Here is a 49113-nt window from a genome sequence, read left to right as displayed (position 1 = left end):
GGTGTCGGCACCGAGGGTAAACCAAACCCATGCGCCAAGGCGATTGGATCGCGCAGGCCGGCACGCTGTAGCATGTGCGCCACGTTGGGCGCGACGCGCAAGGGGCGCGCCCTCACCACGCAATGACCATGGGGTGCGCATGAGCGACAACCAACCCTGCCGCGCCTGCGGCAACGTGATCCTGGCAAGCACCGCAGCGCGCACCGGCGGGTTGTGCATGCCCTGCAAGGGCGGCTACCGGGAGAACATCGAGAACGGCAAGCGCTACGCCCAGGAGCGCAAGCAGTATCTGGCCAGCCCGCAGGCGCTGTACTGGTCTGCGCTGGTCGACCGGGTGTTCCGCACGCCCCAGGGCTTTGCCGGGCTGGCACTGGCCGAGCAGCACTATTACGCGGTCAACGTGCTGCAGGGCGAGGTGTACAACGGCGGTTTCGACCAGTACTTCGGCAACTCCTCGGGCGATCACTACGCCAGCGCGTGCGCGGGGCTACGCGAACTCGGCGCGTTGCAGACCCTCGCGCTGCTGGAGGAGGCCAAGGGCCTGTTGTTCGGCGCCCAGGCAGTGCCTGCCGAGCAGGGCGAGCGTCAGTTGCGCATGCCCACCTATGCCGATGAGCCCGACCTGGCCTGCGAGGCCGCGCTGGATGCACTGGACACTCGCTTCTACCTCGACCCCGACCAGCTGGAGGAGCGCCTGGTGGCGTATGCGCGGCAACAGCAGCTGTTTGCTGCCGATTAGGTTTCGGGGTCCTGTTCTGCCAGGGGCGCGCGGTGTCAGTCGTTGCGGGCCTGCACGGTATCCAGTACCAGCTCCATGCCCTGGGACATCAGCGCGCTGCCCGCGCGCAGCGGTTCGGGTGGCCCAATCGGCTTGAAGCCCAGCGCGGTGTACAGGTGCATGGCAGGGCTGTCCTGAATCGTGACCCCCAGCCGTACCCGCTGCATGTCGTGGCGGCGGGCCCAGTCCAGCGCTGCCTGCAGCAGTGCCCGTCCGGCGCCGCGCCCGCGGCGGGTCGGGTCGACCCACATCTGGAATATCTCGGCAACGCCGGGCCCTGCACCGGCCAGCTTGCACCACACCAGCCCACAGGGCGCTTCGCCCTCCAGCGCAACAAACGCACGGCCCTGGCCGGAGCTTGCCGCCGCCTGCAAGCGCGCCGACCAGTCTTCATCGGTGCGCGTGGCCTCCGAGCCGTAGGTGCTGCCGAACGCATCCGGCGAGTCCTGCAGTGACTGCAGGCGCAGGTCGCGGTACAGCGCCCAGTGCGAGGGCTCGAGTGCTGTTGTGGCGATCATGCTGCTGTTCACCTTGTCCATTGGTACTGCCTCAAGGCGTGTGCAGGGGGTCGCCAGCGGCTGCGGTGCGGTCCACCACGCGAATACTGTCACGTCCACCGCGCTTGGAGGCGTAGAGCGCGCTGTCGCTTTGTTCGATCAGGGCCGTGAGGCTGCCCGGCGGCTGATCGAACAGGTTGGCGCCGATGCTCAGGGTCACCGGCGCAGGCGTGGGGAACAGCTGCGCGGCGGCCTGCCGGAACTGCTCGCGCAAGGCGCCGCCCAGCGCCAGGATACGTTCGGTGGGGGCGTTGTTGAGCAGAATCACGAACTCATCGCCACCCAGTCGCGCCGCCAGGGCGCCGGTGGGCAGCACCGCGCGGATCATCTCGCTCAGGTCGACCAGCAGGCGGTCACCGGCGCTATGCCCGAACAGGTCGTTGACCAGCTTGAAGTTGTCGATATCGATCAGCAGCAACGCTCCGGGCCGCGTGGCCGACACGTCTTCGAGCAGGCGCGGCGCACGGACTTCCAGGGCGCGGCGGTTGTACAGGGCCGTCAGCGGGTCACGGGCGGCCAGGCGGGCGATGCGTTTTTCTCGCCGGTAGCGCTCGGTGCCGGTCATTGACAGCGCAATCAGCATGATTGCCATGGCGCCTTCCACCAGCGAGATCTGGATGATCTGGCCGCGGAACGCCGCCAGGTCGATCAGCGTGCCGGGCACCACCGCCGTGATCGCCTTGGCCACGTAGAACAGGCCGTGCATCAGCAGCACGTAGCGCAGTTGCACCGCCCCCACGCTCAGCGACTTGCCATGCGGGCGCAGCAGTGCACTGGCCTTGAGCGCCAGCAGCGCCACCAGCAGCGAGTTGACCAGCAGCATCAGCTTGGACCATTGCGGCTCCTCGGGTACCACCAGCAGCGCGAGCCATACCACGAAGACCAGGTACCAGCCCCGCGACAGCTGGGTTTGCGTGAAACGCCCGACACCCAGCAGGAACAGCCAGTGCGCCGTCACCAGCAGGCCATTGGCGAACCAGATACCGATCAGCAGCAGGCCGCTGCTGCGCAGCAGCGCGAGGGTACAGCCCACGGTGATGGTGGCGAACCCGGCGCTCCAGAACAGCAGCGAGGGTTCACGCACGCTGCGCCACTCGATCGCCAGGTACAGCGCGGCGGCCGCGGCGAGGGCGATCGTGATGGTGAGCATCGTGGGTGGGTCTAGCGCCATGGCGAGCGGGCCTGCATGAAGTGCACGGAAAGCGGCGATTGTAAGCGTTTGAATCGGTTTTTCGCAGTGCTTGCGCGAAGCGTTTCAGCCGGCTGTCGCAAACCTGGGCCAGCCTGTCGCGGGCAGTGCAAAAGACCCTATCGACCCTGTGGCCAATGGTCCTCGATTACGTACCACGGCGCCTTCGAAGCCACCTCCACATGGCGCTGCCTGTCGAACGTCAGGGGTGAGTCCAGGGTGCCCAGCGCAATCGAGATCCAGTCGGCATGGTCCCCCTGTGAGCGCGACCAGAACAGCGATGAACCGCAGTCGCCACAGAACTGGCGCGCCACCGACTCGGACGATGCGTACGACTTGAGCCGCTCGCCTCCCTGCAGCAGTTGCAGGTCGTCGCGCCTGACGCTGGCGTAGCTGGCGAACGCCGCCCCGTGGCCCTTGCGGCACTGGCTGCAATGGCAGTGCGAAACCGCCTTGAGGGGCGCGCTGAGCTGATAACGGATGGCGCCGCACAGGCAGCTGCCCTGGTACTGGTGTGTCATGGAAGGTCCAACCCGGTTGCTCGCAATACAGGGCCGACAGTCTAAGCTGATCCCTTGCCCGTCATGCAACACACCCTTTTGCCACCCTGCACCGAGGCCCCGCCCTATGCCGTTGTTTCGCCCTCCCTACGCCAGCGCCCTGGCGCTCTGCCTGTCCTTCGCCTGTACCGGCGCCATCGCTTCCCCCGCCCAGGACCTGCTGGAAAAAGCCAAGGCCGAGCAGTCGAGCTACCTGGATACCCTCAAAACCCTGGTATCGGTGGACACCGGTACCGGCACCCAGCAAGGCCTCACCGACGTCGGTGCACTGCTGGTCAAGCGCCTGGAGGCCCTGGGCGCCACGGTGCAGACCAGCGCCGCCACGCCCTCGGTGGGCAACAACATCGTCGGCACCTTCAAGGGCAGCGGCAGCAAGCGCTTCATGCTGATGGTGCATTACGACACCGTGTTCGGCCCCGGCACCGCCGCCAGGCGCCCGTTTCGCATCGAGGGCGAGCGTGCCTATGGCCCCGGGGTGGCCGACGCGAAGGGCGGGGTGGCGATGATCCTGCATGCGATCAAGCTGCTGCAGGATGTGCGCTTCAACGACTACGCCACCCTGACCGTGCTGTTCAACCCCGATGAAGAAATGGGCTCGCTCGGCTCCCGGCAGATCATTGCCGAGCTTGCGCGCAAGCATGACTACGTCTTCTCCTACGAGCCCCCGAACAAGGACGCGGTGACGGTGGCCACCAACGGCATCAACCAGCTGCTGCTGGAAGTGCGCGGTCGCTCGGCACACGCCGGCTCCGCCCCTGAAGACGGGCGCAACGCCTTGACCGAGCTGGCGCACCAGGTGGTGCAGCTCAAGGACCTGGGCGACCCGGCCAAAGGCACCACGGTCAACTGGACCCTGGCCAAGGCCGGCGAGAAAGCCAACATCATCCCGGCGCTGGCCACCGCCGAAGCCGACATGCGCTATGCCGACCTGTCCGAAAGCGACCGCGTGCTGGCCGACGCGCAACGTATCAGCCAGGCCCGGCTCATCGCCGACACGCAGGTCACGCTGACCCTGCGCAAGGGGCGCCCGCCGCTGGCCAGAAATGAAGGCTCCGCCGCCCTGGCCAGCACTGCCCAGCAGTTGTATGGCCAGATCGATCGCAGCCTGGAGCCCATCGCCATGCGTTTTGGCACCGACGCCGGCTATGCCTATGTGCCCGGCAGCGCCACGCCGGCGGTGCTCGAAACCATGGGCGTGGTCGGGGCCGGGTTGCACGCCGACGATGAATACATCGAACTGTCCAGCATCGCGCCGCGCCTGTACCTGACGGTGGCGATGATCCGGCACCTCTCGCAGTAGGCTGCACCGCGCCCTCCCGGCACCCGGGAGGGCGGGCGGTTTCAGCTGTGGTTGATGTCGCGGTCCTTGGTCTCGGGCAGGAAGAAGGTACCCAGGATGGCGGTCATCACCGCGATCACGATCGGGTACCACAGCCCGTAGTAGATATCCCCCGTGGCCGCGACCATGGCGAACGCCACCGTGGGCAGGAAGCCGCCGAACCAGCCGTTGCCGATATGGTAGGGCAGCGACATCGAGGTGTAGCGGATACGCGCCGGGAACAGCTCCACCAGCCACGCGGCGATCGGCCCGTAGACCATGGTCACGTAGATCACCAGGATGGTCAGCAGCAACAGCACCATGGGGTAGTTGGTCTTGTTCGGGTCGGCCTTTTCCGGGTAGCCGGCGTCCTTCAGGGCCGCGCCCAGGGTGGCGGCGAAAGCATCGTTCTGCGTCTTGAAGTCGGCGGCCGGCAGGCGGCTGCCGTCGAAGCTGGGCACCACCGTGCTGCCGATGCGCACCTGCGCCACGCTGCCGGGCTCGGCCTTTTCGTTCACGTAGGGGATCGCGCGCTTGGCCAGCACGCTCTTGGCCACGTCGCACGAACTGGTGAAGCGCGCCTTGCCCACCGGGTCGAACTGGAACGAACACTGCGCCGGGTCGGCGACCACCGTCACCGGGTTGCGTGCCTGGGCACTGAACACGTCGGGGTTGCCGTACTGGGTCAGCGCATGAAAGATCGGGAAGTAGGTCAGCGCCGCCAGGATGCAGCCGGCCATGATGATGCCCTTGCGCCCGATGCGGTCGGACAGGCTGCCGAAGATGACGAAGAACGGCGTGCCGATCAGCAGCGAACCGGCAATCAGCAGGTTGGCGGTCTGCGGGTCGATCTTGAGCGTCTGCAACAGAAAGAACAGCGCATAGAACTGCCCGGTGTACCACACCACCGCCTGGCCGGCGGTACCGCCGAGCAGCGACATGATCACCACCTTGAGGTTGTCCCAGCGGGCGAACGACTCGGTCAGCGGCGCCCTGGATGCCTTGCCTTCGACCTTCATCCGGTTGAATACCGGCGACTCGCTCAGTTGCAGGCGGATGTACACCGACACGATCAGCAGCAGGATCGACAGCAGGAATGGTATGCGCCAGCCCCACGCCTCGAACGCCTCGGTGCCCAGCACGGTACGGCACGCCAGGATCACCAGCAGCGACAGAAACAGCCCCAGCGTGGCGGTGGTCTGGATCCACGAGGTGAAGAAGCCGCGCTTGCCGGGCGGTGCGTGCTCGGCCACGTAGGTGGCGGCGCCGCCGTATTCACCGCCCAGCGCCAGGCCTTGCAGCAGGCGCAGGGTGATCAGGATCACCGGGGCCGCCACGCCGATGCTCGAGTAGCTGGGCAACAGGCCCACCACCGCGGTGGACACGCCCATGATCACGATGGTGATGAGGAAGGTGTGCTTGCGTCCGATCATGTCGCCCAGGCGGCCGAACACGATGGCGCCGAACGGCCTTACCGCAAACCCGGCGGCGAAGGCGAGCAGGGCGAAGATGAAGGCAGTGGTTTCGTTGACCCCGGCAAAGAAGTGCTTGGCGATGATCGCCGCCAGGGAGCCATACAGATAGAAGTCGTACCACTCGAACACGGTGCCCAGGGACGAGGCAAAGATGACCTTGCGTTCCTCTTTGGTGATCCCGCGCCTGGGCGCACTGCCTGTGGAAGTGCTGTCGATTGTCGCCATGAGTTTTCTCCGGATTGTTGTTGTAGGCCGGAACACCCACTGCCACTTCACCCAAGCCCTGGGGCTGATGTCATCGGACTACGCAATGCGCACAGACACCTCGCAGCGCTGCCCGCTCGTTTGAAGCATAATCAGCTTCGCGCAGATATCCACTCGCCGACGGTTGGCCGGACGGCAGGAGGGGGCTGCAATAACCAGACGTGATGAGAAAGGGACACGCAATGCCGCAAAATGCTGACGACTCGTTCTACGACCGCGCCGACGCCCATATAGAACTGTCCAACGAGCAGCTCGGGCAGGTCCAGGACCTGGGCAAGGTGAGTGCCTCGATGATGTTCGGCACCACCCGGTTCAATGCCTGGGTGAGTGCGCGCAACTTCAAGTCGGGGGAAGAAATGGCGCAGGCACGCGAGGCTATGCTCACGTACTTCTGCGACCAGTACCGGATGATGCTCGAAGACAACCTGGACGACCATATCAACAACTTTGCGACGTACATGCAGGGTTCGGCCAAGTAACGCGTTGCCCGCTTCGCCGGCAACGCCGGCTCCTACAAGGAAGAACCGTTATGGCAGGTGAATACAATCTGGCGCTGGTGATTGCCGCGGCGCTCAGCGCGCTGGCGGCCGTGCTGCACGTGGGTACGATCATCGCGGGGCCGTCCTGGTATCGCCTGTTCGGGGCGGGTGAGCGCTTCATCCGGGCGGCGGAGGCGGGCCGGACCTTTCCGGCGGTGGTCACGGCAGCGATTGCGCTGGTGCTGCTGAGCTGGGCGGCCTTTGCATTGTCGGGGGCGGGCGTGATCGCGCCGCTGCCGTTGCTGCTGCCGGCGTTGTGCGCGATCACGCTGGTGTACCTGCTGCGCGGTATCGCCGGGCCCTTCGTGCTGGCCAATACCGGGCGCAGCCAGCGCTTCATCGTGGTGAGCTCGCTGGTGTGTCTGGGGTTCGGGGTGGTGCACCTGGTGGGGCTGGTGCAGGTCTGGGGCCGCCTGGGCTGATCCGCGAATGGCCGGGCGGGGGCGCCGGGCCGGTGCCGCCACCCGGTCGGCCTCAGGCCTGTGCAGCCACACTGGCCATGAACAACCCCAGTTTTTTCTGGAAGTCGGCCACCTGCTGGTTGCCGGTGTCCTCGTTGCAGCGCAGCTCCCATTTCAGGCGTGATACCTGGCGCTGCACCGCATCGCACTCGGTATCCAGTTGCACCAGCCGGTTCAACTGTTCGCTGCGTTGCCCGGCCTGCTGGCTCAGCTCCACGAACCGCCAGGATTTGCCCGGCTGGATGTGGGTCTTGCGATAGCTGACCTGCAACGTGGGGCGTTCATCGTGCAGGTTGAGGTTGAGGTAGAACTTGATCTGCTTTTTCAGCACGCTCTGCAGGTTGAGATCGTCCACCACCTCGCGACGGCCGCTCAGGTAGTCCTCGATGAACGGCAGGTTGTCGCGGTTCTGCTCACTGAAGGTCGCCGGTTCGATCAGTGCCGGGGTCAGGTTGACGGCAATCTTCTCGAACTCCAGAAAGTAGGTGTGGATGTCGTCGAGCAGCGCCTTGCGCTCGTCGTGAAGCTGCTGCAGGTGCTGTTCGCTGTCGTGCAGTGCCTGGGCCAGCGCCGGCGATGTCTTGTCCGGGCTGTGCTTGCCCTGCAACGAGCGGAAGGCATAGCGGGCGAGGAAGTCGGACAGTGCCTCTTCCCCTCGGGCCGCCAGTGCCACTGCCTGGGCCTGCAGGTCGGCGGCCGCGCCCTCGAGGTCGCAATTGCGGAGCTTGGTCAACAAGGTGGTGAGTGTCGCTTGATCCATATGCAGCCCTCCCTTTGGCTGCCTCGCACAGTACTGCACCTGAGCGCCGGCCTGCCAGTGTCGGTGAAGCAGGTTGTTTCGGCGGCAATCATAAAAATTCACCGCAAGCTAATGAGAAGTATTACCATGCACGACTCCCGTCAGCCTGCGTCCCGGAACCCTGCCGATGCATCCACTTTCCAGCACCCACCATGCGGTGGGCGAACTCTACGTTCAACACCACAGCTGGTTGACGCAGATGCTGCGCCGCAAGCTGGGCAACCGGGAGCAGGCGCTGGACCTGGCGCAGGACACCTTCGTGCGCATCCTGCGCAGCGAGGCACCGCCGGTGTACCGCGAGCCGCGCGCCTACCTCACCACCGTGGCCAGCCGCCTGTGCATCCAGTACTTTCGGCGCCATGCGCTGGAGAAGGCCTACATGGAGTCGCTGGCCCATCTTGAACCGGCGCTGGTGCCGTCCCCGGAAACTCGCCTGCTGGTGCTCGAGGCGCTGGACGCGGTGGGCCAGGTGCTCGATGGGCTGGGCAGCAAGGTGCGCGAGATCTTCCTGCTGTCACAGCTTGACGGCCTGACCTACGCGCAGATCGCCGAACACCAGGGCCTGACGGTGAACGTGGTGCAAAAGGCCATGCTCAAGGCCTACCGCCACTGCTATGCGGCGGTCTACGGCGCATGAGCCGCTTCGCCCGGATCGACAACCAGCCGCTGGACCCCGGCGTGGTAGAGCAGGCCATGCTGTGGATGGTCACCCTGCAGTCGGGTGTCAGCAGCCTGGCCGAGCAGCAGGCCTGCCAGCACTGGCGCAATGAAAACCCCCAGCATGAACTGGCCTGGCAGCGTCTTGCCGGGCTCACCCATGACCTGCGCCAGGGCACCAGGACGTTACCGGCCGCCGGCGCGCGCGGATTGCTGCAGGCACGTGGCACTGCGTCGCGGCGCAATGTGCTCAAGGGCTTCGCCGGGCTGGGGGTGGTACTGGCGGCTGGCCTGAGCGTGCGTGAGCGGGTGCTGCTGCCGGAACTGTTCAGTGACTACCGCACCACCACCGGCGAGCGTCATCACGTGGCGTTGTCTGGCGAGGTGGAGCTGACCCTGGATACCCGCACCGGCGTGGATGCGCACGCAGACGTGCTGGCGCTCAACCTGGGGCGGGTCATGCTCACCCTGGGGCAAGGTGCTTCGCTGGCGGTGCGCACCGCCAATGGCTGGGTACGCCCCGAGCCCGCCTCGCGGCTGGTGGTCAGCCAGGGCCTGCCCGGGGTGTCGGGTACCCAGGTGCAGGTGCTGGCAGGCAGTGCCTCGATCGCCTGGGCCGGCAGCACCCGCATGACCTTGAGCGCCGGCCAGCAGGTGGCGTTCGGGCAGCAGGTCGGCAGTGTCGAACCTCTCGACGCGGGCGCCCAGGCCTGGGTTGACGGCCTGCTGATTGCCGAGCGCATGCCACTGGGCCGGGTGTTGGCCCAGCTCGACCGCTACCGGCGCGGCGTACTGCGCTGCGATCCGGCGGTGGCGGCCTTGCAGGTGTCGGGTTCGTTCTCCCTCGATCGGCCCGATGCCAGCCTCGACCTGCTGGCCAGTGTGTTGCCGATACGGGTACAGCGTGTGTTCGGCTACTGGGCAAACGTGGTCGTGGCCTGAGAACGATTATTTTTAACAGCGGCGGCAGTTTTTTCCATCTCATGCATCAAGACCAGGGAGGACGCTGAAAAACAGCGCATCGCCAACACCCTCAACCCATGGAATTGTTTATGCACAGCCGCCTCACTCCGCTTGCCGGTGCCTTGCGCACGGCCATCCTCGGGCTTTCCCTCGTGTGCGCCAGCCAGGGCGTACTGGCCGGCGCCGATGCCCACGCCACCCACGCCTTCCATATCGACGCCGGCAACCTCGATCGCGTGCTCGGCGCATTCGGCCAGCAGGCCGGGGTGATGATCGCGGTCGACTCGGCCCTGACCCAAGGCATCCACAGCAGCGGCCTGGACGGCAGCTACGCCATCGCCGAGGGCCTGGAGCGACTGCTCGCGCCCCAGGGCCTGCAGGCGATGCCCGAAGGCGAGGGCTACCGGGTAATGCCAAGGCTGGCCACCGGCAGTGCGCAGCTGGAGCTACAGGCCACCGAAGTCAGCGCCAACCAGCTGGGCACCATCACCGAAGGCACCGGCTCCTACACGCCGGGCACCATCGCCACCGCCACGCGCATGGTGCTGACCCCGCGGGAAACCCCGCAGTCGATCTCGGTGGTCACGCGCCAGGCCATGGACGATTTCGGCCTGAACGCCATCGACGATGTGATGCGCCACACCCCCGGCATCACCGTGTCGACCTACGACAGTGAACGTACCAACTACTATTCGCGCGGCTTCTCCATCGTCAACTTCCAGTACGACGGCATCCCGACCCTGCGTGACGCGCAGTACTCGGCCGGGCAGACCCTTACCGACATGGCGATCTATGACCGGGTCGAGGTGCTCAAGGGCGCCACCGGCCTGCTCACCGGCGCGGGCGGCCCCGGTGGCACGATCAACCTGATCCGCAAGAAGCCGACGGCCGACTTCAGGGGGCATGTGGACCTGGGCGCCGGCTCCTGGGACAACTACCGCTCGGAGATCGACCTCAGCGGCCCGCTGACCGACAGTGGCAACGTGCGGGGCCGGGCGGTGGCCGCCTATCAGGACAAGCACTCGTTCATGGACCATTACGAGCGCAAGACCAGCGTGTACTACGGCATCCTGGAAGTGGACCTGGACGAAGACACCCTGCTGACCCTGGGCGCCGACTACCAGGACAGCGACCCCAGGGGCTCGGGCTGGTCGGGCAGCCGTCCGGTGTACGACTCCCAGGGCAACCCCATCAGCCTGCCGCGTTCGTTCAACAATGGCGCCAAGTGGAGCAGTTGGGAGCAGTACTCGCGCACGCTGTTCGCCACCCTGGAGCATCGCCTGGCCAATGACTGGGTCATCAAGGGTCAGTACAACCACCAGATCAATGGTTATGACGCGCCGCTGGGCTCGGTGTCGCCCGACACCCCGACCGTGTCGTCGATCTATTCGCGCAAGTACACCGGCGAAACCACCAGCGACAGCGGCGACCTCTACGCCACCGGGCCGTTCAGCCTGTTCGGGCGCGAACACCAACTGGTGGTGGGTGGCTCGGTGTCCAGTTCGCACTGGAAGGGCGACAACTACAACAACGTCACCTACTTCGACAACGAATACGATCTGGAGAGCTGGCACGGCCAGGCCATCGAGCCGGACTGGGGCTCGGTGACAAAGCGCAACGACGAAACCACCCGGCAAAGTGGCGGCTACCTGACTGCGCGCTTCAGTGTCACCGATGACCTTTCGCTGCTGCTGGGCAGCCGCCTGGCAAACTTTCAGGTCACCGGCACCAGCGACAGCCAGGAGAGCGGACGGCTGGTGCCCTATGCCGGGGTGGTGTACGACCTCAACAGCAACTTCTCTGCGTATGCCAGCTACACCGATATCTTCCTGCCGCAGACGGCCTACCGTGACAGCCGCAACAGGATGCTCGAGCCCAACGAGGGCCAGAACTACGAGGTGGGCATCAAGGGTGAGTTCTACGACGGTCGCCTGAACACCAGCCTGGCCTACTTCGAAGTGCACGAAGATAACCGCCCGCAGGCCGACACGTTCTACAACGCCAGGCCAACCAACCCCGACATCGACTACGCCTACATGGGCATCAAGTCCAGAACCAAGGGCTACGAGGCAGAGGTGTCCGGGGAGCTGGCGCCCGGCTGGCAGGTGCAGGCCGGCTACACGCACAAGGTCAGCCGCGACCAGGGCGGGGCCAAGGTAGCTACCTGGGAGCCCGAAGATCAGCTCAACCTCTACACCACCTACAAACTTGGCGGGCGCCTCGACAAGCTCACCGTGGGCGGTGGGGCACGCTGGCAGGGCAAGGGCTGGCAGGTCCTCAACAACTACGCCAAGGGCACCAATGACACTTTCACCCAGACCCCGTACTGGCTGGTCGACCTGATGGCGCGCTACCGGTTCACCGAGCACCTGTCGGCGTCGGTCAACGTCTACAACCTGTTCGACAAGTACTACTACACCAACATCGGCTTCTATAACTCCTCGTACTACGGTGACCCGCGCAACGTGATGTTCAGCACTCGCTGGGACTTCTGACGTCCAGGCCCGCTCCCAGGGTGATCGTGTGGGGGCGGGCTCGACCTGCGATGGGTGCACCCGAAAAATCCGCGTCGGGCAAAAATCACTTCCGAGCTTTCGATTCCCGTGCAGTGAAGGCACAATGCGTGTCCTTTTTTTGGCCGGCCTTGCCGGGGGCCTCGAAATGATCAAGACGCCGTACTACCTCATCGACAAAACCAAGCTGCTGCACAACATGCAGAAGATCGCCTATGTGCGCGAACAGTCCGGGGCCAAGGCCCTGCTGGCGCTCAAGTGCTTCGCCACCTGGTCGGTGTTCGACCTGATGCAGCAGTACATGGACGGCACCACCTCGTCCTCGCTCTACGAGCTCAAGCTCGGCCGCCAGAAGTTCGAAGGCGAGACCCACGCCTACAGCGTGGCCTGGGCCGACGATGAAATCGACGAGATGATCGAGAACTGCGACAAGATCATCTTCAACTCCATCGGCCAGCTGCAGCGCTATGCCCAGGCTACCGAAGGCAAGGTGCGCGGCCTGCGCGTCAACCCGCAGGTGAGCAGCTCGGACTACCTGCTGGCCGACCCGGCGCGCCCGTTCAGCCGCCTGGGCGAATGGGACCCGGTCAAGATCGATGCGGTCATGTCGCAGATCTCCGGCTTCATGTTCCACAACAACTGCGAGAACGGCGATTTCGGCCTGTTCGACCAGATGCTCAACACCATCGAAGAGCGCTTCGGCGAGCTGCTGCACAAGGTCGAGTGGGTGAGCCTGGGCGGCGGTATCCACTTCACCGGCGAAGACTATGCACTGGATGCATTCTGCGCGCGCCTGAAGGCGTTCTCGCAGAAGTACGGCGTGCAGGTGTACCTGGAGCCGGGCGAAGCGGCGATCACCCAGAGCGCTTCGCTGGAAGTGACCGTGCTCGACACCCTGTACAACGGCAAGCACCTGGCCGTGGTCGACAGCTCCATCGAGGCGCACATGCTCGACCTGCTGATCTATCGCCTCAACGCCAAGCTGGCGCCCAGCGAGGGTGAGCACACCTACATGGTATGCGGCAAATCCTGCCTGGCCGGGGATATCTTCGGCGAGTATCAATTCGATCGTCCGCTGGCCATCGGCGATCGGCTGTCGTTCATCGACGCGGCAGGCTACACCATGGTCAAGAAAAACTGGTTCAACGGTTTGAAGATGCCATCCATCGTAGTGAAACAACTTGACGGTACTGTCGAGGTGGTTCGCGAATTTGGTTTTGACGACTACCTGTCCAGCCTCTCGTAAGCTGGCGGAAAGGAGAGATAAAGAAATTGAAGAAAAACGTTCTTATCATTGGTGCAGGAGGTGTCGCCAAGGTGGTGGCCCACAAGTGCGCGCAGCACAACGACGAACTCGGTCGTATTGCCATCGCGTCACGCAACATCTCCAAATGCCAGGCCATCATCGACAGCGTCAAGGCCAAGGGTAGCCTGAAGGTACCCGCCGACATCACGGCCTTTTCGCTCAATGCTCTGGATGTCGAGGCGACCAAGGCGCTGATCCGCGAAACCGAATCGCAGATCGTGATCAACGTCGGTTCCGCCTTCCTCAACATGTCGGTGCTGCGTGCCTGCATCGATACCGGCGTGGCCTACCTGGACACTGCCATTCACGAAGAACCGGGCAAGATCTGCGAGACGCCGCCCTGGTATGGCAACTACGAGTGGAAGCACCTCGAGGAATGCCAGCAGAAGAAAATCACCGCCATTCTTGGCGTGGGCTTCGACCCGGGTGTGGTCAATGCCTATGCAGCACTGGCGCAACAACAGTATTTCGACCGCATTGATTCGATCGACATTCTCGACGTCAATGCCGGCTCCCATGGCAAGTATTTCGCCACCAATTTCGACCCGGAAATCAATTTCCGCGAATTCACCGGACAGGTGTGGAGCTGGCAGAACAGCCAGTGGACCAGCAACACCATGTTCGAAGTCAAGCGTACCGACGACCTGCCGGTGGTGGGGTCGCAGAACCTGTACCTGACCGGCCATGACGAAGTGCACTCGCTGTCCAAGAACCTCGACGTGCCGAACGTGCGTTTCTGGATGAGCTTCGGCGAGCACTACATCAATGTGTTCACCGTACTGAAGAACCTGGGCCTGCTGTCCGAGCAACCGGTGAAGACCGCCGAGGGCCTGGAAGTGGTGCCGCTCAAGGTGGTCAAGGCCGTGCTGCCGGATCCGTCTTCGCTGGCGCCGGGCTACACCGGCAAGACCTGCATTGGCGACCTGGTCAAGGGCACCAAGGACGGCCAGCCACGCGAAGTGTTCATCTACAACGTGGCTGATCACGAAGAGGCCTATGCCGAGACCGACAGCCAGGGCATCTCCTACACCGCGGGCGTGCCGCCGGTGGCGGCGGCCCTGCTGGTGGCCCGTGGCGAGTGGGACGTGCAGCGCATGGCCAACGTCGAGGAACTGCCGGCCGAGCCGTTCCTGAAGGCGCTGGACGTGATGGGCCTGCCTACCCGCATCAAGGACGAGAACGGCGATCGTCCCTGGAACTGACGGGTTCAGGCTGACAAAAAAAGGGGGGCGCCGTGATGGCGTCCCCCTTTTTTGTCTGATAGTTCGTGGCGATCGGTCTTGCGAGCGCTGCGCGCTCGATCGCGGGTCAAGCCCGCTCCCACAGGAAATGTGCGCTGGGTTCGGTCCCAGTGATGTTCTCTGTGGGAGCGGGCTTGACCCGCGATAGGCACCAACCTCTATCTATTTACGGCGTGCCAGCATCGGGGTTCGCGGCGGTATCAAGCGCTTTGAACCCGTAGCCTCGAACGCCGAGGCCAGGCGCAGCAACGCCGAGTCATCATACGCCCGCCCGGCAAAGGTCAGCCCCACCGGCATGCCGATGTCCGCCATCACCCCCATCGGCACCGTCACCGTCGGCACCCCAAGGTGACGGATCGCCAGGTTGCCGTTGGCCACCCACACCCCGTTGCTCCAGGCAATATCCGCCGAGGCCGGGTTCACATCGGCATCGGCCGGGGCCACATCGGCCACCGTCGGGAACAGCACCGCATCCAGCCCCAGCCTGTCCATCCAGTCTTCCAGGTCGATGCGCCGCGTCTGCTCCAGCCCGCGCAGGCCATCGGGCAGGGTAGCGATCTGGTCCCACGGCGTGATGCCGCGCTCGGCCATGCGCACATACTCGTCCATGCCCGCCGCCAGGTCGCCCTCGCGGTTGGGCAGGGTGCCGGGGTCGTGGGGGAAGATCTTCGGCCCGTCCACGTCCACCAGGCGGTTGAGCTGCGGGTCGCCGTTGGCCTGCAGGAAGTCGTCGAAGGCCCAGGCCGTCAGGTCCCACAGTTCATGGTGCAGGAATGCCTTGGACACCAGGCCCCGATTGAACACGGTGGGGGCACCTGGGCGGTCGCCCTCGCAGTTCGACACCAGCGGGAAATCCACTTCCAGCACCTCGGCGCCGGCCGCTTCCAGTGCCTTGCGCGCCGCCTCCCACAGTGCGATCACCGAAGGCCGCGTGTTGATGCGCTGGCCGGTCGGGCCGCCGATGCCGGGGCTGTCCGAGGTGCCGGCATCCGGGTCCTTGTTGATGTACATGCGCGGGATGCCGAAGCGCTTGCCGGCCAGCGCCGCGCTGTCCGCCGCCAGTTGCGGGTAGGCGGCGGGGCGCACCGAGGCCACGCTGGGGATCGGCACCCAGGGCTGCAGGCGCCACAGGTCGCCACGGGTGTCGGGGTCTTCGGCCACCACCACGTCGAGCACTTCGAGCAGGTCGGCCATGGTGCGGGCGAAGGGCACCACCACGTCCATGGTCGGCGTCAGCGGCCAGTTGCCGCGCACCGAGATCACCCCGCGCGAAGGGGTGTAGGCGCACAGGCCATTGTTGGAGGCCGGGCCGCGGCCGCTGGACCAGGTTTCCTCTGCCAGGCCGAACGCGGCGAAGCTGGCCGCCGTGGCCGTGCCCGCGCCGTTGGACGAGCCCGAGGCGAAGGGTGCGGTGAGGTAGGCGGCGTTGTACGGGCTTTCGGCCCGGCCATACACGCCGCGCTGCATGCCGCCGTTGGCCATGGGCGGCATGTTGGTCTTGCCCAGGCAGATCGCCCCGGCGCCGCGCAGGCGCTCGATGGTGAAGGCGTCGCGGTAGGCCACCAGGTTGGCGAAGGCCGGGCTGCCGGAGGCGGCAGTCATGCCCTTGACCAGGTAACTGTCCTTGGCGGTGTAGGGGATGCCGTCGAGCGGGCCTAGGGGCTTGCCCTGGGCACGACGCTCGTCGGATGCCTGGGCTTCGCTCAGGGCTTCGGGGTTGCGCACCACCACCGCATTGAGCGCGGTGGGCGTGTCTGCGCCGTCGTAGGCATCGATGCGGGCGAGGTAGGCCTTCACCAGCTCGACCGAGGTGGTCTGGCCCGATTCGAGGGCGGCGCGCAGCTGCGCAATGGAAACTTCGGTGACTTCGATCATGCGGTGGTTACCAGCGGCCAAAGGGGTCATGAGTGATGGCGGGAATCATAGCGGTTTAAGGTTCAGGTGTCCGCCCGACGAGGGCCCTGGCAGATGACCTCAGATCACCTGTGCGCTGAAAAACCATCCTTTGTAAAGGCCTGCCTGCGTGCCGCCTAATCGCCTCCGACCGCGCCCTGCGCGGCAATCGCTCACTAAAACAAATAAAGGCGAAGTCATGCACGAAGACGCAGGTTTGTTACTGATATTGATGGCGGCCATCGGCCTGATCGTGGTGCTGGTGGTCAGGTTTCGGGTGCACTCGTTCCTGGCCCTGATGCTGGCCAGTTTTGTGGTGGGCGCCGGGGCCGGCATGCCGCTGCCGGCCATCGCCGATTCGTTCGAGAAGGGCATGGGCGGCACCCTGGGTTTTCTTGCGGCGGTGATCGGCCTGGGCAGCATCCTGGGCAAACTGCTGGAGGTGTCGGGAGGCGCCGAACGCATTGCGCGCTCGCTGCTCGACGCCCTGGGTGAACAGCGCACGGCGTGGGCCATGATGCTGGTGGGCTTCGTGGTGGGCATACCGGTGTTTTTCGAAGTCGGTTTCGTGTTGCTGATACCACTGATCTACGTGGTGGCCCGCCAGACCCGGCTCAACATCCTCTACGTCGGCCTGCCACTGGCCGTATCGCTGATGACCGTGCACTGCATGCTGCCGCCGCACCCGGCGGCAATGGCCATCACCCAGCTGCTGGGGGGCGACGTGGGCAAGGTGATCCTGTACGGGCTGATCGTCGGCCTGCCGACCGCGGTGATTGCCGGCCCGGTATGGGCCACGCTGGTGTGCCCGCGGCACGCCGCGCCCGACGCGCAGGCCGCGGCAGAGCCTGCCGCCACGCCAGCCGCTGGCCAGTCGATGCCGGGCCTGGGCCTGACCCTGCTGGTGATTCTGCTGCCGCTGCTGCTGATGGTGGGCAAGACCCTGGCCAGCATGACCCTGGCACCCGAGGCCGGGCTGTACCGGCTGATGATGTTCCTCGGCAACCCGCTCACTGCCCTGGCCATCGCGGTGTGCTTCGCCTACTGGGCGCTGGGCCTGCGCCGTGGCCTGGGCATGGCGCGGTTGCAGGCGCTGACTGCCGGCTCCTTCACCCCGCTGGCCAGTATCCTGTTGATCATCGGTGCCGGCGGTGCCTTCAATGGCGTACTGATCGACAGCGGGGTCGGCAAGGTACTGGCCAGCACCCTGTCGCAGTGGGACCTGAACCCGATCCTGCTGGCCTGGTTCGTCGCCGGGCTGATGCACCTGGCGGTCGGCTCGGCCACCGTGGCAATGGTCAGCGCCGCCGGCATGGTGCTGCCGCTGCTGGACGCGATGCCGGGGCAGAACCGCGAGATCGTGATCATTGCCATTGGCGCCGGCGCGATTGGCTGGACTACCGTCACCGACTCGGCGTTCTGGGTGGTCAAGGAATACCTGGGCGTGTCGCTGGGCGAGGCGCTCAAAAAATTCACCGCCGCGACACTGCTGGCTTCGGTCGTGGCCCTGGGCATGACCCTGTTGCTGTCGCACTGGGTATGAGCCTGCCCGTACTACCGTCACTTTTCTGGAGAACCGCATGATTCACGACAAGACCCTGGACCAGTGGCAGCACAGCCACCCCTTGATCGCCGACCTGGTGCGCCTGCAACCGACCACCTGGTTCAACCCGGGCCTGGCCCCGACAGCGCAGGCGCTGGGCGACGTGCCGCTGACCCTGGCCGATGTGGACGACGCCAGCGCGCGGCTGGAGCGTTTTGCCAGCTACATTGCCTCGGCCTTCCCGCAGACGGCGGTGAGCAAGGGCATCATCGAGTCGCCCCTGCTGCCGTTGGCGCAGGTGCAGGCCGCGCTGTGCGCCGAAGCGCAGGTACCCGTGCAGGGCGCGCTGTGGCTCAAGGCCGACAACCTGCTGCCGATCTCCGGCTCGATCAAGGCGCGTGGCGGTATCTACGAGGTGCTCAAGCACGCCGAAGACCTCGCATTGGCGGCGGGCATCCTGCAGCCTGGGGATGACTACGCGAGCCTCGACAGCGACCGCGCGCGGGCATTTTTCGGCCAGTACAGCGTGGCGGTCGGCTCCACCGGCAACCTGGGCCTGTCCATCGGCATCATGAGTGCGCGCCTGGGCTTCAAGGCCAGCGTGCACATGTCGGCCGACGCCCGGCAGTGGAAGAAGGACCGCCTGCGCAGTTGCGGGGTGGAGGTGATCGAGTATGCGTCCGACTACAGCGTGGCGGTGGAGCAGGGGCGCCAGCAGGCCGAGGCCGACCCGCGCTGCCATTTCGTCGATGACGAGAACTCCATCAACCTGTTCCTCGGCTACGCGGTGGCGGCGCGTCGCCTGCAACGCCAGCTTGAAGCGGCGGGCATCAGGGTGGATGCCGAGCACCCGCTGTTCGTCTACCTGCCATGCGGCGTTGGTGGTGGCCCTGGCGGGGTGGCATTCGGTCTGAAGCAGATCTTCGCCGACGCGGTGCACTGCGTGTTCGCCGAGCCGACCCATTCGCCCTGCATGCTGCTGGGGGTGTACACCGGGCTGCACGAGCAGGTCAGCGTGTACGACTTCGGCATCGACAACCGCACCGCCGCCGACGGCCTGGCGGTGGGGCGCCCGTCCGGGTTTGTCGGGCGCTCCATGCAGCGCCTGATCGACGGCTATTACACCGTTCCCGACGAGCAGCTGTATCGGCAACTGGCGCAACTCGAAGCCATCGAGGGCCATCGCCTGGAACCCTCGGCGCTGGCCGGGCTGCCGGGGTTCCTGCGGGTGACCGGGGAACGGCAGGGCTATCGCCAGCGCCTGGGCCTGAGCGCGCAGCGCCTGGCCAATGCCACGCACCTGGTGTGGGGCACCGGCGGCAGCATGGTGCCGGACGATGAAATGCAGGCGTATCTGGCGCAGGGCCGTACACTGCTGGCCGGACACTAGCGGAACCTGCCCCGATGCTGAACCTGCCCCCGCGTTTGAGCGCACGCCTGAACAGCTCGCAATTTGCCAACCTGCACACCTTTCTGGTGGCGGCGCGGCACCTGAGCTTTGCCCAGGCAGCCGAGGAGCTGTGCCTGACCCCCAGTGCGGTGAGCCACCGTATCGCCCGCCTGGAGCAGGCCCTGGCGCTGCGCCTGTTCGAGCGGCTGACCCGGCGCATACGCCTGACAGCCGAGGGCGAGCGGGTGTTCGCGATACTGCAGGGGGTGATGGAGCAGCTGGGCGATGCCCTGGAGCCATCGCCCGAGGCCGAGCTGCGCGGGGCGGTGGCGTTGTATGCGCGCCCGTCCGCAGCGCAATGCTGGCTGGTGCCGCGCCTGGCCGACTTCCACCAGCGCTACCCGAATATCGCGCTGGACGTGCGGGTGGGCAACGATGCGGTCGACTTTCGCACGCACAACATCGACCTGGCGCTGCTGTACGCCAATGGCGAGTTTCCCGGCCTGGTCAGCCATGCGCTGATGAGCGAGACCATCGCCCCGGTGTGCAGCCCGCGCTATGCCGAGCTGCACCAGCTGTTCGACAACCCCGCCAATCTGCGCCAGTGCACTTTGCTGCACGATGCACTGGCCTGGGAGAACGCGGTGTTCGATGCCGAGTGGCAACTGTGGGCTGGCCAGCAGGGGCTGCTGGACGCCTTGCCGCAGCGCGGCCTGACCTTCGATCGGTCGGACCTGTGCGTGACGGCGGCCATCCACCACGCCGGTATCGCCATCGGCCGCCAGCGCCTGGTGCAGGCGCGTATCGACCAGGGCGAGCTGGTGCTGCCGTTCGGCGGGTTTTCCCAGCCGGGGCGCTATGACTACTTTCTGGTTCACCCGCCGCGCGACCCGTTGCCCCGGCGGGTGCAGGTACTGATCGACTGGCTCAAGGGTTGCGCCGCGGGCGACTAGACTGCAGAGGTCTGTCGCTTTTCTGTGGAGAACCACGATGAACAGCAAGAACACGATCTGCCTCTGGTACGACGGCGCGGCGCTGGAGGCTGCCACCTTTTACGCCAGCATCTTTCCCGACAGCGCGGTGGGCGCCGTGCACCGTGCCCCCGGCGACTTCCCTGCCGGCAAGCAGGGCGATGTGCTGACCGTGGAATTCACGGTCATGGGCATCCCGTGCCTGGGCCTCAATGGCGGCTCGGCCTTCCATCACAGCGAGGCGTTCTCGTTCCAGGTGGCCACCGACGACCAGGCCGAGACCGACCGCCTGTGGCAGGCGATCATCGGCAACGGCGGCCAGGCCAGCGTGTGCGGCTGGTGCAAGGACAAGTGGGGGCTGTCGTGGCAGATCACCCCGCGCGCGCTGACTGCCGCGATCAGCCACCCCGACCCGGCTGCGGCCAAGCGTGCCTTCGACGCGATGATGCAGATGGACAAGATAGACATCGCCGCCATCGAGGCCGCCTTGCGACCCCAGGCACCGACGCGAGAGTAAATTCGCCGACAACTGCACAACAGGCTTTGTGACGCGCGCGTGTGCGGGCATAGTAGCGCCCGCACGCCAGCGCGCGCGTGCGTCACTATAAAACGAGCGGTTCGGCATGCGCCCCTTCGGGCCGGTGCATGACAAGATCGCCACACGAAGGAGGCTGTGCCTTGTCAACCGTAGAGAAGCATCTATCCAGGCTTGCGTGGAGCGACGTCTGGGCTGGCTTCAAGCAACTCTTGCCGATTTCCCTGTTCGTCGTGGTGTTCGGTGTGGCCTTCGGCCTCGCTGCAGCCCAGACCGGGCTGGGGGACGCGGCGACCCTGCTGATGAGCGCACTGGTGTTCGCCGGCGCTTCGCAGTTCGCCGCGCTGGAACTGTGGGGCGAGCAGGTACCGCTGGTGCCGCTGATTATCACCGTGTTCGCCATCAATGCCCGTCACCTGCTGATGGGCGCCACGCTGTACCCGTGGCTGCGCGAGCTGCCCACTGCCCGGCGCTACGGCGTGATGCTGGTGGTGTCCGACGCCAACTGGGCGATGGCCATGCAGGCATTGAACGCCGGCAAGCCGGGCCTGGGCCTGGTGCTGGGCGGCGGCATCGCGCTGTGGTCGGCGTGGTGCCTGGGCAGTTGGCTGGGGCTGCATTTCGGCAATGCGATCCACGACCCGGTCAGCCTGGGCCTGGACATGGTGATGGGCTGCTTTCTGCTGGCGATGGTGCTGGGCGGGCACAAGAGCCTGCGCATGCTGATGATCTGGATCGTGGCGGCCGGTTCATCGCTGCTGGCCTACTGGTACCTGCCGGAGAACAGCCACGTGGTGGTGGGCGCGCTGGCGGGCGGCATTCTGGGTGTGGTGTGGATGGAGAACAAGCATGAACGTTGAAACTGCAGGCGCCGGCACGCTGCTGCTGGTGGTGATCATGGGCCTGGTGACCCTGGCCACCCGTTGGGGGGGTGTGTTCGTGATGTCGTTCGTGCCCATCAACTACCGCGTGCAGCAGTTCATCAGCGCGATGTCCGGCTCGGTGCTGGTGGCGGTGCTGACGCCGTTGGCGGTGAACGGCGACAACGGCGCACGCCTGGCGCTGCTGAGCACGGCGGTGGTGATGCTGCTGGTGAAAAAGCCGCTGCCGGCGATTGCCGCAGGCATTGTGGCAGCGGCGCTGGTGCGGGCGCTGTAGGGGGCGAAGGGCACCTGGCATTGCTGCATCAGGTGCACATATGTTCGGCAATGGCGCTGTATTGTCGTTTACGGGTGCGCTAATTAGCCTTTGCAGACCTTCAACCACTGCAAGAGGCAACATCATGGTGACTTCAATCACGCTCCAGGCGGTAGGCGCCCCCGAGGTGATGCAGCTTCAGGCCGGCGCCGTGCAAGCGCCAGGCCCGGGCCAGGTGTGGCTTGAACAGGCCGCGATCGGCGTCAACCCGCTGGACATCAACCAGCGCAAGGGCACTGTGCCGATTGCCTTGCCGTCCGCGCTGGGCCTGGAAGGTGCCGGCACCGTGCGGGCGCTGGGGGCGGGCGTGACCGAGGTGGCCGTGGGCGACCGTGTGGCCTATGCCACCGGGCCGCTGGGTGGCTATGCCAGTGCACGCCTGTACCCGGCCGAGCGCCTGGTCAGGCTGCCCGCTGCCGTGTCGTTCGAAGACGCGGCTGCCGTGCTGTTCAAGGGCATCACCGCCCAGTACCTGCTCAAGGCGAGCTACCCGGTAGGCCCCGGCACGCGTGTGCTGATCTACGGTGCGGCGGGGGCGGTAGGGCAGATCATGGTGCCGTGGGCCAGGCACCTGGGCGCCCATGTGATTGGTGTGGTGTCCAGGGCGCAAAGCGTCGAGCGCGCCAAGGCGGCCGGCTGCAATGCGGTGCTGGTGTTCGACGCAGCCACGTTGGCGGCCCAGGTGAGCGAGCTGACCCAGGGCCACAAGGTCGATGTGGTCTACGACTCGGTCGGCCGGGTGAGCTGGGAGGCGTCGCTGGACAGCCTGCGCCCGCGCGGCACGCTGGTGTCGTTCGGCGCCACCAGCGGCGCGCCCCCAGCGGTCGAGGTGGGCACGCTGAACGCCAAGGGCTCGCTGTTCCTCACCCGGCCGTCACTGGCGGCACATACCGCCAGCCCCCAGGAGTACCAGCAGCGCGCACAGGATGTGCTGGATGCACTGGCGGCGGGTATCATCCAGCCGCACATATGGCAACGCTACCCCCTGGCCGACGTGGCCAGCGCCCATGCTGCCATCGAGCAAGGCCGGTCCCAGGGGGCGGTCGTGCTGATCCCCTGACCGACGCGCACGAGGCCGACCTCACCGATGGACCCTTTCGACAGCCGTCAGGCCGATGAATTTGCCACCTTGCTGGCGCTGCACGAGCATGGCTCGTTCGCTGCCGCCGGCCGGGTGCTGCAACGCCATGCCTCGGTGCTGTCCAAGCGCCTGGCGGCTCTGGAGCAGCGCCTGGGTATCCGCCTGGTGGAGCGAACCACCCGGCAACTGCGCTTCACCGACGAGGGCACGCGGCTGGTGGAGCGCCTGCAGCATGCCGCCAGCCTGATCAGCACGGCCGAACTCGAGGCCTGCAACGGTGCGGCGCAGGTGCGCGGGCGTCTACGCGTGGCGCTGCCGGGGGCGATGGGCCGGCGCTGGCTGAGCCCGCTGGTGGCCGGGTTTTCCCTGGCCTACCCCGAGGTGACCGTCGACGTCGACTATGCCGACCGCTTCGTCGATATCGTGGGCGAAGGCTTCGACTTGGCCGTGCGCGTCGGCGAGCTGGCCGACAACCGGCTGGTGGCGCGCAAGCTGTGCGAGCACACGCGCATCCTGTGCGCTTCGCCGGCCTACCTGCATCGTCACGGCGCACCGCAACGGCCATCCGACCTGGCCGGGCACAATTGCCTGGGCTTCAGCGGCTTGCGTTCGTTCCCCGACTGGCGCCTGAACGGGCAGGGCGGGCAGCAGACGGTGCGGGTGCAGGGCAGCCTGATCAGCAATGACAATGAAGCACTGCTGGTGGCAGCGCGCAGCGGCGTGGGGATTCTGGCCGGTGGCGACTGGATGATGCACCAGGACCTGGCCGAGGGGCGCCTGGTGCGCGTGCTGCCCCAGTGGCAGCTGGACTCGGCGTCGGGCATCTACCTGATGCGGCCTTCGGCGCGCTTCACCACGGCCACTACCCTGGCGTTCAAGCACTGGATGGAGGCGGCCTTCGCCAAGGGGGCGCCATGGCAGCACGCTGGGGCGTCTGCCGCCTAGCCCTCAGGCCAGCCCCGCCATGCGCGCCGCGCGCAAGGCGAACCACAGCGTGGCCACGTCCTCGGTACTGTCCAGCGAGCGGCCGGTGATCTCTTCGATGCGGCGCATGCGGTACACCAGCGTCTGCTTGTGCACGTGCAGCTGCGCGGCCGCCGCCAGCCACGAGCGGTTGTGTTGCAGAAACACCTGCAGGGTGTGCAGCAGCTGGGTGTTCTGCTGGCTGTCGTAGTCGGCCAGCGGGCCCAGTACGTTGCGGAAGGTACGTTCGGCTTCATCCAGGCTCTGCGCCAGCCACGGTACGCTGGCGCCGGCCTGGGCGTAGGTCACCAGCGGTTGCGCGGCGCTGGTGTGGGCCAGTGCCAGGCGCGCCTCGCGCAGCGCCTCGACACTGCGCCCGGCGTGGCCCAGCGGGTTGCTCACCCCCAGCGGCACCTGCAGTTGCGCCTGCAGCTGCGGGATGCACTCGGCGGCGCCGAGCACGATCAGGTCATCGCCCTGAACCCGAATCAGCACGCGACGACCCTGGCGTTGCAGGGCTTCGTCGCAGGCCGCCGGTGACACCCCGGCGGCGCGGCCGAGCAGCAGGCAGGCCTGTTCGGCGCCGATGTCGAAGGCGGCCAGGCGCTGTTGTGCCTGATGCGCCGGCAGACGCTGCTGCAACAGGTCGTCCAGCAGCTCGGAGCCCAGGCGCAGGTTGCGCTCGTTGTCGACCCGCAGGCGCTCCAGCTCGATGCCCAGCACCGCCACCACATGGTGCAACAGGCCGTAGTCGAGCAGCCCGTCACCTTCGGCCACCAGCAGGCAGTCGGCCTGGGACGGCAGCGCCATCACCAGCAGCTCGCCCGCCTCCAGCGCGTGGCGCTGCACCACCGGCCGGTTGCCCGAGGTGTCGCGCTGGCGGGCCGCCAGCCATTGGCGCTGGCTTGTCGGCAGGCCGCCCAGTGCGTCGCGCCAGGGCGCGAGCGACGCGGCGTCGAGCAGGGTCAGGCGCGCCTGCACGTCCTTTTCCAGGCGCTTGAGCAGTGCGCCCAGGCCCAGCCCCTGAATGCTCATGCGGGCACTTTCGTAGACCCGGGTGATGGCATTGCGGCGCGCCTGCTCCTCCTGCTGGCCGGCATCGACGATGGCCCGCGTGACGGCGGCGAAGGGCACGCCGTAGTGGGTGAACATCACCGCAAAATCCAGGGCGTCGGCCCGCTCCATCAAGGCCTCGAGGTTGGCCGGGGCCTGCATGTTCTCGCCGATCATCATGCCCGCCAGGCCAGCGCCCGCGAGGTTTTCCACGTACGCGCGCTGGGCATCGGCATCGGCGGGTATGCCGATGCCGGTGGTCATCAGCAGGTCGGCGTCGCCCAGCCATTCGCTGGGGTCGGCCAGTTCGCACACGTGGGCCCAGCGTACCGGCTTGCCCAGCCCTCCGGCACCGCTGATGACGCGGGTGCGCAGTTCGGGCAGGGCGATGATGTCGCTGACAGACAGGGCCATGGGGCAGCTTCCGGGGCAGGGTGACGGCCAGTGTAACCGGGCATGGCGCGCCTTTGAACGGCTTTGTACGAACGTATGAAGGTACGCGGCTGAATCTTGTTTGCGTCTGATTGTGGCGACCCGGCTGCGGCTCGACACTTGGCCTACTGAGCCATCCCGACCCGGAGAACATAACAATGCACAAGAATCTGGCCTTTTCGCTCACCCTGATCGCTGCCGCTGCGTGCAGCACATCGGCGCTGGCCGACCTCACCGTGGTGTCCCACGGCGGGGCCAACAAGGCCGCACAGGTGGCGGCCTTCTATGACACCTACCAGGCACAGACCGGCACCCGCATCGTGGCCGGCGAGTTCAATGGCGAGATGGCCAAGGTCAAGGTGATGGTCGATACCGGCAGCGTCTCGTGGGACGTGGTCGAGATGGAGATGCCCGAGCTGGCACGCGCCTGTGAAGAAGGCCTGCTCGAAGAGTTCGCCCCCGACCCGGCCGTGGCCGCGCAACTGCTGCCCGGTGCGGTACAGCCGTGCGGCGTGGGCTTTTTCGTGTGGTCGACGGTGATCGCCTACAACGCCGACAAGCTCAAGGTGGCCCCCACCAGCTGGGACGACTTCTGGAACCTGGAGAAATTCCCCGGCAAGCGCGGGCTGCGCAAGGGCGCCATGTACACCCTGGAATTCGCCCTGCTGGCCGACGGCGTGCCGGCGGCCGATGTCTACACCCTGCTGGCCACCCGTGAAGGCCAGGACCGCGCCTTCGCCAAGCTCGACCAGATCAAGTCGAGCATCCAGTGGTGGGAGGCCGGCGCCCAGCCGCCGCAATACCTGGCCTCGGGCGATGTGGTGATGAGCTCGGCCTACAGCGGCCGGATCAGCGCGGTGCAGAGCCAGACCCCGCTGCGCATCGTGTGGAATGGCGGCATCTATGACATGGACGCCTGGGCCATCCCGCGTGGGGCCAAGAAGCGCGACGAAGCACTGAAGTTCATCAACCACACCCTCAAGGCCGAGCAGCAGAAGGGCTACGCCGAGCAGATCGCCTACGGGCCGGTCAACCGCGAGGCCTTGGGCCTGCTGAGCGAGCAGCGGGTCAGCGAGCTGCCCACCGGCAGCCCCAACCTGCAAGGCCAGTTGCCGATGAACGCAAGCTTCTGGGCCGACCACGGCGAACTGCTCGAACAGCGCTTCAACGCCTGGGCGGCACGCTCATGAAACTGACCCCCAGCGCACCGCTCAAACGCAGCTACTGGCTGGAAAGCGCCGAGCCCAGCCTCAAACCCGGCCCGGCGCTGCAGGGTGAGCACGACGCCGATGTGGTGATCGTCGGTGGCGGCTTCGTCGGCCTGTGGACCGCCCTGACCCTCAAGGAGCATGAGCCGGATATCCGTGTGATGGTGCTGGAACAGGACGTGTGCGGCGGGGGCGCCTCGGGGCGCAACGGCGGCTTCGTGATGTCGTGGTGGCCCAAGGTCGGCACCCTGGCGAGCTTCTGCACCCCGGAGCAGGCGCTGTTTCTGGGGCACAGCGCCGAGCGCGCGATCAGCGAGCTGGGCGAGTTCTGCCAGCAGCACCAGATCGACGCGCACTTTCGCCAGAAGGGCTGGCTGTGGACGGCCACCAGCCCCGCGCACATCGACACCTGGAACGCCACGCTGGCCGCCTGTGCCCGCCTTGGGGTAACGCCGTTCGAGCGGGTGCCGGCTGCCGAGGTGGCGCGCCGTTGTGGCTCGAAGGTGCACCTGGCCGGCGTGTTCGAGCGCAGCAACGCCACCGTACAACCCGGCGCCCTGGTGCGCGGCATGCGCCGGGTGGCGCTGGAGGCGGGGGTGGTGATTGCCGAGGGTACCGCGGTCAGCGATATCCAGCCCGGCACACCGGTGCAGGTGCTGACCCCGCAGGCGCGCATCCGTGCCGGCTCGGTGGTGCTGGCCACCAATGCCTGGGCGGCTGCCTTGCCGCAACTGGCGCGCCTGATCACCCCGGTCAACAGTTCCATCGTGCTCACCGAGCCGGTGGCGACCCGCCTGGAACAGATGGGCTGGACCGGCGCCGAGTCGATCACCGATTCGCAACTGATGGTCGACTACTACCGCACCACCGTGGATGGCCGTATCGCCTTCGGCAAGGGCACCGGGGCGATAGCCTACGGCGGCAGGATCGGGCCGGTGTTCAGCCACGACCCGGGCAGCATCGCGCTGACCGAGGCCGACCTGCGCCGTACCTACCCGATGCTCGATGACGTGCGCATCACCCATACCTGGTCGGGGCCCATCGACCGCACCTACGACAGCCTGCCGACCTTCGGCGGCCTGGGCGAGCAGGGCAACATCCACTACGGCATCGGCTGGAGCGGCAACGGCGTGGGCCCCAGCCGCCTGGGCGGGCGCATCCTGGCCAGCCTGGCCCTGGGGCGCAAGGATGCCTGGAGCACCTGTGCACTGGTGGGGCGCAACTGCAAGGCCTTCCCGCCGGAGCCGCTGCGGTATGTGGGCGGTTCGCTGGTGCGCAACGCCGTGATACGCAAGGAGCGCGCCGAAATGGCCGGCCACACCGCCGGCCGTCTCGATTGCATGCTGGCCCGCCTGGCCCCGGCCGGGCTTGAAGACAAATCCTGAGGACTGCACATGAACCCTGTACTGATTCACCTTGAAGACGACACGGCCTTCGGCCCCAGCGCGGCAGTCGGCGCCCCCCTGGGCGAGCCGGTAGCCATGGCGCGTACCGCTTTGCACCAGGAGCTGGCCGGGCAGGGCGCCAGCACCGGCTTGTGGGAATGTACGCCGGGGCGCTTCCGGCGCCAGGTGGTGCAGGCCGAGTACAGCTACATCATCAGCGGCGAGGGCAGCTTCACCCCCGAGGGTGGCGAACCTATCCCGTTCGGTGCCGGCGATGCGCTGTACTTTGCCGCCAACAGCCAGGGCACCTGGGACGTGCGCCAGACGGTACGCAAGACCTACCTGATCCTGGGTTAATGCTCCGATAGTCATGCCTGATCCTCCGGGATCGGGCGTGCGGTAGTGGCGGTGGGCAGCGAATCTGCGATGATGCGCGTGTCTGATCCTCTGATGCGGTACCCCATGCAGCTCACCTGCCACGCCGATGCCAATGCCACGCTTTGCGCCCTGATCCAACCCCTTGCCACCCGCCCGGGCCCGGTCGACACCCACCTGCCGCAGGTGCAGGTGTTGTCCTGGAGCCACTACGTGGCGAGCAGCCCGCAGATCTACGAACCGAGCCTGATGATCCTGGCCCAGGGCAGCAAACTGGCCCGGCTGGGGCCGCGCACCCTGGAATATGGGGCTGGCCACTACCTGGTGCAGGCACTGTCGGTGCCGTTCATGTGCGAAACCTTCGCCACCGAAGATGAACCCCTGCTGGGCGTGTCGGTGGCGATCGACCGCACGGTGCTGAGCGAACTGGTGCAGAGCATGGGGCTGGGGGCTGGCCAGGTGGTGGCGGCGCAGACGCCCGAGTCCATGACATCAGCGGCGCTGGATGCGCCGATGCGCGAGAGCGTGGAGCGGCTGCTGCGTTGCCTGCACGACCCGCTGGAAAGCCGGGTGATGGGGGCGGCGCGAGTGCGCGAGGTGTTGTACGTGGCCTTGCGTGGGCCGCAGGCCGGGGTGCTGCGGGCGCTGGTGGAGCAGCAGGGGCATTTTGCGCGCATCGCTGCAGCCCTCAGCCATTTGCGCGAGCATTACGCCGAGCCGTTGAGCGTGGAGGCGTTGGCGGGGCGGGCGAACATGAGTACCTCGACGTTTCATGAGCACTTCAAGCGCTGCACGTTGCTGTCGCCGATCCAGTACCTCAAGCGGTTGCGTTTGCTCAAGGCGCAGCAGATGTTGATAGGCGAGGGGTTGGGTGTGGCGCAGGTGGCGCATCGGGTGGGGTATCAGAGCACGTCGCAGTTCAGCCGCGAGTACAAGCGGCATTTCGAGCGCAGCCCGGGGCGGGAGCAGGCTTATCTCTAGGGAGGCGAGCGCGTGGCGCTCGTTCGCCGGCAAGGCCGGCTCCTACAATAGAGGTGGGCCACTCCTCATTCGGTGTAGTAGTAGCTCTTCAGGAACCGGAACTCATGCGCCTGCGCCTCGCACCACTGGGCAAACCCCACCGCCCGATCACCCGCCTGATACTGCGCCCAGGCCTCGAGCATTTCACGCAGGCTGCACACTTCACCATCAATGTAACTGCGGGTCGTCTCGGCCTCGATCAGCCGCGCCAGCGCACTGGCACGCGCAAGCTTCGTCGCCGCAACGGTAACGTCACCCAGAAACACCGACTCATGCAGGTGATGAACCATGAAATCAACCTCGCCCAGCTCATCCAGCGCCAACTGCCGCAACGCCACCTGATCCTGCGGGTCGTGCGCCAGTGCCGCCTGGAGCCACGCCGACTCGCCCGTCAGCTTGCCCATCCAGCGATAAGGCTCGGCCAACGCCGGGCCCTCGTCGCACCAGGCTCGCAGCACCTGCCTGAGGTAGCGGGTCAAGGCATGCGACAACAACTGATGCGCGCCACTGTTGCTGAAGGCAAGGTCGGCAATCTCGCAGACAATCGCCCGCTGCTGGCCCACCTCCCGCTGACGCGCACCGTCGAGAAACTCGTCCAGCGCCTTGAGCGCCGGCTTTTTCAGGCCCTGTTCGCGCAGCAGGCAATACCGCGAGAAACCGGCAAAGCCTTCACGGGAGGCATAGACCTCGCCAATGCGCCTGAGGCCTTCGAAATTGTCCTTGTTCCAGTAATACATGCTCTTCCTTGCCAGTCAGCGCCGACACCACGGTCGGCAGGGGTTCACGCCAGCGGCCACTGCGCTATCGGCTTGTAGCGGCCGCCACTGGACTCGAACAACACGAAGTCGTCGATGTTCAATCTGAACGCCGGTGGCTCCGGCGTCTCCGGTACATCACCCGGGTAGTCGCGCACCAGCGTCAGGTGCGCACGAAACTCACGCACGCTGTCTTCCACGCCCAGCGGCAGCAACGCCTGCTGCAGGGCATACACCCATTGACGCAAGGCCACCGGCGTCTGCGTGGGCTCCAGCACCAGTGCATCGGCGCGGTGCCATGCGACCAGCCGGTCCAGCTCCAGGCGCAGCGGGCCTTCTGGGCGCGGCACCGCCGCCATGGCGTCGCACAGCGCAGGCAGGCGCGAGACGCCGACTTCCCCAAGGAACATCAGCGTCAGGTGAAAATTGGCCGCAGGCACCGGACGACCACGGGTGATCCCCAGTGTGCTGCGCCATTTGCCGATGGCCCGGCATTGCTGCTCGGTACAGGGCAGGGCGATGAACAGGCGCTTGAACGGCTCGCCCGGGGTTCGCAGTTCACCTCGCATGGAAGCTCCCTTGAATGTGTGCAGGTGCCGACAGGGTACCGAGCAGCGCCGACCAAGGCCAGCCGTGGTTCCCGCGCCGCTCGCTATACTCCAGGCAAGCGCTTCACTGCACCGGGGGGCCGACCTTGAACCAGCGCATCTTGCTCGCCCTCTGCACCCTTGCACTGTTGCTGGCCATCGGCGGTTGCGCCCGGTCCCGGCCGACACCAGCGCCGCAACCCCCGGTGGTGCTGTCCCAGGCCGCCTGGCAACGTGTCGACTGGGACATCATCGACGCCTCCGAGGGCGCCAGCCGTTCCGCCCAGGACTATGCGCGACGCTCCATGAAGGTATGGAAAGACGCAGTGCACGCGCGTACCGAGGCGGACTTCATTCCGTGGTTCACCGGCTACTGGACCCAGCAGTGGCTGACCCTCAAGGTGGCCTGGTACAAGGTCAGCAAGAACCAGCAGACCGCGCCCGGCGAGGACCGCCTGGCGCTCTACCTGCAGGAGCAGTACCGCGAACGGGTGCTGGAGCCGGTGGCCAGGGAAATCAACCCGCAGCTGATCCGCGAGCGCGCCACCCAACTGTACGTGCAACTGCTCGGCCAGCAGCTGCAAGGTATCGGCCAGCGCTACCGCGCCGCCCCCGACCAGTTCGCCCTGCACCTGAACCGCATTCCCGCCATCGCCCTCGGCCCGCCGGCCGCACGCGACGCCTCGGTGCATCAGCTGATCACGGCCCAGCCACTGCTGAGCCTGCCGGCCTACCTGGCGTTGAACGAGCAGATCCAGAAGGCTGCGGTGGCGGCAGGCCAGGCGCCGTCCGACACGGGCCTGTCGTCGGTGGCCAAGCGCGCCAGCGCCCAGCTCGAAGCAACGCTGGTGCCGCGCGGCGCGGCCAGCGCGGTGGCGGCTGCGGTGGGCAAGGCGGTGGGGGCGCTGATCTCGGTGGCCTCGGCGGGCATCGGCGCGATGATGCACGAAAGCGAGCGCCCGGCCATGGTCGAGCAGCTGCGGGTAATCCTCAATGTGGCGCTCAACGAGGAATGGCAGGGCCTGATGCAGAACCCCGCCACCGGGGTGATGGCGGGGGTCAATGCGCTGTCGGGGCAGATCCGCGACAGCCTGGTGCTCAGCAGCGGCTTGCCGGCGATGCAGCCCTGATGGCGGTGCTTATGGAGTGATCGCGACTTTCATCACGCCGTCGCGCTGGTGCGCGAACAGTTCGTAGGCCGCCTCGATGTCGTCGAGCTTGTAGCGGTGGGTCACCAGCGGCTTGAGGTCGACGCTACCGCTGGCCACCACCTCCATCAGGCGGCGCATGCGCTCCTTGCCGCCGGGGCACAGGGTGCTGACGATGCTGTAGTCACCAAGCCCGGCGCCAAAGGCCGACAGCGGGATGGTCAGGTCGGAGGAATACACCCCCAGGCTCGACAGCGTGCCGCCCGGGCGCAGGATGCGCAGCGCCGACTCGAAGGTCGACTGGGTGCCCAGCGCCTCGATGCTCACGTCTACGCCACGGCCGTGGGTGAGGGCCATGATCTGGTCCACCACGTTGCCCTGCTTGAAGTCCACCACATGGGTGGCGCCCAGCTGGCGGGCTACCGAAAGACGCGCGGGCACGGTGTCGACGCCGATGATGGTGGTGGCGCCCATCAGCTTGGCCCCGGCCACCGCGCACAGGCCGATTGGCCCCAGGGCGAACACTGCCACCGTGTCGCCGATACGCACGCCGCCGCGCTCGGCCCCGGAGAACCCGGTAGACATGATGTCGGGGCACATCAGTACCTGTTCGTCACTCAGCCCGTCCGGGATCGGCGAGAGGTTGGCCATGGCGTCCGGCACCAGCACGTATTCGGCCTGGCAGCCGTCGATGGTGTTGCCGAACTTCCAGCCGCCGGCCGGTTTGAAACCGTGCGGCGTGCCGGGGCCGTCCTGGGACGAACAGCCACACAGGCAGGCATAGCTGTGGCCGCTGGGGGTGATGGCGCCGGCGATGACGCGCTGGCCCTCGGTGAAGCCCTTAACCTGGGCGCCGAGCTTTTCGATGATGCCGACCGGTTCATGGCCGATGGTCAGGCCCTTTTCCACCGGGTACTCGCCGCGCAGGATATGCACGTCGGTGCCGCACAGGGTGGTGGTGGTGATGCGGATCAGGGCGTCCGAGGGGCCGACCTCGGGGATCGGTTTTTCATCGAGCACGATGCGGTTCTTCTCGACAAAGATTGCAGCTTTCATGCGGGCCATGGTCGTTTCTCCTCAAGGGGGTACACGCGCAACTTCATGGGGCAGGGTGCGCCTGCACGGGCGGCGGGCTGTTGATCCGGGTCAAGCTGATGAGCATAGGCCATGGCGGGGCTCATCTGCGTAGGAAACAAATCACCGGGTTCCCAGGCTATTTTCATGATTTTTCGTTTTAAAACAGATAGTTAGGTAAATAAACTAAAGTTGTTTATGAAGTGAACTTAAATTGTAGGACAGGGTCATAGGTTGCTCATGCTGGCAGGTTGATATGAAAGTGCCAGCGTGCAACCCACAAGACAGATACGTGCTAAGGACTCGGTTAATGAAAATCATCAAGACGCTGATGCTCACCTCGCTGTTCGCCGCCCTGGCCGGCTGCGGCAGCGATGCCATCGAAGGCAAGTTCAACGTGCAGGCCAGCGTGATGGGCTTCAAGAGCAACGTGGGTACCGCAGAGCTGGACGAGGACTACATCACCCTGCTGGGCGACAAGTACGAGATCGACGAGTGGAAGCGTGACGGTGACACCGTCGTCGCCCGCGACAAGAACGGCACCGCGGTGATGAACGCGCGCGTCGAAGACAACGGCAACCGCCTGGTGGTGCTGGACGGCGGTGAGCTGGTCAGCATGACCCTGACCCGCATCAAGTAACTCCCCACGCCACATTCAACTCCAAGGACGTTCTGTGAAAAAAGTACTGGCTGTATCAGGCATTGCCGCGTTGCTGGCTGGCTGCGGGTCGAGTTACCAGTGGGACGAGGTCACCACCTCCAAGGGCAGCAAGGGCAAGCCCACTGCCATCTATGTGGACAAGAAGACCAAGGAGCCGGTGTCCGGCACCATCATCTGGAAGGAAGGCGACACGCTGATCTCCGAGTTCAAGGTCAAGAACGGCAAGGTCCAGGGCGACTGGGTTACCCACAATGCCGACGGCTCGGTGGCCATCGAGGCGCAACTGGATGACGGCCAGCTGACCGGCACCACGACCGTGTATTGCAGCGGCGGCGAGAAAAAGCCGCAGCAGCGCATCGTCATCGCCGGCAAGAAGCAGACCGATAGCCAGTTCGACTGCGCCAGCGGCCTGCAGACCCGCGAACAGGTCACGGTGCACGAAGAGGGCAGCAAGCAGAACGGTCGCACCCTGGCCCAATCGGCCTGGCGCGTGGTCAATGGCGAGCAGGTGCCGGCCGTGGTCGCCAACTATGACAAGGACGGCAGCGGCCAGCTCGATGGCGTGCAGGAAACCTTCTACCCGACCGGCCAGGTGCAGGAGCGCAAGCACTACAACCAGGGCAAGCTGGAGGGCCTGCAGGAGGAGTTCGTGCTGCTCGACGACGGCACCTACCGTCTGCGTAAGGTCACTGCCTACAAGGATGGCCAGCGCGATGGCGATTCGATCCAGTACTTCGCCTCGCCCGACTGGCCGGAAAAGACCGTCGAAAAACGCGAAACCTACGCGGCGGGGCAGGACACCGGCAAGACCGTGATCTACCGCGAGCTGGATGTACAGGTGCTGGTGCCGTACCAGGACGTGCCGCCCAACCACTACAAGCTCAAGGAAGCGCTGGCCGGCAAGTCTACCCGTGACGGCTACGTGGCCGATGTGGAGTCGCTCAAGTACCTGCTGCAGGCCTCTGACATCGACCTGAACAAGCCGCTGGTCGCCGAAGCCGAGCTGCCGGTCCACTATGTGGCCGAGAATGCCTACGACATGCTGGTGAGCCTGGGCGCCGACCCGCTCAAGACCACCGCAGAGGGCAATACCCGGCTGATGATGTGCCTGAAGAACGCGTGGCGCGATTGCTCGGACGCGCACTTCGACCAGCTGCTGGCCTTGTCCAATGCCAAGACGGCCAACCTGTTCGGCAACACGCCGCTGCACGAGCTGTGCAAGAGCAACAGCCTGACCAAGGAGCGCCCCGAACTGGGCCAGCGCCTGATCGCCAGCCAGGACATCAATGCGGTGAACTACGCGGGCCAGACTGCCTTGCACTACTGCATCACGCAGCGTGACAAGACCGTGGCCAATGCGCTGATCGCGGCCGGTGCCGATCTGGACAAGGCGGACTATTCGGGCGTTACCCCGGTGCAACTGGTGTTCCTGCGCGACCCGCGCCTGGGCCGTCAGAAGCAGGTGAGCTGGGACGCGGCGCGTATCCAGTACGTGGGCGGGCTGCTGGGCAAGTCCACGTTCAACTTCGAAGCGCCGTTCCCGGGCTTCGACAAGAGCCTGAAGCAGCTGATGATCGAAGCCAGCGATGCGCAGAGCGCAATGCTGGTTGACAGCCTGGCTGCCAACAAGGGTTGACCCCAGTCGCCGGGAAGGCTGGCCCCTGCAGGTGCAGGAGCCGGCCTTGCCGGCGAAGGCGCCCGCATCAGGCGCCGACAGCCTCGCGGCTCATGACGCCATCGACCAGCCGCTGGATTCCCAGCGGATTGGCATTCTGCAACGCTTCGGGCAGCAGTGCATCGGGGTAGTTCTGCAAGCACACCGGGCGCAGGAACCGGTCGATCGCCAGTGAACCCACCGAGGTGCCCCGGGCATCGGACGTGGCCGGGTACGGTCCGCCATGCACCATCGCATCGCACACCTCGACCCCCGTCGGATAGCCATTGAGCAGAACCCGCCCGACCTTTTCCACCAGCAACTCACCCAGCCAGCGGTATTCGAGCAACTCGGCCTGCTCGCCGATCAGGGTGGCGGTCAGTTGTCCGCGCAGCCCTTGCAATGCCAGCGCCAGCTGCGCATCGTCCTCTACCTCGATAACGATGGTGGTTGGGCCGAACACTTCTTCCTGAAGCAAATCATCACCTTGCAGCAACAAGTTCACATCGGCCTTGAACAGCTGGGGTTGCGCCTGGCGCCCGTTCTGCGCGGCCCCTGCCAGGTGCGTGAGGCCAGGATGGCGGTGCAGGTGCTCCAGCCCCTTGGCATAACTGGCCAGTGCCCCGGCATTGAGCATGGTCTGTGCAGGCTGTTCGGCCATCTGTGCGACGAAGGCGTGCACAAAGGCACTGAACGCCGGCGAGCGCACGCCGATGATCAGGCCGGGGTTGGTGCAGAACTGGCCGCAGCCCAGGGTCACCGAACCGGTCAGCTCGCGGGCGATGGCCGCCCCACGCACCTGCAGCGCCTGTGGCAGCAGGATGACGGGGTTGATGCTCGACATCTCGGCGAACACCGGGATCGGCTGCGGGCGCTCGGCGGCCATTTTGCACAGGGCGTTGCCGCCCTTGAGCGAGCCGGTGAAACCCACCGCCTGGATCGCCGGGTGGCGCACCAGCCATTCCCCCACGCCTGCGCCATAGATCATGTTGAATACCCCCGCCGGCATGCCGGTGCGCTGCGCAGCGCGCAGGATCGCATCGGCCACCCATTCGGCGGTGGCCATGTGCCCGCTGTGAGCCTTGAACACCACCGGGCAGCCGGCGGCCAGCGCCGAGGCGGTATCGCCGCCGGCCGTGGAGAAGGCCAGCGGAAAGTTGCTGGCGCCGAACACCGCCACCGGCCCCAGGCCGATACGGTACTGGCGCAGGTCCGGGCGCGGCAGTGGCTGGCGCTCGGGCAGCGCGCGGTCGATGCGAGCCCCGTGGAAGTCGCCACGGCGCAGCACGTTGGCGAACAGGCGCAGCTGCCCGCTGGTGCGCCCGCGTTCGCCCTGGATGCGTGCAGCGGGCAGGGCGGTTTCGCGGCATACCGTGGCGATGAAGTCATCGCCCAGGCCGTCCAGCTCGTCGGCGATGGCATCAAGAAATTCGGCGCGCCGCGTCGCAGGCAGCGTACGGAACTGCGGGTAGGCGCTGGCGGCAGCCTTGGCGGCGGCGTCCACTTCTTCGGCAGTGGCCTGGATGAAGGTGCACGCCAGCGCTTGGCCGGTGCTCGCATCCAGGCTCTGCAGTACGGTGGTGCCGGCAGCGCTGCGCTGGCCGGCGATGTAGTTGTGGCCGAGAACAGAGGTCATTGCGGGGTCCTTGTCGGTTGAGGGCAGGGGCTCAGGTGATGGCGCCGATCTGCCAGGGCACGAATTCGTTCTGGCCGTAGCCATGTTGTTCGCTCTTGCTGCGCTCGCCCGAGGCAATGCGCAGCATCAGGCGGTAGATGTGTTCGCCGCGTTCCTCGATGGTGGTGCTGGCGTCGGCGATGCCGCCGCAGTTCACGTCCATGTCGTCTTCCTGGGTTTCCCACAGGCGGGCGTTGGTGGCCAGCTTGATCGAGGGCGACGGTGCGCAGCCGTAGGCCGAACCGCGCCCGGTGGTGAAGGCGATCAGGTTGGCGCCGCCGGCGACCTGGCCGGTGGCCGAGATCGGGTCGTAGCCGGGGGTGTCCATGAACACCAGGCCGTGGGCACGCACCGGTTCGGCGTATTCGTAGACGTCCATCAGGTCGCTGGAGCCGGCCTTGGCCACGGCGCCCAGGGATTTTTCGAGAATGGTGGTGAGCCCGCCGGCCTTGTTGCCGGCCGAGGGGTTGTTGTTCAGTTCGGCGCCCATGCGCTCGCAGTAGGCTTCCCACCAGTGGATGCGCGCGATCAGCTTTTCGCCCACTTCGCGGCTGACCGCACGGCGCGTGAGCAGGTGCTCGGCGCCGTAGATTTCCGGGGTTTCGGACAGTATCGCGGTGCCACCGGCCGCTACCAGGCGATCCACCGCATTGCCCAGTGCCGGATTGGCGGTGATGCCCGAATAGCCGTCGGAGCCGCCACATTGCAGGCCGACGGTCAGGTGCCTGACGCTGACCGGCTCGCGACGCACCTGATCGGCCTCGGCCAGCAGCGACTTGACCTGGGCGATGCCGCTGGCAATGGTGCGCGTGGTGCCGCCGGTGCCCTGGATGGTGAAGGTGCGCAGGGTGTGGCTGCTGTTCAGGCCCTGGGCGGCCAGCAGGTCGGGGATCTGGTTGGTCTCGCAGCCCAGGCCGATCATCAGCACCGAGGCGAAGTTGGCATGCACCGCGTACCCGCCCAGGGTGCGCTGCAGCATCGCCAGCGCCTCGCCGCCGGGGTCGACCGCGCAGCCCACGCCGTGGGTCAGGGCCACCACGCCGTCCACGTTGGGGTAGGGCGCGAGCGCCTCGGGGTGGATGTCGCGGCGAAAATGGTCGGCGATGGCGCGTGCCACGGTGGCCGAGCAGTTCACCGAGGTGAGGATGCCGATGTAGTTGCGCGTGGCCACCCGGCCGTCGGCGCGCACGATGCCCATGAAGGTATCGTCGGTGGTGGCCGGTGTGCCCCTGGCGTCCACGCCGAAGGCGTAGTCGCGGGCAAAGTCGCCCATGGCCAGGTTGTGCACGTGCACATGCTCGCCGGCGGCGATGGGCTGGCTGGCAAAGCCGATGATCTGCCCGTAGCGGCGCAGCGGCTGGCCGGGGGCGATGGCGCGCACCGCCACCTTGTGCCCGGCCGGGATGGCCTGCAGCACCTCGATGTGCTCGGCCTGCAGGTGCAGGCCCTTGGGCAGGGGCTGGCGGGCGATCAGCACGTCGTCCAGCGGGTTGAGGCGGATCACGGCGTTGGCGGCGCTGTCGCTGCCTGTTGTTGTAATGAGTTGCATCTCAGTCATCTCCAGAGGCGTGGGCCGGGCTTACGCCAGGCCGCGCTCGCGATAGTCGATCAGGCCGGAGAACAGCATCAGGCCGAAGGCCATGACCACGAAGAAGATCAGGGCCAGGAAGTAGGAGCCGGTGAACTGCACGATCAGGCCGATCAGGATCGGCACCAGTACGCCGACCATGTTGCCGCAGAAGTTCATGCTGCCGCCCAGGATGCCGGCCTTGGACTTGCCGCCCAGGATCGCCGGCAGGCACCAGTACATGCCGCACCAGCGGATGAAGAACAGCGCGACGCACAGCAGGGCGATGACCCGCGCGGCATCCGGGGTGTAGGCCACCAGCAGGATGCACAGGGCAGCCACGGCGGCGGAGCCTGCGAACATGCTGCGCATCACGGTGTTGGGCTGGCCGCCGCTGGCTTTCCACTTGTCGGCGATCCAGCCGCCGATCAGCTCGCCGACGAAGCCGCACATGAAGATCAGGAAGGTGGCGCCGCCCATGGCCTTGATGTCCAGGTTGTGGGCCTGGTGCAGGTAGCTCGGCATCCAGGTCAGCAGGCCGTAGAACACGCTGTTGTAGCAGGCATAGCCGGCGAACATGGCCAGTACCGAGCGGCTCTTGAGCAACTCCTTGAGGATCGCCTTGCGCCCGTTGCCGTCGCTGGCCACCGCGTTGGCCTGGTTGATGTAGTCCAGCTCGGCAGCGTTGACCTTGGGGTGCTCGGAAGGGTGGTTGCGGATGTACCACCAGGCCCAGATGCCGACCACGATGGTGCCCACCCCGGCGATCACGAAGGCGATACGCCAGGAGTCGAACCAGGTGATCAGGCCGGCGATGATGATCGCGCCGAATGCGGTGCCCAGCGGCGCGCCGCCGTCCACCAGGGTGGCGCCACGCCCACGCTCGTTGGGGGTCAGCCAGGCGCCGTTGAGCTTGGCCCCGGCCGGCATGATCGGCGATTCGGCCACACCCAGGCCGACGCGGGTGATCAGTAGGGTGATCCAGTTGTGCGCGCCGCCGGCCAGTGCCTGGAAGGCGCCCCAGCCGATGGTGGCGGCGCCGATGATGTTGCGCACCTGGAAACGGTCCAGCAGCATGCCGCTGGGGATCTGCATCAGTGCGTACGACCAGAAGAACGCGCTGAGAATCAGGCCTTCCATGGCCGGGGTCAGTTCGAATTCCGCCGAGATCAGCGGCAGCGCCACCGACAGCGAGGCGCGGTCGATGTAGTTGATCGCGGCCAGCAACAGCAGGATCAAGAAGATGCGCCAGCGCACGGTGGTGGGCCGCTGGGCATCGGTGGCAGCCAGGGCAGGTGCCGGGGCGGCCTGCAAGGAGGTGTCTTTCATGCTCATCTCACTCTTATGGTTGTTATGAAATGCCGCGGCGGCGCGCGGGGCGCCGCCTGCGGTTCAGAGCGCTTTCACCTCGCCGGGTGAGATGGCCGAAGGCGTCACGCTGATGCCATTGCGCAGCGGGGCGCCGAACTCGGGCAGGCTGATTTCGAACACGTCGCCGGGCGCGGCCTTGACCTGGTCGGCGAACGACAGGGTCGCGGTGCCGAAGAAGTGCACGTGCACATCGCCCGGACGCAGGAACTGGGTGTATTTGAAGTGGTGGTACTCCAGGTTCTCCAGCGAATGGCACATGTTGTCCTCGCCGCTGAGGAATTCCTTTTCCCACAGCAGGTTATCACCGCGGTGGATACGGCTGACGCCGCCCAGGTGAGCGGGCAGCTCGCCGACCCGCAACTCGGGGCCGTAGGAGCAGTTGCGCAGCTTGGAGTGGGCCAGGTACAGGTAGTTGCGCCGCTCCATCACATGGTCGGAGAACTCGTTGCCGATGGCGAAGCCTACCCGGTAGGGCTGGCCGTCATCGCCGATCACGTACAGGCCGGCCAGCTCGGGCTCTTCGCCGCTGTCTTCGGCAAAGGCGGGGCTCTGGAACGGCTGGCCGGGGCGTACCACGATCGAGCCGTCGCCCTTGTAGAACCATTCCGGCTGCACACCGGCGGTGCCGGAGGGCGGGCGGCCGCCTTCGATGCCCCACTGGAAGATGCGGGCGGTGTCGGTCAGGGCGGTGCTGTCGTCGATTTTCTGCTGGTGCATCTTGTCGCGGGTCGAGGCGCTGCCCAGGTGGGTCAGGCCGGTGCCGCTGATCAGGCAGTGGGCGGGGTCGTCGTGGTCCAGCGGCGGCAGCACCCGGCAGTCGGCCAGGGCCCGGGCGTAACTGTGGGCGGTGGCGTCCAGGCCGCGGGCGAGCACTTCGTCGCACAGGCTGCGGGCGTTGCGAATCGCGGCCAGGGCCAGTTCACGCATGGTGCGGGTATTGCGTACCACCTGGATCAGGTCGCCTTCGATGACGCCGACGTGACGCGCGGCTGCAGGGGTTTCGAATTGGATCAGACGCATGCTGACTCCTGATTGTTCTTGTGGGGAGGGCTGTTGTCCGACACTTTAAATTTGCGTGGCTTTGCTGCCTAATGACAGCTGTTGACCGAGGGATAACCAAAAGTAATCACCTATGCTGCCACCCCTGACTACCATGGCTTCGCGCCTGCGCATGCGCCAGTTGCGCCTGTTGATCAGCCTCGACGAGCTGGGCTCGATCCACAAGGCCGCCCAGGCCCTGTCGATTACCCAGCCGGGCGCGACCAAGGCCCTCAATGAAATCGAATCGACCCTGGGCGCGGTACTGTTCGAGCGCACCAGCAAGGGGCTGGAGGCCAATGACCTGGGGCGCTGCGTGGTGCGTTATGCGCGCCTGATCAATACCGACCTGGCGCACCTGCGCGAAGAGATGATCGGTATTCTGCAGGGCCACGGCGGGCGGCTGTCGGTGGGGTCGATCATGGGGGCGGTACCGATGCTGGTGGAGGGCCTGGCGCGTCTGCGCGAGAGCCAGCCGGACCTGTCGGTATCGATCGTCGAGGACACCAGCGACCGCCTGCTCAGCTTGCTCGATCAGGGCCGTCTGGATGTGGTGATCTGCCGAACCAGCGTGAGCCCGCGACCGGGCGCCTATGTGAGCCGGGCCAGGCATCAGGAGCAGTTGGTGGTGGTGGCCAATCTGCAGCACCCGCTAGTGGGGTGTGCCGAGTTGAGGCTCGAGGCGTTGGCCGATTCACGCTGGGTGGTGTTCCCGGTGAACATGCCGATGCGCTTGACGCTGGAGCGAGAATTTCGTGAGGCGGGTTTGAGCTTTCCGCTGTATCCCATTGAAACTTCATCAACTTTCACCACGCTCACGTTGCTGTTGCAGGACCGTGGGCTGGTGGCGGTGATGCCGTGGGACTCGGCCAGGATCGCGCTCGAGCATGGGATGCTGGCGCAACTGCCGCTGGAATTGAACTCGCGCAGCGAGCCCTATGAGGTGGTCACGCGCAAGGGGGTGGAACTGCCGGTGCCGGCGAAACGGTTGGCGCGAATCAGGCCGTAGAGCCGACCTTCTTCGCCGCCTGACCCTTGGCTGCCTGCTGGCGGCAGGCCTGGCCGAAGGCTTCGAACATCTTCACCGAGTCCGGGTTCTGCGCCGCCTGCCATTCCGGGTGCCATTGCACCGCGAACAGGAACGGCGACAGGCTTGGTGCATGGATCGCTTCCACCAGCCCGTCTTCGGCACGTGCCAGTGGCTCGAGGCCTTCACCCAGGGTCTTCAGGCCCTGGCCATGCAGCGAGTTGACGCGGATTTCATCGCTCTGCAGCAGTTCTCGCAGCCAGCTGCCGGCTTCCAGGCGAACGCTGTGAACCTGGCTGTACTGCACATCAACCGGATCGTCGGGGTTCTCCCGGTGATCGTTGAAGCCTGGCTCGGCATAGACCTTCTGGTAGATGTCGCCGCCCAGTGCCACGTTGATTTCCTGCATGCCGCGGCAGATACCGAAGATCGGCAGGCCACGGGCGATGGCCAGTTGCACCAGCGGCAGGTCGAACAGGTCGCGGTCGCGGTCCTGGGCCTTGCCCGGGGTTTCGTTCTCCTGGCCATACAGCGCCGGGTCGATGTTGCTGCCGGCACCGGTCAGGTACACGCCGTCGGCCATGTCCAGGTACTGCTCGAGGTCTTCGGTACCGCAGCAGGTCGGAACCAGAACCGGCACGCATCCGGCATGGTCGACCAGGGGTTGGATGTACTTGTGGGTCATTACCTGGTAGGCATGGCCCTTGCGTTCCTGGGCACCCATGGTCATGAGTACGACAGGCTTGCGCAGGGTCTGATTCTTATTGCCAATGTTGCTGTTGGGCATATGTCACCTTGGGACAGGCTCGGCCTGTCATTGTTGTGCAGGCGCATCGGGAACCGCTGACGCTACCTGAGGTTTCGAGCACTGCCGAGAGCGCCTGGAAGGACGACTCCCGGTCGAAACCTGTGACATAGCTTGCCAGAGCCGTTAAATATGTCAAACGGCTTTACCCTGTGGCAGGCTAATTTCATTATGTTGTTTCTAGAAATACAACCCAATACCTTGTTTTATAAGGATTAATGTCAATTGTTAGCGTGCTTGGTAGTTCATTATATTTAACGTACGACTTTCGGCGTAGGCAACCAGGCCTCAGCTGGCCGGCTGGCCCTTGCGCCAGCGCCGCATGCCGGTGGTGATTGCATACAGCAGCCAGACAGCCCAGCCGACCAGCACGAACCAGCCGAACACGAAGGGTATGCCGATGACGCCCACCCCCAGCAGCAACAGGCCGATCCAGAACATGCGGATCTGGAAGGTGTAGTGGCTGCGGTCCAGGTCATTTGCGCCAGCGCGGCTCTGGTAGGCGTAGACCAGCCCGGCAGGCGCGGTGACCACCACCAGCAGGCTGATGAGGTACAGCACGTAGACCAGCATCGGGCCGTTGTCGCTGCTGCGGGTGTAGGTGCTCTGGTTCTGCTGCGCCTGGCGGTGGCGCGGCTTGTAGTAGGCCGTGTGGTCGGTGCTGTCGGGCTGCTGCGGTTGGCTTTGCGGCTTGCTCTGCGGCTTTGCGCGGCCATCCGGGTCGGGGCGTTGAATCTTGAAATCCTGCATGCTTGCTGTTCTCCACTGGAGTTGGAAGGCTTAAGCCTGGGCGTCGTGCATGACCTGAATCGCCGACTGGGTGCCGCGGGTCTGCTCGCGGTACTGGTAGGTGACCTTGTCGGTGGCGACCTTGCCGTTGTAGCCGCTCTTGATGGTTCTGACGATGTAGTTGAAGTCGCCCTTGCTGCGGGTGGTGACCACCACATTGGCCTTGCTGCGGGCACCGGACACGTAGCTGCCGACGCGGCCCAGGGGCTCCTTGAGGCGCTTGTCGCGCTTGTTGACCAGGGCCTGGGGCACGTTCACCTGCATGGAGTCGACGGCATCGATGCTGGCGGCGCCCACCGCATTGCGCTCGTCGGCCGGCACCGCGACCTGGCGGGTACTGACCTGCACGGCGGCTACGTCGGCAGACTGGCGCTCGATGTCGGCCTGCACCTGCCGGGCCTGCTGCAGGTCTTTCTGGCGGCCGATGTAGTAGCCGCTGGGGGCGCCCAGCGCGGCACCAATGGCGCAGCCCACACCGGGCTTGCCGCCGGTGCCGACCGCAATGATCGCGCCGCCCAGGCAGCCGGCAGCACCGCCCAGTGCGGTGCTGCCCATCTGCGAGTTCTGGCAGCCGCCGAGCAGCACGCTGCCAGCCAGTAGTACAAGGGTAAGGGTGGTCGAGCGGGTCAAGGTGGGGCTCCTTTCAGGCCGTGGCGGGGCGCTGTCATCAGTCGTTGTCGTGGTAGCCGTAGCTCAGGCCTTGCAGCAGGTGCAGGCGTATCGCTTCGTTTAGCGGGTAGAACAGCGGCTGCACCTGGGCGGTCCACTGCGCACCGTGGGCGATCACCCAGCCCATGGCGCCCAGGGTGCTGGCGCCTCGCTGCTTGAGGGTGAGAAACAGCGGCTGTTCGGTGACCTTGTTGCTGAACGGCATCGGCAGCGCCAGCACCACCACCGCGTACACCGCCAGCGCACCCCAGTAGGCGCGACGCGGCACCGGGCGCACGGCGCGCAGGGCGAACAGGGTGCATTTGAACAGGTGGGTGAAGGCCCCCAGCAACGAGAACAGCAGGGCGATCATCGGCACGATCAGGGCGCGGTAGCTGTCGCGGCCGATGTCGGCCTTGTCGTTGCGCTCGCCATAGCGGGCCGGCTCGACCAGGCGTTCTTCGAGCAGTTGCTGGGCATCCAGGCGCAGGGTCGGGCGGTAGATCGCCTGTTCATAGGCGTCGAGCGACCAGTCGGGCTTGAGTGACAGGCTGTCGGGCAGGTACAGCGCGCTACGCCAGCGCTGCTGGATCGCCGGGTCGGCGAAGAACCCCTGGCGCGACAGGCCGGGTTTGATCCAGTCGCCCTGGATATGTTTGAACAGCTCGGTGCCGTAGGCGCCGCTGGCATGGCCCTGCACGCGCTTGGCCACGGCCAGGTTGAAGCCGGCGCGGTCGCCGGGTTGCCAGTTGTCACTCACCTGAATGCCCTTGTCATCCAGCATGCGGCGCACCTGCGGCCAGTGCCGGCGCGGCACGTTGCCTGGGGTCAGGCGGCGATTGCGCTGCTTGAGGGTCTGCACGTAATCGTCCCAGGCCTGCTGCTGATGCCGGGCGATGGCGGCCGGGCTGGTGGCGTCCAGGTAGCGCTGGCTGCCCTGGCGGTAGTTGCCGTACAGCTCGTCCAGCTCGGCCAGGGCCTCGCGGTAACGCTGGTAGTTGTCGGCCAGCGGGCCGCGGCGGGTTTCGGCGAACAGTTCGAAGAAGGCCAGGCCCTGCTGGCGCACCCGCTCTTCGAGGCGATCGACCGACTGCAGCAGGATCGGCAGGGTGGCCAGCAGGGTCTTGCCCTCGGGGCGCTTGTAGTCGTCAGTGCCCAGCTCCAGCCCCTTCAGGCCGAACTCGCGATGCACCAACAGGTAGCTGATGGGCACGCCCAGCACGGCGCGGGCACGCTCCTGCGGGGTGGAGGTGGCGACCAGGTGGTTGATCAGGGCCAGCTGCGCATAAAACACCACCAGCAGGCAGCTGCCCACCGTCAGCGCAGACCAGGCCAGCGTGCGGCCCAGGCTCCAGTACTGGCTGCAGGCCTTTTTCAGTACCCAGCCCAGGCCCAGCAGGGCCACGGCGGTGCCGGCGATCAGGCGTCCGTAGAATTCGATCGACTCGACCTGGGCGGGGCTGGCCAGCCCGCCCACCACATCCAGCAGGCGTGCGTTGAAGCCCATCTCGACGAGCAGGTAACACAGCGTCAGCCCCAGCATCAGGCGGGCCACGAAGCGTTGCTGCTGGCGGGGCGTTGACGCACGTGCCACGACAGGCCGGCGCAGCCACTCGCGCCATGGCCGGCCCGTCAGGTCGGGCGACAGGCGGCTGTTCACGGCTAGTGTTCCAGCTCGGAGGTCAGGTCGAGCGTCACCCGGCGCTGGGCCGGCGCTGCGGTTTTGGCGCGGTCGACCACTTCAGTGGCGACCTGGGGCGTGACCTGCGGTGCGGCCGATGGCGCTGCTGCCGGGGCAGGCGTTGGCGGTTTGGCTTCGACCCTGGCCACTGCGGGCGCGGGCCTGGGTTGCGGCGGGGGCGTCGGGGCCACGGCGTGCTGGACGGGTGCAGGGCGTGGCGCTGCGGCCCTGGCAGGGGCTGGTGTCGCCTTGGCCAGGCCCTTGAGCAGGTTCGGCAGGTCGACCCGCAGCGGGCCGCGGAACTGCCGGTCGAGCGACGAGTAGGTCCAGGCCGCCGACTGCGTGCCGTTGAGCTGCATCGCCACCAGGCTTTTGCCGTCTTCGGCGCGCTGCAAGGCCAGCATGTCGGAACAGCCGCCCAGGCGGTAAGGCCCCCACGCCGAGGTGCCGGACAACACCACCAGCGCGCTTTGCGAGTCGCATTGCGGCGTGCGGTAGCTGAGCACCACGGCGGTTTCGCCCTGCAGGTCGTAGGTGCCCTCCACATTGGTTTCGCGCCACTGCGCTGGCAGCTGCAATTGCAGCTTGCGCTGGGGCAGCGTGAGGTAGGCGTGCCCCTGTGGGGTTTCCATGTGGTTGATCGGGCCGGCAGCCGAGGGGTGGGTGCCGATCAACTGGTCGGCCAGCGCGCCGGATGCCTGGAAGGCGAGCCCGGCCATTAGCCAGCAGGCCAGGGCGAGTGCGCTGAAACGTGAGGGGGTGTGGTGTTTCAAAGAGTGCTTCCCTGTACTGATGGCGCGCGTGACCCGCTGCGCGGGATGGTAGCACAGGGCTACATATTGGGCAGTTTCCTACAAGAATTGCTGACAACCGAAACGTGACGCGTAGCGCACGCCAGGGGCGGCGTGGCATTCTGTGGCGTTACGCCAGCAGGCGAAAACAGGACGCGCGCATTGAGACGGAGTAGACGATGACCCAGGCATTCACCCGCACCGTGGAGCAAGCACTGCGCAGCCGCCTGCAGGGGTGCGGCTATGACACCTCCGATCTCGAGCTGACCGTGCAGCAGGTCGAGGACAAGGGGCGCGCGGTGAGCGTGAGCCGGCGCTGGAGCCTGGTGACCGAAGTGCGCCGCGAGTCGGCTTCGGTGGGGCTGCGGATCAATTCGGTGAGCGAACACCAGCTCGAGCAGTCGATGGCCGAGCAGCGTCAAGTGCTGCTGGGCAGGGGCGCGGCGCATTACAAGAACCGTGTGCTCAAGGGGCTGGGCAGCAATCCCGCGCATTTTCTGCGCAGCCAGCAGGTGAAGCTGTTTGCCCTCGACCCGCTCTACACCAGCCATACCTGCGGCACCTGCAGCGGTTACGGCAAGCAGCGCTGCACCGCGTGCAACGGCAGTTGCAAGCTAAGATGCAGCAGTTGCAGCGGCAAGGGCCGCACGCAGTGCTGGGGCTGTGGCGGCTCCGGCCGCACCGGCAGTGGCAGTTGTGCCTACTGCATGGGCGCAGGCGGCGACAACTGCCCCAGTTGTGTGGGGGGCTCTGTGGCGTGCGGCTGCATGGGGGGGCATGTGACCTGCGGCGGCTGTTTGGGCGACAAGTTCATCTGCACCCGCTACACCCTGGAGGTGTCGGCCAAGGCGGTCGGCAATTCGGTGCACCTGAAGTCCAACGATACCTGGCTCAAGCCTTACGTCGACGAGTGGGGGGATGAGCCCGAAACCATCGAGCGGGCTGCCGAAGGGTTCGCCGCGCCCTATTACCCGGACAACACACCCGAGAAGGGCGACCTGGTACTGAGCGTGGACGGCACCTGCTATTACAGCCAGGCCCAGGTGCGTGCCGGACGGCGCAGCATCCGTTGCAACATGCTTGGCCGCTACCGGCATGTGGTGTTCGATGACGGGCTGGCCGCCAGCTACTTCGACAGGGTGATCGAGCAGTTGGAAAACCCGGCAGACATCGAACAGGTGGCCCTGGCCAGCGAGCGTTCGGTGGCCCGGCGCATGATCGAGGAGTCTGGACACGTGAATTACGTCAGCCAGCTGTCGGACGTGAAAAACGGCACGGTCAGCCCCGAGCAGGCCAATCGCTTCTTCGCGTTGCGCAAGAACGCCTCGGACCAGCAGACGGCCCTGCGCAGCAAATTGGAGCCCAGGCTGGTGCTGCGCCGTGCGCTGGGTTACTTCTGGCGGCTGAGCCTGCTGATGCTGGTGCTGTTCTTTTTCAGCGCGGGCAAACTTCTGGAGGTGAAGTTCGGCGGGCCGCAGGTGCTGTTCAGGGCCGATGGCCCGGCCACGGTGTGGGCCATGTTCAAGCACTACCTGGTGCTGCCGTTCACCAGTCCGATCAACGGGGTGATGCTGGTGGGCGTGGGGCTGCTGTGCACCTGGCTGTTCAAGGACATGCTGTGGCACCGCATGAACCGCTTCATGGGCAAGGGCCCGGGCAATCGGCTGCTGGCCGCCGTGGTGCTGGCCTTCTGCCTGATGCCGCTGCTGGCGTTGTTCCCGGACACGCCGATCGCCCTGCTGCGGGACGGGCCACGCCTGCAGCACATGCTGCCCAATGCGCTGGTCGGCATGCTGGGGGCCTTGCCCACGCTGGTGCCGCTGTCGCTGCTGCTGGCCCTGGTGTTCAACCGCGCGCTCAACGCGCCGGCCATCGATGCGCGGCTGCGGCGCATGAACTTCGACGTGTGAGGGGGCAAGGGCAGGGCGTGTACCTGTCCTATACTTCGCGTATCCGCAACAGCTGGCTGTCGTTGACCGGATCGAGACGTCTCGATGCCGCCGGTAGTGCCTGTAGTCGTAGTCGCAGCTGAGCCGTCACTCAATCAGCGCTGCGCAGGGGTATAGCCATGGACATCGTGAGTCTGGTCATTCAGGTCATCAGTGGTGTGGTAGGCGGCAATGCCGCCGGCATGAGCAAGCAGAGCATGGGGCCGTTGCTCAATTCGATCTTCGGC

Annotated in this window: 45 protein-coding genes; 26 read left to right on the top strand and 19 right to left on the bottom strand. The window is 66.1% G+C overall.

All coding sequences use genetic code 11. The features are described 5' to 3' along the window. Positions 1-139 precede the first annotated feature (139 nt). The gene (locus tag JZZ72_RS19195; RefSeq protein ID WP_123752557.1) at positions 140-739 is read left to right on the top strand and encodes a DMP19 family protein; all 600 of its coding nucleotides are present in this window, start codon (positions 140-142) and stop codon (positions 737-739) included. Between the two features lie 35 nt (positions 740-774). Here JZZ72_RS19195 and JZZ72_RS19190 read toward each other — a convergent pair whose 3' ends face one another. The 3 genes from JZZ72_RS19190 to JZZ72_RS19180 all read right to left on the bottom strand — a co-directional run bounded on the left by JZZ72_RS19190 (position 775) and on the right by JZZ72_RS19180 (position 3045). Continuing rightward, the gene (locus JZZ72_RS19190) at positions 775-1296 is read right to left on the bottom strand and encodes a GNAT family N-acetyltransferase (RefSeq protein ID WP_210014911.1); all 522 of its coding nucleotides are present in this window, start codon (positions 1294-1296) and stop codon (positions 775-777) included. A gap of 31 nt (positions 1297-1327) precedes the next feature. After that, positions 1328-2506, bottom strand: coding sequence for a GGDEF domain-containing protein (locus JZZ72_RS19185; protein WP_177346322.1), 1179 nt, complete (start codon positions 2504-2506; stop codon positions 1328-1330). Between the two features lie 137 nt (positions 2507-2643). Continuing rightward, positions 2644-3045, bottom strand: a complete 402-nt coding sequence (locus tag JZZ72_RS19180; protein ID WP_043861378.1) for a GFA family protein — start codon at positions 3043-3045, stop codon at positions 2644-2646. A gap of 106 nt (positions 3046-3151) precedes the next feature. Between JZZ72_RS19180 and JZZ72_RS19175 the strand changes: the two genes are divergently transcribed. Further along, positions 3152-4384 carry a M20/M25/M40 family metallo-hydrolase gene (locus tag JZZ72_RS19175; protein WP_210014910.1) on the top strand — a complete coding sequence of 411 codons (1233 nt, stop codon included), beginning with the start codon at positions 3152-3154 and terminating at the stop codon, positions 4382-4384. 41 nt (positions 4385-4425) lie between these two features. Here the strand turns inward: JZZ72_RS19175 and JZZ72_RS19170 are convergent, their stop codons facing one another. Then, positions 4426-6102: an MFS transporter gene (locus JZZ72_RS19170; protein WP_210014909.1), complete on the bottom strand. Its 1677-nt coding sequence runs from the start codon at positions 6100-6102 to the stop codon at positions 4426-4428. A 221-nt stretch (positions 6103-6323) separates the two neighbouring features. On the opposite strand from JZZ72_RS19170, the gene JZZ72_RS19165 reads away from it, so the two are divergent. Together JZZ72_RS19165 and JZZ72_RS19160 are read left to right on the top strand one after the other, a co-directional pair. After that, positions 6324-6620 carry a DUF3144 domain-containing protein gene (locus JZZ72_RS19165; RefSeq protein ID WP_043861375.1) on the top strand — a complete coding sequence of 99 codons (297 nt, stop codon included), beginning with the start codon at positions 6324-6326 and terminating at the stop codon, positions 6618-6620. 50 nt (positions 6621-6670) lie between these two features. Then, on the top strand, positions 6671-7102 hold the full coding sequence (locus JZZ72_RS19160) for a hypothetical protein (protein WP_043861374.1): 432 nt from the start codon (positions 6671-6673) through the stop codon (positions 7100-7102). Positions 7103-7154: 52 nt separating this feature from the next. Here JZZ72_RS19160 and JZZ72_RS19155 read toward each other — a convergent pair whose 3' ends face one another. Then, on the bottom strand, positions 7155-7901 hold the full coding sequence (locus JZZ72_RS19155; RefSeq protein ID WP_078480335.1) for a hypothetical protein: 747 nt from the start codon (positions 7899-7901) through the stop codon (positions 7155-7157). A gap of 166 nt (positions 7902-8067) precedes the next feature. Between JZZ72_RS19155 and JZZ72_RS19150 the strand changes: the two genes are divergently transcribed. The 5 genes from JZZ72_RS19150 to JZZ72_RS19130 all read left to right on the top strand — a co-directional run bounded on the left by JZZ72_RS19150 (position 8068) and on the right by JZZ72_RS19130 (position 14581). Then, positions 8068-8577, top strand: coding sequence for a sigma-70 family RNA polymerase sigma factor (locus tag JZZ72_RS19150; protein WP_043861372.1), 510 nt, complete (start codon positions 8068-8070; stop codon positions 8575-8577). Beyond that, positions 8574-9539, top strand: a complete 966-nt coding sequence (locus JZZ72_RS19145) for a DUF4880 domain-containing protein (RefSeq protein WP_210014908.1) — start codon at positions 8574-8576, stop codon at positions 9537-9539. The genes JZZ72_RS19150 and JZZ72_RS19145 overlap by 4 nt, the downstream gene beginning before the upstream one ends. Before the next feature lie 110 nt (positions 9540-9649). After that, entirely contained in the window at positions 9650-12055 is a 2406-nt protein-coding gene (locus tag JZZ72_RS19140; RefSeq protein WP_210014907.1) for a TonB-dependent siderophore receptor, read from the top strand. Positions 12056-12221: 166 nt separating this feature from the next. Beyond that, a complete protein-coding gene (gene nspC / locus JZZ72_RS19135) occupies positions 12222-13319 on the top strand; it encodes a carboxynorspermidine decarboxylase (protein ID WP_043861418.1) in 1098 nt (365 codons plus the stop codon). 26 nt (positions 13320-13345) lie between these two features. Then, positions 13346-14581 carry a saccharopine dehydrogenase family protein gene (locus JZZ72_RS19130; RefSeq protein ID WP_100632813.1) on the top strand — a complete coding sequence of 412 codons (1236 nt, stop codon included), beginning with the start codon at positions 13346-13348 and terminating at the stop codon, positions 14579-14581. Positions 14582-14782: 201 nt separating this feature from the next. On the opposite strand, the gene JZZ72_RS19125 is transcribed toward JZZ72_RS19130, so the two are convergent. Next, positions 14783-16495, bottom strand: coding sequence for an amidase (locus JZZ72_RS19125; protein WP_210014906.1), 1713 nt, complete (start codon positions 16493-16495; stop codon positions 14783-14785). Positions 16496-16712: 217 nt separating this feature from the next. On the opposite strand from JZZ72_RS19125, the gene JZZ72_RS19120 reads away from it, so the two are divergent. The 8 genes from JZZ72_RS19120 (at position 16713) to JZZ72_RS19085 (ending at position 24175) form a co-directional block, all read left to right on the top strand. Next, the gene (locus tag JZZ72_RS19120) at positions 16713-18056 is read left to right on the top strand and encodes a GntT/GntP/DsdX family permease (protein ID WP_210014905.1); all 1344 of its coding nucleotides are present in this window, start codon (positions 16713-16715) and stop codon (positions 18054-18056) included. Positions 18057-18093: 37 nt separating this feature from the next. Continuing rightward, a complete protein-coding gene (locus JZZ72_RS19115) occupies positions 18094-19446 on the top strand; it encodes a D-serine ammonia-lyase (RefSeq protein WP_116054272.1) in 1353 nt (450 codons plus the stop codon). 14 nt (positions 19447-19460) lie between these two features. Further along, a complete protein-coding gene (gene dsdC / locus JZZ72_RS19110; RefSeq protein ID WP_054914605.1) occupies positions 19461-20399 on the top strand; it encodes a DNA-binding transcriptional regulator DsdC in 939 nt (312 codons plus the stop codon). A 37-nt stretch (positions 20400-20436) separates the two neighbouring features. Continuing rightward, positions 20437-20934, top strand: a complete 498-nt coding sequence (locus tag JZZ72_RS19105) for a VOC family protein (protein WP_054914604.1) — start codon at positions 20437-20439, stop codon at positions 20932-20934. Between the two features lie 161 nt (positions 20935-21095). Beyond that, positions 21096-21812, top strand: coding sequence for an AzlC family ABC transporter permease (locus tag JZZ72_RS19100; RefSeq protein WP_043861363.1), 717 nt, complete (start codon positions 21096-21098; stop codon positions 21810-21812). Beyond that, entirely contained in the window at positions 21802-22110 is a 309-nt protein-coding gene (locus tag JZZ72_RS19095; protein ID WP_043861362.1) for an AzlD domain-containing protein, read from the top strand. The genes JZZ72_RS19100 and JZZ72_RS19095 overlap by 11 nt, the downstream gene beginning before the upstream one ends. Before the next feature lie 124 nt (positions 22111-22234). Continuing rightward, positions 22235-23209, top strand: coding sequence for a quinone oxidoreductase family protein (locus JZZ72_RS19090; protein WP_054914602.1), 975 nt, complete (start codon positions 22235-22237; stop codon positions 23207-23209). A gap of 27 nt (positions 23210-23236) precedes the next feature. Next, on the top strand, positions 23237-24175 hold the full coding sequence (locus tag JZZ72_RS19085) for a LysR family transcriptional regulator (RefSeq protein WP_210014904.1): 939 nt from the start codon (positions 23237-23239) through the stop codon (positions 24173-24175). Between the two features lie 3 nt (positions 24176-24178). On the opposite strand, the gene JZZ72_RS19080 is transcribed toward JZZ72_RS19085, so the two are convergent. Continuing rightward, a complete protein-coding gene (locus JZZ72_RS19080) occupies positions 24179-25660 on the bottom strand; it encodes a PucR family transcriptional regulator (protein ID WP_210014903.1) in 1482 nt (493 codons plus the stop codon). Positions 25661-25836: 176 nt separating this feature from the next. Here JZZ72_RS19080 and JZZ72_RS19075 point away from each other — a divergent pair, with 176 nt between their 5' ends. The 4 genes from JZZ72_RS19075 (at position 25837) to JZZ72_RS19060 (ending at position 29627) form a co-directional block, all read left to right on the top strand. Next, positions 25837-26868 carry an ABC transporter substrate-binding protein gene (locus JZZ72_RS19075; protein ID WP_043861358.1) on the top strand — a complete coding sequence of 344 codons (1032 nt, stop codon included), beginning with the start codon at positions 25837-25839 and terminating at the stop codon, positions 26866-26868. Then, positions 26865-28271, top strand: a complete 1407-nt coding sequence (locus tag JZZ72_RS19070) for an NAD(P)/FAD-dependent oxidoreductase (protein ID WP_054914599.1) — start codon at positions 26865-26867, stop codon at positions 28269-28271. Before JZZ72_RS19075 ends, JZZ72_RS19070 begins: the two co-directional genes overlap by 4 nt. Positions 28272-28280: 9 nt before the next feature. Further along, positions 28281-28628, top strand: a complete 348-nt coding sequence (locus JZZ72_RS19065) for a cupin domain-containing protein (RefSeq protein ID WP_043861356.1) — start codon at positions 28281-28283, stop codon at positions 28626-28628. A 105-nt stretch (positions 28629-28733) separates the two neighbouring features. Next, positions 28734-29627 (top strand): AraC family transcriptional regulator, encoded by an 894-nt coding sequence (locus tag JZZ72_RS19060; RefSeq protein ID WP_054914598.1) that lies wholly within the window; start codon positions 28734-28736, stop codon positions 29625-29627. A 65-nt stretch (positions 29628-29692) separates the two neighbouring features. On the opposite strand, the gene JZZ72_RS19055 is transcribed toward JZZ72_RS19060, so the two are convergent. Then, on the bottom strand, positions 29693-30403 hold the full coding sequence (locus JZZ72_RS19055) for a hypothetical protein (RefSeq protein WP_054914597.1): 711 nt from the start codon (positions 30401-30403) through the stop codon (positions 29693-29695). A 44-nt stretch (positions 30404-30447) separates the two neighbouring features. Beyond that, the gene (thpR, locus tag JZZ72_RS19050; RefSeq protein ID WP_043861354.1) at positions 30448-30990 is read right to left on the bottom strand and encodes an RNA 2',3'-cyclic phosphodiesterase; all 543 of its coding nucleotides are present in this window, start codon (positions 30988-30990) and stop codon (positions 30448-30450) included. A gap of 125 nt (positions 30991-31115) precedes the next feature. On the opposite strand from thpR, the gene JZZ72_RS19045 reads away from it, so the two are divergent. Then, positions 31116-32138, top strand: a complete 1023-nt coding sequence (locus JZZ72_RS19045) for a hypothetical protein (protein ID WP_054914596.1) — start codon at positions 31116-31118, stop codon at positions 32136-32138. Positions 32139-32147: 9 nt separating this feature from the next. Here the strand turns inward: JZZ72_RS19045 and JZZ72_RS19040 are convergent, their stop codons facing one another. Beyond that, positions 32148-33221: an NAD(P)-dependent alcohol dehydrogenase gene (locus JZZ72_RS19040; RefSeq protein WP_043861352.1), complete on the bottom strand. Its 1074-nt coding sequence runs from the start codon at positions 33219-33221 to the stop codon at positions 32148-32150. 319 nt (positions 33222-33540) lie between these two features. Here JZZ72_RS19040 and JZZ72_RS19035 point away from each other — a divergent pair, with 319 nt between their 5' ends. Together JZZ72_RS19035 and JZZ72_RS28115 are read left to right on the top strand one after the other, a co-directional pair. Next, a complete protein-coding gene (locus JZZ72_RS19035) occupies positions 33541-33870 on the top strand; it encodes a hypothetical protein (RefSeq protein ID WP_210014902.1) in 330 nt (109 codons plus the stop codon). A 34-nt stretch (positions 33871-33904) separates the two neighbouring features. Further along, positions 33905-35527 carry an ankyrin repeat domain-containing protein gene (locus JZZ72_RS28115; RefSeq protein ID WP_146095009.1) on the top strand — a complete coding sequence of 541 codons (1623 nt, stop codon included), beginning with the start codon at positions 33905-33907 and terminating at the stop codon, positions 35525-35527. Positions 35528-35594: 67 nt separating this feature from the next. Here the strand turns inward: JZZ72_RS28115 and JZZ72_RS19025 are convergent, their stop codons facing one another. The 4 genes from JZZ72_RS19025 to araD1 all read right to left on the bottom strand — a co-directional run bounded on the left by JZZ72_RS19025 (position 35595) and on the right by araD1 (position 41178). Next, a complete protein-coding gene (locus tag JZZ72_RS19025; RefSeq protein ID WP_210014901.1) occupies positions 35595-37181 on the bottom strand; it encodes an aldehyde dehydrogenase (NADP(+)) in 1587 nt (528 codons plus the stop codon). Between the two features lie 31 nt (positions 37182-37212). Continuing rightward, complete coding sequence (locus JZZ72_RS19020) at positions 37213-38769, bottom strand: UxaA family hydrolase (RefSeq protein ID WP_210014900.1); 1557 nt, start codon at positions 38767-38769, stop codon at positions 37213-37215. Between the two features lie 30 nt (positions 38770-38799). Next, positions 38800-40116, bottom strand: a complete 1317-nt coding sequence (locus tag JZZ72_RS19015; RefSeq protein ID WP_371920431.1) for an MFS transporter — start codon at positions 40114-40116, stop codon at positions 38800-38802. 63 nt (positions 40117-40179) lie between these two features. After that, positions 40180-41178, bottom strand: a complete 999-nt coding sequence (gene araD1 / locus JZZ72_RS19010) for an AraD1 family protein (protein WP_210014899.1) — start codon at positions 41176-41178, stop codon at positions 40180-40182. Between the two features lie 112 nt (positions 41179-41290). Between araD1 and JZZ72_RS19005 the strand changes: the two genes are divergently transcribed. Then, complete coding sequence (locus JZZ72_RS19005; protein WP_078480357.1) at positions 41291-42205, top strand: LysR family transcriptional regulator; 915 nt, start codon at positions 41291-41293, stop codon at positions 42203-42205. Here JZZ72_RS19005 and JZZ72_RS19000 read toward each other — a convergent pair. From JZZ72_RS19000 to JZZ72_RS27860, 5 genes are all read right to left on the bottom strand, one after another. Beyond that, positions 42195-43010, bottom strand: a complete 816-nt coding sequence (locus tag JZZ72_RS19000; protein WP_043861344.1) for a gamma-glutamyl-gamma-aminobutyrate hydrolase family protein — start codon at positions 43008-43010, stop codon at positions 42195-42197. The two genes, JZZ72_RS19005 and JZZ72_RS19000, sit on opposite strands and share 11 nt — an antisense overlap. 306 nt (positions 43011-43316) lie before the next feature. After that, positions 43317-43778 (bottom strand): DUF4870 family protein, encoded by a 462-nt coding sequence (locus JZZ72_RS18995; protein WP_054914589.1) that lies wholly within the window; start codon positions 43776-43778, stop codon positions 43317-43319. 30 nt (positions 43779-43808) lie between these two features. Beyond that, on the bottom strand, positions 43809-44447 hold the full coding sequence (locus tag JZZ72_RS18990) for a glycine zipper domain-containing protein (RefSeq protein ID WP_058540130.1): 639 nt from the start codon (positions 44445-44447) through the stop codon (positions 43809-43811). A gap of 37 nt (positions 44448-44484) precedes the next feature. Next, entirely contained in the window at positions 44485-46125 is a 1641-nt protein-coding gene (locus JZZ72_RS18985; RefSeq protein WP_210014898.1) for a hypothetical protein, read from the bottom strand. Positions 46126-46127: 2 nt separating this feature from the next. Beyond that, complete coding sequence (locus JZZ72_RS27860; RefSeq protein ID WP_236066300.1) at positions 46128-46919, bottom strand: hypothetical protein; 792 nt, start codon at positions 46917-46919, stop codon at positions 46128-46130. A 197-nt stretch (positions 46920-47116) separates the two neighbouring features. Here JZZ72_RS27860 and JZZ72_RS18975 point away from each other — a divergent pair, with 197 nt between their 5' ends. Further along, positions 47117-48847 carry a hypothetical protein gene (locus JZZ72_RS18975; RefSeq protein WP_210014897.1) on the top strand — a complete coding sequence of 577 codons (1731 nt, stop codon included), beginning with the start codon at positions 47117-47119 and terminating at the stop codon, positions 48845-48847. Positions 48848-49113 lie beyond the last annotated feature (266 nt).

It is taken from the genome of Pseudomonas palmensis (assembly GCF_017848315.1).
In the GTDB taxonomy this organism is placed as follows: Bacteria; Pseudomonadota; Gammaproteobacteria; order Pseudomonadales; family Pseudomonadaceae; genus Aquipseudomonas; species Aquipseudomonas palmensis.
Note: the sequence above shows the minus strand (reverse complement) of the source record. Positions and strands in the feature narration are given on the sequence as shown.

Bases quoted from the DNA above. Each gene is read 5' to 3' on its own strand.
- JZZ72_RS19140 (WP_210014907.1), top strand. From the start codon at position 9,650: ATGCACAGCCGCCTCACTCCGCTTGCCGGTGCCTTGCGCACGGCCATC.
- JZZ72_RS19035 (WP_210014902.1), top strand. From the start codon at position 33,541: ATGAAAATCATCAAGACGCTGATGCTCACCTCGCTGTTCGCCGCCCTG.
- thpR (WP_043861354.1), bottom strand. From the start codon at position 30,990: ATGCGAGGTGAACTGCGAACCCCGGGCGAGCCGTTCAAGCGCCTGTTC.
- JZZ72_RS19175 (WP_210014910.1), top strand. From the start codon at position 3,152: ATGCCGTTGTTTCGCCCTCCCTACGCCAGCGCCCTGGCGCTCTGCCTG.
- JZZ72_RS19155 (WP_078480335.1), bottom strand. From the start codon at position 7,901: ATGGATCAAGCGACACTCACCACCTTGTTGACCAAGCTCCGCAATTGC.
- JZZ72_RS19015 (WP_371920431.1), bottom strand. From the start codon at position 40,116: ATGAAAGACACCTCCTTGCAGGCCGCCCCGGCACCTGCCCTGGCTGCC.
- JZZ72_RS19160 (WP_043861374.1), top strand. From the start codon at position 6,671: ATGGCAGGTGAATACAATCTGGCGCTGGTGATTGCCGCGGCGCTCAGC.
- JZZ72_RS19125 (WP_210014906.1), bottom strand. From the start codon at position 16,495: ATGATCGAAGTCACCGAAGTTTCCATTGCGCAGCTGCGCGCCGCCCTC.
- JZZ72_RS19150 (WP_043861372.1), top strand. From the start codon at position 8,068: ATGCATCCACTTTCCAGCACCCACCATGCGGTGGGCGAACTCTACGTT.
- JZZ72_RS19020 (WP_210014900.1), bottom strand. From the start codon at position 38,769: ATGCAACTCATTACAACAACAGGCAGCGACAGCGCCGCCAACGCCGTG.
- JZZ72_RS18975 (WP_210014897.1), top strand. From the start codon at position 47,117: ATGACCCAGGCATTCACCCGCACCGTGGAGCAAGCACTGCGCAGCCGC.
- JZZ72_RS19120 (WP_210014905.1), top strand. From the start codon at position 16,713: ATGCACGAAGACGCAGGTTTGTTACTGATATTGATGGCGGCCATCGGC.
- JZZ72_RS19070 (WP_054914599.1), top strand. From the start codon at position 26,865: ATGAAACTGACCCCCAGCGCACCGCTCAAACGCAGCTACTGGCTGGAA.
- JZZ72_RS19195 (WP_123752557.1), top strand. From the start codon at position 140: ATGAGCGACAACCAACCCTGCCGCGCCTGCGGCAACGTGATCCTGGCA.
- nspC (WP_043861418.1), top strand. From the start codon at position 12,222: ATGATCAAGACGCCGTACTACCTCATCGACAAAACCAAGCTGCTGCAC.
- JZZ72_RS19115 (WP_116054272.1), top strand. From the start codon at position 18,094: ATGATTCACGACAAGACCCTGGACCAGTGGCAGCACAGCCACCCCTTG.
- JZZ72_RS19180 (WP_043861378.1), bottom strand. From the start codon at position 3,045: ATGACACACCAGTACCAGGGCAGCTGCCTGTGCGGCGCCATCCGTTAT.
- JZZ72_RS19090 (WP_054914602.1), top strand. From the start codon at position 22,235: ATGGTGACTTCAATCACGCTCCAGGCGGTAGGCGCCCCCGAGGTGATG.
- JZZ72_RS19105 (WP_054914604.1), top strand. From the start codon at position 20,437: ATGAACAGCAAGAACACGATCTGCCTCTGGTACGACGGCGCGGCGCTG.
- JZZ72_RS19040 (WP_043861352.1), bottom strand. From the start codon at position 33,221: ATGGCCCGCATGAAAGCTGCAATCTTTGTCGAGAAGAACCGCATCGTG.
- JZZ72_RS19145 (WP_210014908.1), top strand. From the start codon at position 8,574: ATGAGCCGCTTCGCCCGGATCGACAACCAGCCGCTGGACCCCGGCGTG.
- JZZ72_RS19000 (WP_043861344.1), bottom strand. From the start codon at position 43,010: ATGCCCAACAGCAACATTGGCAATAAGAATCAGACCCTGCGCAAGCCT.
- JZZ72_RS19075 (WP_043861358.1), top strand. From the start codon at position 25,837: ATGCACAAGAATCTGGCCTTTTCGCTCACCCTGATCGCTGCCGCTGCG.
- JZZ72_RS19055 (WP_054914597.1), bottom strand. From the start codon at position 30,403: ATGTATTACTGGAACAAGGACAATTTCGAAGGCCTCAGGCGCATTGGC.
- JZZ72_RS19060 (WP_054914598.1), top strand. From the start codon at position 28,734: ATGCAGCTCACCTGCCACGCCGATGCCAATGCCACGCTTTGCGCCCTG.
- dsdC (WP_054914605.1), top strand. From the start codon at position 19,461: ATGCTGAACCTGCCCCCGCGTTTGAGCGCACGCCTGAACAGCTCGCAA.
- JZZ72_RS19025 (WP_210014901.1), bottom strand. From the start codon at position 37,181: ATGACCTCTGTTCTCGGCCACAACTACATCGCCGGCCAGCGCAGCGCT.
- JZZ72_RS19005 (WP_078480357.1), top strand. From the start codon at position 41,291: ATGCTGCCACCCCTGACTACCATGGCTTCGCGCCTGCGCATGCGCCAG.
- JZZ72_RS18995 (WP_054914589.1), bottom strand. From the start codon at position 43,778: ATGCAGGATTTCAAGATTCAACGCCCCGACCCGGATGGCCGCGCAAAG.
- JZZ72_RS19170 (WP_210014909.1), bottom strand. From the start codon at position 6,102: ATGGCGACAATCGACAGCACTTCCACAGGCAGTGCGCCCAGGCGCGGG.
- JZZ72_RS19190 (WP_210014911.1), bottom strand. From the start codon at position 1,296: ATGATCGCCACAACAGCACTCGAGCCCTCGCACTGGGCGCTGTACCGC.
- JZZ72_RS19080 (WP_210014903.1), bottom strand. From the start codon at position 25,660: ATGGCCCTGTCTGTCAGCGACATCATCGCCCTGCCCGAACTGCGCACC.
- araD1 (WP_210014899.1), bottom strand. From the start codon at position 41,178: ATGCGTCTGATCCAATTCGAAACCCCTGCAGCCGCGCGTCACGTCGGC.
- JZZ72_RS19095 (WP_043861362.1), top strand. From the start codon at position 21,802: ATGAACGTTGAAACTGCAGGCGCCGGCACGCTGCTGCTGGTGGTGATC.
- JZZ72_RS19085 (WP_210014904.1), top strand. From the start codon at position 23,237: ATGGACCCTTTCGACAGCCGTCAGGCCGATGAATTTGCCACCTTGCTG.
- JZZ72_RS19165 (WP_043861375.1), top strand. From the start codon at position 6,324: ATGCCGCAAAATGCTGACGACTCGTTCTACGACCGCGCCGACGCCCAT.
- JZZ72_RS19185 (WP_177346322.1), bottom strand. From the start codon at position 2,506: ATGGCGCTAGACCCACCCACGATGCTCACCATCACGATCGCCCTCGCC.
- JZZ72_RS19065 (WP_043861356.1), top strand. From the start codon at position 28,281: ATGAACCCTGTACTGATTCACCTTGAAGACGACACGGCCTTCGGCCCC.